A 54,531-nucleotide genomic window follows, 5' to 3' on the forward strand; every position below is an offset into this window, starting at 1 on the left:
AGGTAGTGCCGCGGGATGCTCTTCCACGGCTTCGTGGTCGTCTTGATCTCGCACAGCTCGAGCCGGCCGTCCTGGCGCAGGCCGATGCCGTCGGGAGTGGCGAGGTGACGGCGCTCCTGGCTCGCGTGGAAGAGCGTGCTGCTCGGCTCGATCGCGTGCTCGCGGCGGACCCAGGCCGCGATCTCGGGTTCGCGCGCCCGCCCGTGATCGGTGAAGGCGTTGCCTCCGAAGCCCGTGCCGTAGAGCTTGTCGAGCGCGGCCTTGTCGATGGCCGCCGGCGAGGAGAGGCGGGCGACGTCGGTCGCGGTGATGCCGCGGGAGCGGGCGCGGAGCCAGGCGACGCGGTCCGAGGAGTCGGCGACGACCCGCCTGAGGTGCGGCGGCTCGGCGTCCACGAAGACGGGCTGCGTCTCCCAGGGGAACGAGAGCTGCAGATCGGGCACCGATCGATCATGCGCCCATTCGCGCGCACCGGCGAATCGGCACGCCGGGCCCCGCGTTCGCCGTGCGCGAGATGCCGGGATCGAGGCGGCGGCGATGGTGCACCCAGGGCGTCCGGGGGTCAGCGCGGGTCGTCTCGGAGGATCCGCAGACCGCCCCGCTGCCGCCCCGACTCGTGGGCGGCGACCGCCCGGTGGACGGCCGTCCAGACGAGCTCGTGCTCGACCGGGGTCAGCTCGCCCTCGTCGAGGTCGGCATCGGCGCGGCGGAGCACGGCGGCGAGGGAGGCGAGGTGGTCGATGTCGTCGCCGAGCGTCGCGTCTGCCAGCAGGGAGGCGTGCGCGCTCGCGTGGGCGGAGGCCCGGCGTGTGCGAGCGGTCGTCCTCGCGAGGGCGAGTCCGCCGGCTCCGTAGAGGAGGGTGAGGATCGAGGCGATCCACCACGCGTCCGCGCCGGTGAGAGCGAGGGCCGCGAAGGCTAGGAGGAGCACGAATCCGATCGTCGACCAGCTCTCGGCGAGGTGCTGGCGCCGCCGCTCGTCGGCGGGTGTCCCCGGGGGATAGACGACGAGGGTGCTGGAGGCGCTGCCGTAGCGCGTGACGGTGGTGGTGAGGTGGCCCCAGCGGTCGCGCCGATCGAGGAGCCGGTTCAGGATCGACGTGATGCTGCGGGGAGGGTGTTCGGCGGTCATCCCGTCAGGATCCGCCGGGTCGGAGCGCCGAGCGCGGGGGCTCATGGGACGCATGCGCGGCAGGGGCGGATCCCCACGGAATCCTGACGGGTCGCTCATTCGAGGGCGTGCAACCAGGCGGGCTGGCCGTCGGCGACGGACGGGGTCGCCGGAGCGACGCTCGCCTCGGGGACCGGGCGCAGGTCGCGGAGCACGACGGCGTCGGGGCAGGGCACGGCCAGGAGATCGCCCTCGCGCAGGTCGTCGGGGAGGACGGCGAGAGCGGCCTCGCAGGCCGTCCCCGCACTGCGGCCGGTCCCGAGGACGGTCGTCGGGTGGGCGTGTGCGCAGGATGCCCGTCCGATCACGCGCATCTCCGCCCACACGGCGGGGACGGCGTCGAGGCAGGCGTCGATCACGATCTCGAGCCGACCCTCCGAGTCCCGTTTGGCCTCGGTGACGGCGACCACGATCGCGGTCGCCTGCCGGTCGGGCGCCGGGCGACCGCCGGTGCCGGGCACGACTCCGGCCGCGACGTGCACGCAGGGGGTGCCGCACACCTCGACGAGGCGCACGAGGGAGACCCCGGAGACGACGACGTCGGTCGTGCTCGCGCGGGTGAGCTCGGGCCAGGCGTTCACGTTCAACGGGTCGGGGATGCTGCGGCGCAGTCCCGGGAGCAGGGCGGTGAGGGTCACGAACGGCCTCCTCGCCCGGTGGTGGAGCGGGGTGGGAGGGGGTCCGCGGCAGCGGAGGAGTCGAGGTTCATGCGTCCCGGTCTACGCGCCTTCCGAGCCCGCGGGAGCGATCCTCACGCAACCCGAACGCGGAGGACGCCGATCAGCACGACATCCGTGCCACGAGCGCGACCGTCAGCCGCGGAGGAAGGCGTCGACCTGGGCGGGGGAGAGAAGATGGCGGCGCACCATCAGGGCCGCACCGTGGACGCCGCCGCCGCGGGCCGCAGCCTGGACGATGTCGAGGGAGCGGGTCGCCAGGGGCAGGGAGCGGCGGTAGACCACCTCCCGGACGCCCGCGAGGACCTCGTGGCTCGCCTCCGCGACGCTGCCGCCGATCACGATGACGGAGGGGTTGAGCAGGTTCACGCAGGTGGCGAGCACCTCGCCGATGTCGCGGCCCGCCGCCCGCGTCAGGCCGACCGCCGTGCCGTCACCGGCGCGCAGCAGCTCGACCACGTCGGAGGTGCTCGGGACACCGAGGCGGTGGGCGAGCGCCGAACCGCTCGCGATCGCCTCGAGGTCGGCCTCTCCGCGCTCGCCGGGCACCTGCACGTGACCGAGATCGCCGGCGGCGCCGAGCGCACCGCGCTGGAGCGCGCCTCCGCTGACGATCCCGGCGCCGATGCCGGTCGAGACCTTCACGTAGAGGAGGTCGTCGATCTCGCGGTAGTGATCGGCGTGCTCGCCGAGGGCCAACAGGTTCACGTCGTTGTCGACGAGCACCGGCACGGCACGGCGGCCGCCGACGAAGGCGGGGATGTCGAAGCGGTCCCAGCCCGGCATGATCGGCGGCTTGACCGGCCGCCCCGTCGCGTGCTCGACGGGCCCCGGGACCCCGACGCCGACTCCGGCGAGCGGCGCGCCGCCGGGGATCGCGGCGAGCAGCGCGTCGGCGACGTCGAGGGCGTGCCCCAGGACGGGCAGCGGGCCGTCGGCGATGGCGATCGCCTCGCGCCTCTCGACGAGGACGCGCCCGTCGAGATCGGTGACGGCGATCGTCGCGTGCGCCGCCCCGAGGTCGATCGCGAGCAGGCGGCGGGCGGTCGGGTCGAACGCGACGCGCGCGGCGGGACGGCCACCCGAGGACGGTGCGTCGTCGCGGCGCACCACGAGTCCGGAGTCGGTGAGGGCGTCGAGCTGCGTCGAGACGGCGGCGCGATGGGCGCCCGTCTCGGCGGCGACGTCGGCCCGGGTGCGGGCGACTCCGTCGGAGAGAAGGAGGAGCAGCTCGCCCGCTGCGCTGACGGCGGGTCGGCGGCGGGGTGGCATGGCGAGAGTCAATCACAGCCTCCGGGCTTCTGCTCGAGAACACGAGACTTCTTACCGAACGCCACTCAGGTTTTGCTTGTTTCTCGTCAAAAGTCGCCGTAGGGTCGGAGGCACCATCCTTTCGACGTCGATCAGGAGCACCCCGGTGGTCACACCCTCAGACCTCTCCGTCCAGCTGTACTCGGTCCGCGAGCCCCTCGCCGCAGACCTGCCCGCCACCCTCGACCGGCTCGCCGGCATCGGACTCACGAAGGTCGAGCTCTTCGACTTCGTGAACCTCGCCGAGGGCTACCGCACGGCGCTGCCTGCCAGTGGGCTCTCGGCGCCGAGCGCCCACGCGCGCCTCCTCGGACCGCAGGAGGGCACCTCCGTCGACGAGACCCTCGACGTCGCCGCCTCCCTCGGTGTGCAGACCGTCATCGACCCCTTCGTCGACCCGGCCCGCTGGACCAGCGCCGACGACGTGAAGTCGATCGCCGACGATCTGAACGCGCTCGCCGACTCCGCCGCGTCGCGCGGGCTGGCGCTCGGCTACCACAACCACTGGTTCGAGTTCGAGAACCGCGTCGACGGCCGGAGCGCCTACGAGCACCTCGCGACGCTTCTCGACCCGCGGATCGTCCTCGAGCTCGACACCTACTGGGCCGCTGTGGGCGGTGACGACCCGGTCGAGGTGCTCGGCCGACTCGGCGACACGGTCCGCTTCCTCCACATCAAGGACGGACCGGTGTCGATGGACACTAAGGCGCAGCAGCCGGCAGGGTCGGGTGCGATGAACATCCCCGCGGTGCTCGCGGCAGCGCCTCAGGCGCTCCCCGTGCTCGAGTTCGACGCCTACGCCGGCGACATCTTCGAGGGCCTCACCACCGCGTTCGGCTACGTCACCGGGATCGACGCATGACCGGCTCGGGCCGCGCCGGCGTCGGCGTCATCGGTGCGGGCAACATCAGCACCCAGTACCTCACCAACCTCACGACGTTCCCCGATCTCGAGGTGCTCTTCGTCGCCGACATCGACCTCGAGCGCGCGAAGGCGCAGGCCGAGGCGTTCGGCGTGCCCGCGTCGGGTTCGGTCGACGAGCTCCTCGCGCACCCCGGCATCGAGATCGTCGTCAACCTGACGATCCCCGCCGCGCACGTCGAGGTCGCCCGCCGCGCCGTCGAGGCCGGCAAGCACGTCTGGACCGAGAAGCCCTTCTCGCTCGACCGCGACAGCGGAGTCGAGCTGCTCGCCCTCGCCAAGGAGAAGGGGCTGCGCGTCGCGACGGCTCCCGACACCTTCCTCGGTGCGGGTCTGCAGACCGCGCAGCGCATCATCGAGAGCGGCGCCATCGGCACTCCGCTCTCGGCGATCACCCTCTTCCAGGGCCCCGGCCCCGAGGGCTGGCACCCGAACCCCGAGTTCTTCTTCACCGAGGGCGGCGGACCGCTGCTCGACATGGGGCCGTACTACATCACGACCCTCGTGCAGAACCTCGGACCGGTCGAGAGCGTCACGGCGGTCTCGTCGCAGGCGCGCGCCACCCGAGTCGTCGGCTCCGGTCCCAAGGAGGGCACCGAGTTCCCGGTGACCATCCCGACGCACATCGGCGGCCTGCTGCGCTTCGAGTCCGGCGCCTCGGCCCAGGGAGTCTGGAGCTTCGAGTCGAGCAAGCTGCGGATGGGCTTCGTCGAGATCAACGGCACGGAGGGGACCCTCGTCCTTCCCGATCCGAACATGCACGACGGCGAGATCACCCTCTACCGCCGAGGCTCGAAGGAGCCCGAGGTCATCCAGGCCACGGGTTCGACCGCCTCGCGCGGCACGGGAGTGCTCGAGCTGGCGCGCGCGATCCGCGCCGACCGGGCGGAGGCCGCCTCCGGTGACCTCGCGTACCACGTGACCGACGTCATGCTCTCCCTCCTCGAGGCCGCAGAGACCGGCGAGAAGGTGCTCGTCGAGAGCACCGTCGTGCCCCGCCCCGCGCTGCCCGAGGACTGGGACCCGACGGAAGCGACGCTCGCCTGATGGCGGCCGCCCTCCGCGTCGGCGTGCTCGGAGGCGGCTTCATGGCCGCCGTGCACAGCCGCGCCGCTCGCAGCGCCGGTGCCGTGCTCGCGGGTGTCGCCTCCTCCAGCCCCGAGAAGGGCGAGAGGGCGGCGGGCGAGCTCGGCTTCGAGCGTGCCTACTCCGACGCGCAGGCGCTGATCGAGGACGACGACATCGACCTGATCCACGTCTGCACCCCGAACGCCTCGCACGCCGAGCTCGCCCTCGCCGCGATCGCCGCGGGCAAGCACGTGGTGTGCGAGAAGCCGCTCGCCGCCACGGTCGAGGAGGCGCGCTCGCTCGCGCGGGCCGCCTCCGCCGCGGGGATCGTCGCGACCGTGCCGTTCGCCTACCGGTTCCACCCGATGGTGCGCGAGGCGCGCGCCCGCGTCGCCGCGGGCGAGACCGGCCGGCTGGTCACGGTGCGCGGCAGCTACCTGCAGGACTGGCTGCTCGGCGCCTCCGACGACAACTGGCGCGTCGACCCCGCCGCCGGAGGTCGCTCCCGCGCCTTCGGCGACATCGGCTCGCACCTGGTCGACCTGCTCGAGTTCGTGACGGGGGAGCGCATCGAGTCGCTCGCCTCGGTCACGAGCACGATCCACGCCGAGCGCGGCGGCAGGCCGGTCGAGACGGAGGACGCGGCGGGCGCGATCGTGCGCCTCGCGGGCGGTGCCGTGGGCACCCTCCTGGTCTCGCAGGTCACCGCGGGTCACCGCAACGAGCTCGTCCTCGAGGTCTCCGGCCTGGAGGAGTCGCTGCGCTTCGAGCAGGAGCTGCCCGAGACGCTGTGGGTGGGCCGCCGCGACAGCGCCGTGCTCGTCCCGCGCGACGGCGCGATCCTCGCTCCGGATGCGGCGCGGCTCTCCATCGTGCCGAGCGGGCACCCGATGGGCTATCAGGACGCGTTCAACGCCTTCGCCCGCGACACCTACGCCGCCGTCGCCGGAGCCGACGTGGAGGGTCTGCCGACCTTCGACGATGGGCTCCGCGCCGCGCTGATCACCGAGGCCGTGCTCGACGCGGCCGCCACCGGCGCCTGGGTCACCGTGCCCGGCGCCGCAGACGAGGAGGCCCGCCCGTGAGCGAGCAGAAGACCTACGCCGCCACCCACCCGGTGACCCTGTTCACCGGCCAGTGGGCCGACCTGCCCTTCGAGGAGGTCGCGCGCCTCGCCTCCGAGTGGGGCTACGACGGTCTCGAGATCGCCGCCTCCGGCGACCACCTCGATCTCAAGCGGGCCGACGAGGACGACTCGTACGTCGCCTCCCGGCTCGAGATCCTGGACCGCTACGGGCTCGAGGTCTTCGCGATCTCGAACCACCTCACCGGCCAGGCCGTCTGCGACGATCCGATCGACTTCCGCCACAGGGCCCTCGTGCGCGACTACACCTGGGGCGACGGCGATCCCGAGGGCGTGCGACAGCGGGCCGCCGAGGACATGAAGCGCTCGGCACGCGTCGCGCGGAAGCTCGGCGTGGACGTCGTGGTGGGCTTCACGGGCTCGAAGATCTGGCCCTACGTGGCGCAGTTCCCGCCGGTGCCGGCCTCGGTGATCGAGGAGGGCTACGAGGACTTCGCCACGCGGTGGAACCCGATCCTCGACGAGTTCGACGCGCAGGGCGTCGTCTACGCGCACGAGGTGCACCCGTCCGAGATCGCCTACGACTACTGGTCGAGCGTGAAGACCCTCGAGGCGATCGGGCACCGGAAGGCCTTCGGATTCAACTGGGACCCGTCGCACATGATGTGGCAGAACATCGACCCGGTCGGCTTCATCTGGGACTTCAAGGACCGGATCTACCACGTCGACTGCAAGGACACGCGGATGCGCCCGCAGAACGGCCGCTCGGGCGTGCTCGGTTCGCACCTGCCGTGGGGCGACCCGCGGCGCGGGTGGGACTTCGTCTCGACAGGGCACGGAGACGTGCCGTGGGAGGACTCGTTCCGCGCGCTCGAGGCGATCGGCTACACCGGCCCGATCTCGATCGAGTGGGAGGACGCCGGCATGGACCGCCTGCACGGCGCGGCCGAGGCCGTGGGCTACATCCGCTCGCTGCTCTGGAAGCTGCCGACCGCGTCGTTCGACGCCGCGTTCTCGAACCAGTAGGCGCCGGCACCGAGAGAGCCCCGTCCCGTCGAGGGAGCCTGCCGTCTCAGGCCGACTCGACGGGGCGGGGCTCTCTCGCGGGGCGCCTACTCGGTGAGCTTGGCGGCCCGCTCCGCCTTCAGGCGCGCCTGCTCGCGGCGCACCTCGGCGTAGCGGTTCTGCTCGACGCGCAGCCACTCGGGCACCTCGTCGAGGAGGGCCTGGATCTCGGCCGACGTGAGCGCCTCGGTGATGCCGCCGCGGGCGAGCCCCGAGATCGAGACGTTGAGCCGGGAGGCGATGACGGGGCGCGGGTGCGGGCCCTCCTCGCGCAGCGTCGTCAGCCAGGCCGGCGGGTTCGCGACCAGCTCGTCGTACTGCTCGCGAGAGATCGACGACTCCTGGAACTCCTCCGGGGTCGCGGGCAGGAAGATCTGCAGCTTCTTCGCCGCGGTCGCAGCCTTCATCGTCTGGGTCGCCTTGGCCATGCGGCAACCCTACCGGCGCCCGGTCGAGCGCCTACCCTGGAACGATGAGCGACGAGCCCGAGATCATCGACCACGAGGCTCACGAGGCGATCGACGTCGATGCGGGCCCCGTGCTCGCCGTCTCGCTCGTCCCCGGCGTCACGCCGACGAAGTGGACCCGCGTCTGGGGCCAGCGCCGACCCGAGCTCCCGCTGCGCATCACGGTGATCGACGAGCGCGAGCAGGAGTCGGTGCTGCGCGACGGCCGCGCGCTGCTCGCCTTCGTCCGCGGCGAGATCGCCTCCGACGCGGTCAGCTCGATCCACCTCTACGACGAGCAGCCCGTCGCCGTCCTCTGGCGCGAGCACCCCCTGGCCGATGCCGAGGGCGTCGAGGTCGCCGACCTGGCCGAGGAGCACCTGCTGCAGGATCCGGCCGAGGTGCCGGAGTGGGCGGCGCTCGCCGTCGAGATCGCCGACGGCTCCCGGCGCCCGCTGCCCGTGCTGCGCGATCTCGACGACGCGGTCGAGCAGGTGGCGGCCGGCGTCGGCGTGCTGATCCTCCCGCAGTCGGTCGCGCGCGTGCACAGCCGCAAGGACGTCACCGCGGTGCCCGTGTCGGGAGTGGCCCCGACCTCCGTCCGCCTCGCGTGGCTCACGGAGGAGAAGAGCGACGACATCGAGGACTTCATCGGCGTCGTGCGCGGCCGGAGCGCGAACACGACGCGCGGGACGGCGGCGACGCCTCCGGTGGCGTCACGGGCCAAGGCCGCGAAGGCCAAGGCGAGGGAGGTGCGCGAGGCGGCGGAGAAGGCGGGCGGCGGGCGCAAGAAGCCGGCGCGTCCCAGCGCGCCGAAGGCCGTCGTCCGGCGGACGCGGAAGCCCCGTGGGCGCTGAGCCCGACTGGTCGCTCCGGCCGGGGGTCGTCGAGGACGCGGCGTGGATCGCCGAGCTCCGCGCTGTCGTGATGCGGCCCGACCTCGAGCGGCTCGACCGCTACGACGCGCACCGTGTGCGCCACCGGTTCCTCGACGGCTACCGGCCCGAGCACACGCGCGTCGTCGAGATCGACGGCTCCGCGGTCGGCTGCATCGCGGCGCGCGTCGAGGACGACGCCGTGTGGATCGAGCACTTCTACCTCGAGCCGGGCGTGCAGGGGCGCGGCGTCGGCGGCGAGGTGCTGCGCACGGTGATGGGCGAGGAGGCGCGTCACGACCTGCCCTTCCGCCTGGACGCGCTGCGAGGGAGCGCGGCCCGGCGACTGTACGAGCGGCACGGCTTCCGCTACGAGCGGCCGGAGGGGGAGTGGGACGAGATCCTGACGACCGGAGGGACGGGGGACAGCGCGGCCGGCGCCGTGCCCCCCTTGTGACGGAGGGGGACGAGCAGGGTCCGACGGCGCGTCGGGCTCAGGATCGGACGCGGAGGCGCCAGGGCAGCGCGAGCCAGATCCCGACGATGGCGACTCCCGTGACCGTCGCCGCGGTGATCGCGAGGGGTCTGGTGGTGACGACGTCGAAGACGAGCAGCACCGTGCCGATGAGCACGAGCGCCACGGCGCCCAGAGTGAGTCGGAGGAGGACGTTCCCCGCGCGCACGAGCGCGGCCTTCGCCCGGCGGCGGAAGAGCTCGCGATGGAGGCTGACGGGAGCGAGCCCGAGGAGGGTCGCCGTCACGGAGACCGTGACCAGAACCAGGTACACGTCGACCTGGAAGGCATCGAGTTCGGTGAACCGCTGCTGGAAGGCGATCGCGAGCAGGAAGCCCGTCAGGATCTGGGTGCCCGTCTGGATGACCCGGAGCTCCTGCAGGATCTCGTTCCAGTTCCGGTCCCACCGCTCCGTCTCGGTCTCGTCCCGGCCGTCGCCGGGGATGTCGGAGTCGTCGGGAGACGTGTCGGCTGACGGCGAGGACATGCCGTCATTCTCGCCGAGCTCGAGTCCGGGCGGCGTGAGGAGCCCCGCGCGCCCGTCGACCAGCACGGCGGTGATCGAGCGCAGGGGTCCGCAGCCCGCTGTCGGTGCGCACGGCTAGGGTTCGGCCATGCCCACGAGCGATGAGACCTGGACCCTGGCCGACCACGACGTACCCGTCTACCGCAGCGGAGAGGGCGAGCACGCGCTCATCCTGATCCACGAGGTCTGGGGGGTCGACGGGCACATCCGCTCGGTGGCCGATCGCTACGCGGCCGAGGGCTTCCGCGTCGTCGCACCCGAGCTGCTCGCCGAGAGCGGCCTGCTCGAGCAGCTCGACACCGAGCAGCGCGCCGACTACGACCACCCGGTCCGGAGGCTGCCCCGCCAGGTCGAGCTGCGCACCTTCTTCGCGCCGGTCTTCACGCCCGAGCACTCGCAGCGCTCCGTCGCGATCCTCCGGGCACTGGTGAGCCGGCTGCTCAGCGAGGACGGCGTCCTCAGCGTCTCGGTGACCGGCTTCTGCTACGGCGGGACCTTCAGCTGGGCGCTGGCGCTCGCCGAGCCGCGTCTCGCCTCCGCCGTGCCGTTCTACGGGCACAACACCGCCTCCGCCGACGAGCTGGCCGCTCTCGACGTCGCGGTGCTCGCCTTCTACGGAGACCAGGACGCGCCCCTGATGGCGCAGGTCCCGGGCATCCGGGAGGCGACCGCGGGCGAGGACGTCGAGCTCGTCGTCTACCCGGGTGCGGGTCACGCGTTCTTCAACGACGCCAACGACGGCACCTACGACGCGGCGGCGGCGACCGACGCGTGGCCGCGCGCCCTCGCGTTCCTCCGCTCGCACGCGATCTGACGCACTCGACGATCCGGCTCCGCCTGCTGATCGAGTAGCCCGCGGAGCGGATACGCCCTGCAGGGCTGCTCGACCAGCAGGCCGGCGAGCGGAGCGGGTGTCAGGCGACGTCCTTCACGTGCCCGCCCTTGATGTGCAGGCGGCGCTGAGCGCGGCGAGCGACGGCGGAGTCGTGCGTCACGATCACCAGGGTGAGACCGAGATCCTTCCAGAGCGTCTCGAGCAGCGTCATGATGTCGTCGCGGGTGTCCTCGTCGAGGGCACCGGTCGGCTCGTCGGCCAGCAGCACCTTCGGGTTCTTCACCAGTGCGCGGGCGATCGCGACGCGCTGCTGCTGGCCGCCCGAGAGCTCGGCGGGCAGGTGATCGAGCCGGTCCGCGAGCCCGACGGAGGCGAGCGCCTCCTTCGCGCGCGCGGCCCGCTCGGCCGACGGGATGCGCTGGGGAGCGAGGGCTGTCTCGACGTTCTCGAGCGCCGTGAGCGTCGGGATCAGGTTGAAGCTCTGGAAGACGATCCCGACGTCCTTCGCCCTGACCTCGGCCAGGCGGCCGTCGCCGGCCGACGAGATCTCGTTCTCGCCGAGCACGACGGTGCCGGAGGTCGGCCGGTCGAGGGCGCCGAGCATCTGCAGGAGCGTCGACTTGCCGCCTCCCGTCGGGCCTTGGATCGCGACCATCTGGCCGTCGGGGATCGAGAGAGTGACGTTCTTCAGCGCCGTGACCTTCGTCTTGGATCCGTCGTAGCTCTTGCTGACGTTCGTGAGGGTGTACATGTCGGTGTCCTTCGTGTCGAGGGTGGGTCGGCTCAGCCGACGGAGCGGAGTGCGGCGGCGGGGCGCAGGCGCGAGGCGCGCCAGCCTCCGATCGCACCGGCGAGGAGACCGCCGAGGATCGCGAGTCCGACCGCGAGCAGGATCACCGGGACGGTGATCGGCAGCGACAGGGCGATCTCGGTGGCCGTGGCCGTCTGCGCGGCACCCGGGCCTCCGCCTCCGAAGCCGCCGCCGGGGCCCGCCGCCGCCGTGGTCGTCGCGGAGGTGCCGGAGAGCGTCGGTGCGATGCCGTTCACGATGGCGATCCCCGCGAGGCCGATGACGATTCCGGCGGCGCCTCCGATCAGCCCCTGCACGACCGACTCGCCGGCGACCTGGCGCACGATCGAGCCGTTGGTCCAGCCGATGGCCTTGAGCGTCCCGAACTCCCGGGTGCGCCGGGTGACCCCCGAGATCGTGAAGAGCGTCGCGATCAGGAACGCGGCGGCGAGGACCAGGAGCGAGAGCCAGGTGCCCAGGCTCGAGACCAGGTCGCCGGCGGTCGACAGCGAGCCCGAGACGGAGGAGGCGAGGTCGGACTGCGTCGAGACGGTGTTGTCGGGGAGGGCCGTCTCGATGTCCGACTGGATCTGGGCGATGTCCTCGGAGGAGGCGGCCTGCACGTAGACCGACGAGATCATCCCGTCCTGGCCGGCGAGGGTCTGCGCGACGTCGAGCGGGATGTAGGTGTCGGAGGCGGTGCTCGCGTCGGTCGAGTCCGAGGTGACGATCCCGATCACGCTGAACTCGGTCCCGCCGATGTCGAGGGTCGAGCCGACCGAGAGCTCGGCGGTCGTGGCGTAGGAGGAGTCGATCACGACCACGTTCTGCCCCGCGTCCTCGGCGGTGAAGGTGCGGCCGTCGGTGAGGCTCACGTCGGCCAGGGGGCCGATCGCCGAGCCGGCCGGGTCGAGCCCGAGCACCGAGAACGAGTCGACGTCGAAGGAGGATCCGCCGGCTCCGTCGGGTCCGCCGGAGGGCGCCTCGCCGGACTGGTCGGCTCCGGGAGCGGCGCCCGAGCCCATCTGGCTCATGTCGGGCAGCTCGCCGTTGAAGGTGGTGTTGCTCAGCGAGAGAACGCCGATCGCGGTCTGCACGTCGTCGACTCCGAGGACCGTGTCGACGGCGGAGGCGTCGAACGTCGCCGTGCCGGGGTCGGCCGCGAGGCGGGACTGGTTGACCGAGGTCGTGCCGCCCTCGGTGGTCCCGTCGGACGAACCGAAGTCGAAGCGCTGCCCGCCGCCCTCGGTCGGGGCCTCGGCGGCCTGGGTGACGGTGATGTCGGTGCCGACTCCGTAGACGGACTCGAGGACGGAGGCCTGGGCGTTCTGCACTCCGGCGGCGAACGAGTTGACGAGGATCACGAGGGCGATGGCGAGCGCCATCCCGGCGGCGATGATGACGGTCTGCCGTCGCCGATTGGTGAGCTCTCGCCTGAGGTAGGTGGCGAACATCTGTTCCTTCGATCGGTCTGAGACGGTCCCGGAGCCGGGACGCGGGGGAGGGAGCGGGGTGGTCCGCTCGATGGCCGACCGTAGGGGCGGGGTCTAAGCGCCCCCTTGCGCCTCCCTATGGGTCGACGATGACGCCGGCACCCGCCTCCCGGGCCGCGGCGGGGGTTCCCCGGCGGCTGCCGCGGGCCTAGGCTCGCGCCCACGGAACGAACGGACAGCTGCAACGAACCGACGGAGGCGCCGATCATGACTGCGACACGCGAGACCTCCGCTCCACCCGAGTTGAAGAGGGTCCTCGGCCCCAAGCTCCTCCTCCTGTTCGTCGTCGGCGACATCCTCGGCACGGGCATCTACGCCCTGACCGGTCAGGTCGCCGCCGAGGTGGGAGGCGCGGCCTGGCTGCCGTTCGTCATCGCGTTCGTCGTCGCGACGCTGACGGCCTGCTCCTATCTCGAGCTGGTGACCAAGTTCCCGCAGGCGGCAGGTGCGGCCCTCTACGCGCACAAGGCGTTCGGCATCCACTTCGTCACGTTCCTGGTCTGCTTCACGGTGATGGCGAGCGGGATCACCTCGGCGAGCGCCGCCTCCGGGGCGTTCGCGAGCAACTTCGCCCTCGGCTTCGGTCTGGGCGACGGCGCGGGGACGCGCCTGCTCATCGCGCTCGTGTTCATGGTCTGCATCGCGCTGGTCAATCTGCGCGGAGTCGCGGAGAGCGTCGGCCTGAACGTCGTGCTCACCCTGATCGAGCTCTCGGGTCTGCTGCTGGTGATCTTCGTCTGCTTCTTCGCCGTGTTCGGCGGTCAGGCCGACTTCTCGCGCGTGGTCGTCTTCGAGGGGCCGGAGGACAAGTCGCTGCTGCTCGCGGTCAGCACGGCGACCTCGCTCGCCTTCTTCGCGATGGTCGGCTTCGAGGACTCGGTGAACATGGCGGAGGAGACGAAGGAGCCCAGCCGCATCTTCCCGAAAGTCATGCTCACGGGTCTCGCGATCACGGCGGTCGTCTACGTGCTGGTGTCGACCCTCGCGGTCGCGATCGTGCCGGTGGGCGACCTCGCGGGCAACGACACTCCGCTCGTCACGGTCGTCGAGGCGGCGGCGCCGGACTTCCCCATCTCGACCCTGCTGCCCTTCATCTCGCTCTTCGCGGTGGCGAACAGCGCCCTGATCAACATGATGATGGCCAGCCGCCTGCTCTACGGGATGAGCAAGCAGGGCGTGCTCCCGCCGTTCCTGCGGAACGTGCTGCCCGGCCGGCGCACGCCGTGGGCGGCGATCCTCTTCACCACCGTCATCGCGCTGCTCTTGACCGCCTACGTCTCGCGCGATCCGTCCGACCCGATCGTGGTGCTGCTCGGAGGGACTACGTCGCTGCTGCTGCTCGCCGTGTTCGCCGTCGTGAACGTCTCGGTCCTCGTCCTGCGGAAGCAGCCGGTCGAGCACAGCCACTTCCGCACGCCGACCGTGCTGCCGGTGCTCGGCGCGATCGCGTGCCTCTACCTCGTGCTGCCGATCACGTCGGGCCGCGATCTCGCCCAGTACGAGATCGCCGGGGTGCTGCTGGTCGTCGGGGTGCTGCTGTGGTTCGCGACCTTCATCGACCGGAGGGTGCGCGGCTACGCGCGATCGGCGGTGGTCGAGGAGCCGGAGGCGCTCGAGTCGGCCGATCCCGCGAAGGATCGCTGAGCCGGGACCGCTCGGCCCCTTCGGTTCCCCACAGGGACGGCATCGGCCGGACATAGCCTGCTCATAGGAAAGTCCCGATACTGGGGAGACATGAGCATCCCAGCCCCCTCGAAGCACCTCGCCTCCGCGCAGCGCACCCGACTCAAGCGCGCCGACGGATCACCGATCCGCGTCCTCGTCGTCGACGACGAGAGCACCCTCACCGACCTGCTGCAGATGGCGCTCCGCTACGAGGGCTGGGAGGTGCGCACCGCGGCGGAGGGGCGCGCCGCGATCACGATCACCCGCGAGTTCCGTCCCGACGTGATCGTCCTCGACGTGATGCTCCCCGACATCGACGGGCTGCAGGTGCTCCAGAGGGTCCGCGCCGACGGGAGCGCGACGCCGGTGCTCTTCCTCACGGCGAAGGACGCCCTCGACGACCGCATCGCGGGGCTGACGGCCGGCGGAGACGACTACGTCACCAAGCCGTTCTCGCTCGAGGAGCTCGTCGCCCGGATGCGCGGTCTCATCCGCCGCTCCACCCTGCTCGCCAACGACGTCGACGACCCCGAGGTCGTCGTCGGCGACCTCGTCCTCAACGAGGACAGCCACGAGGTCCGCCGCGGCGACACCGACATCGAGCTGACCGCGACCGAGTTCGAGCTGCTGCGCTTCCTGATGCGCAACCCTCGGCGCGTGCTGAGCAAGGCGCAGATCCTCGACCGGGTCTGGTCGTACGACTTCGGCGGCAAGTCGAGCGTGGTCGAGATCTACATCTCCTACCTCCGCAAGAAGATCGACGCGGGCCGCTCGCCCATGATCCACACCGTGCGCGGCGCCGGCTACATGCTGAAGCCCGCGGAGTAGTGGCAGCGGATCGCGGGCGGGCCCGGCCGACGCTCGGCGACTTCGCCACCCGCTCGGCGCTCCGGCGCTCGCGCGGCGGGCGTCGGTCTCCGTGGACGCTCCGGCGGCGGATGGTCGTCGCGGTCGTCGCGATGGTCGCCGTGACCGCGGGGATCGTGGGCGCCGTCAGCGTGCTGTCGCTGCGCGGGATCCTCTACGAGAGCACCGACTCGCAGCTGAGCGACTCGCTCACCCGCCTCCAGAACTTCGACGGCCCGACTCAGTTCGCGGGGCCGAGCGCGATCGAGCGGGCGACGACCTGCCCGAGCGGATCGTTCGGCAACGGGCCCAGCCAGGACCTCAGCACCATCACCGCGGTGCGGGAGTCCGACGGATCCTTCGTCGGCGCGTACATCGACGCCGCCGACACCTGCCAGCAGTTCACCGACCCCGCCGATTCGGTGCTGAACGCCGCCGTCACCGCGGGTGGCGACGAGGTCACGATCGAGCTCCCCGGCGAGCTCGGGGAGTACCGGGTCCGCGCGACCGCGGTCGACGGCTCGGTCGTCGTCGTCGGAGTGCCCCTGGGCGAGGTCAGCGAGACGCTCCGCTCGCTGACGCTGGTCGTCCTGACGGTCGTCCTCCTGGCGATGATCCTCGTCGCCCTGATCGCGACCGCGATCATCCGGGTGGCCCTCCGGCCGCTCGAGCGGGTGGAGGCGACCGCGACCCGCGTCGCCGAGCTGCCCCTCGAGCGCGGCGAGGTCGAGCTCGTGGAGCGCGTGCTCGAGGAGGACGCCGACACCCGCACCGAGGTCGGCCGGGTGGGCGCCGCGTTCAACCGCATGCTCGACCACGTCGGCGGGGCTCTGGAGGCGCGCCAGGCGAGCGAGAACAAGGTGCGGCAGTTCGTCGCCGACGCCTCGCACGAGCTGCGCACCCCGCTCGCCGCGATCCGCGGCTACGCCGAGCTGCCCCGCCGGAGCGACGTCGAGCTGCCGGAGGCCGCGACCTACTCGCTCGACCGGATCGAGTCGGCGGCGACCCGGATGACCTCCCTGGTCGAGGACCTCCTCCTCCTCGCGCGCCTCGACGAGGGACGCGACCTCGAGAAGGAGCCTGTCGATCTGACCATGGTGCTGATCGAGGCGGTGTCGGACGCGCACGTCGCCGGACCCGACCACGAGTGGGACCTCGACCTCCCGGAGGAGCCGCTCGAGATCCGCGGCGACGGCTTCCGCCTGCACCAGGTGGTCGCGAACCTGCTCCGGAACGCCGCCGTGCACACGCCTCCCGGCACCCGGGTCGTCGCGGCGCTCGCCGAGGAGCGCGACGAGCGCGGGCTGCCGATCGCGGTGGTGACGGTCACCGACTCCGGACCGGGGATCGACCCCGCGCTGGTGCCGGTGCTGTTCGAGCGGTTCGCGCGCGGCGACTCGTCGCGTGCCCGCACGACCGGCTCGACGGGCCTGGGGCTGGCGATCGTGTCGGCGGTCGTCGACGCGCACGGCGGGCGCGTGCTCGTCGAGTCGGAGCCCGGGCGCACGAGCTTCCGGGTGGAGCTGCCGGCGGGCTGAGGCGCTGACGTGCTCGATCTGCAGGTGCTGGTGCGATCTGCAGGAGATCAGGCCGAGATCACCCGTTCTGCCGCATGACCACGCACCGAACCGCCCCTGTCTCCGGCAGACGGCACCGACGCCTGCAGATCGCACTGACGCCTGTAGATCGCACCGCCGCCTGCAGACCGCACCGACGCCTGCAGACGGCGCGCGGAGCCTCCGCCTAGACGTTCACGCCCAGGCGCCGACGCGCGTCGTCCAGCGTGCGCACCACCTGCACGACCTCGTCGAGCGGGTGCAGCGGCGACTCCGTGCGCCCCTCGGCGAGGTATCCCGCGAGGTGCACCGCCTCCCAGGCGAGCCCCTCACCACCCTGGAGCGGCGACTCGTCCGTCCACGACCCGCTCTCGGAGCCGCGGGTCAGCGTCACCCCGCTGGGGCTCCAGAACGACGGATGCACGTCGATGCGCCCCTCCCCGCCGGCCACGAACGCGGTCTGCGGAGTATCGGCCAGCACGGTCGACGTAGCGACCGACTGCACGCCGCCCGCGTGCCGTCCCACGATGGTGGCGGTGGCGTCGACTCCGGTCTCGGTGAGGCTGCCGGCGACCACCGTGCTCTGCGGGGTGCCGGCGATCATCGAGACGAACGAGGAGGCGTAGACGCCCACGTCGAGCAGGCCCCCGCCCGCGAGCGCCGGATCGAAGATGCGGCTCGACGGGTCGAACGGGAACGCCGCGCCGAAGTCCGCCGAGACGAGCGCGGGGGTTCCGACCGCCCCGTCGGCGACGAGCTGCCGGACCACGTCCACGTGCGGCAGGTAGCGCATCCACATCGCCTCCATCGCGAACACCCCCGCGTCGCGCGCGGCGTGCACGATCATCTCGGCCTCGCCCGGAGTGGGCGCGAACGGCTTCTCGACCAGGATGTGCTTGCCCGCCGCGATGGCGAGCAGCGCCTGGCGGGCGTGCTCGGAGTGCGGCGACGCGATGTAGACGACGTCCACCTCCGGGTCGTTCACCACCGCGTCGTAGCCGGCCCGGGCGCGCTCGATCCCGAAGCGCTGCGCGAACTGCTCTGCACGCTCGAGCGACCGAGAGCCGACGGCGACGACGCGCTGCCGCGTGTGCTTCTGCAGCGCATCGACGAAGCTCCCGGCGATCGAGCCCGGGGCGATGATCCCCCAGCGCAGGACGGGGGAGTCGAGGAGGGAGGGGAGCCGGGGTTCCGGGAGCGTCAGTGCCATCCCTCCACGCTAGGCCCTGCGTCCTCCGCGGTCATCCGGGTCCGCCGGGGTCCCCCGCGTTCCCCTAGTGTGTGAGCGCACGCGGAGCCGCGAGCGGAGGAGGACCTCTATGCCCGAGTGGTACACCCTCGGTGTCGTCGCCGTGGTGATCGTCGTCGTCGTGATCGCGATCGTCCGCTTCCGCCAGAACCCCGTGCTCGTGCTCGCCGTCGGCGCCGCCGCGATCGGACTCCTGACCGGGCTCGGCCCCGTCGAAACCGTCTCGACCATGACCCGCGGTTTCGGCGAGGTGATGATGGAGGCGGGCCTCCTGATCGGCTGGGGCGTGCTGATCGGCGCGATGCTCAACGAGATGGGAGCGGTGGTGCGCCTCGTCGAGGGTCTGATGCGGACCTTCGGCCGTCGGGGCATCCCCTACGCACTGGGCCTCTCGTTCGCCACCTACCTGCAGACGATCTTCGTCGACGCGCTCATCGTCATCGCGGCGCCGCTCGCCCGCCGGATCGCTCCGCGGCTGGGTCGGGCGGGCACGGGCATCGTCTCGGTGACCTTCGCCGTCGGGCTCGAGATGGGGATCGTGATGATGGTGCCGGGCTTCGCCGCGGTCGCCCTCGCCGGTCTCCTCGGAGTCCCGCTCGGCGTCATGATGCTCGGCGGCTTCGCTGTGGTGGCGCCGACGGTGGTCGTCACGATCCTCCTGATGTCGCTCGCCTTCCGCGCGGGCTTCTGGGATCCCGCGCGCGACGAGTCGACCCTCCTGCGCGACGAGGCGCCGGTCCTCGTGGCGGCCGAGGCGGGTGGCGCGGTCCACGGGGGCAGCCCCGACTTCTCGTCGCCCGGGCGCGCCGGCATCGAGCACGGGAGCGGAGGAGTCGCCGCCCCGCCGGAGGGCGACGCGCCGCGCGAGCGCCCGCTCCTCCTCCTCTTCGCACCGATGCTGCTCGCACTCCTGCTCATCGCATCGGAGGCGGTGCTCACGGTCGCCGGTGCGGAGGTGCCGGTCCTGCAGTTCCTGGGCGACCCCGTGATCGCCCTGCTCATCGCCGTGATCGCGACCGGGGCGGTGGGCCGCTCCGTCGTCGGCGCGAAGCGGATCGAGAAGGCCGTGGCGAAGGGGTTCCAGGACGGCGGCCAGATCTTCCTCCTGACGGGAGTCGGCGGCAGCCTCGCGGCCGTGATCGCGGAGGGCGACCTCGGCGATCTGCTCGCGGGCTACTTCTCGGCTTCGGCGACCGCTCCGCTGCTCCTCGTCTGGGTGATGGCGGCGGTCCTGCACATCGCGGTCGGCTCGGTCACCCTCTCGGCGATCACGGCGGCCGGAGTGGTCGCCCCGGTCGCGGCGACCATCGGGCTCGATCCGCTGCTGATCGCGCTGGCGGCGGGATCGGGCGCCCTCTTCTGCATCCACGTCACCTCGAACACGTTCTGGCTGCTGCAGAGCTTCCTCGGCCAGTCGGTGCGCGGAGCGCTCAAGACCGTGACCGTCGGCGTCTCGCTCGCCTCGGTCCTGGCGCTCGGGATGACGCTGCTCCTCTCCCTCGTCGTCCGCTGACGCCGTCCGCGGGGCGGTTCGGGGCCCCGCACGGCAGAATGGGTCGCGATGACCTCCACACCCCCGCCTCTCGGCCTCCTCCTCGACGTCGACGGCCCCATCGCCAGCCCGACGACCCGCACGATCGCGATCCCCGAGATCGCCGACGACCTCGTCGCCCTCGCGAACGCCGGCATCCCGATCGTCTTCAACACCGGCCGCTCCGACGCGTTCCTCCGCGAGCGGGTGCTGCCCTCGCTCCTCGAGCGCGGCGTCTCGGCCGAGGCGCGCATCGTCTGCGTGTGCGAGAAGGGCGCGGTGTGGTTCACGGTCGACTACCGCGGCACCTCCGAGCCGATCGTCGACGAGTCGCTCGCGATCCCCGAGCCGGTGGCACGCGATCTCGAGCGGATGATCCGCTCCGACTACGACGACCTCGTCTTCTTCGACGAGACCAAGCGCGCGATGGTCTCGGCCGAGCAGCTGGTCGACCTCTCCAACGAGGACTACCTCGAGCGCCAGCTGGTGTTCGACGCCGACGCGCTGCAGATCATGACCGCGGCCGGCCTCGGAGTGGAGCGCCGCGGCATCCGCTACCCCGACGACACCGGGAAGGTCGAGTACCGCATCGACCCGACCGTCATCTCCACCGACATCGAGTCGAACCGTCTCGGCAAGGATCTCGGTGCCCAGCGCGCGGTCGAGCTGCTCGGCGCGACGGGCGCGATCCCGCAGCGCTGGCGGACCGTCGGCGATTCGCGGAGCGACTACGCGATGGCGGACTGGCTGTTCGAGCACGCCTACGACGTCGCGCACGTCGACGTTCGGCCGGCGGACGGCGTCCCCGACAAGCCCTACCCGGTCCTAGTGGTCGACGGGAAGATCCACGACGAGGCCGGCGCGGCCGTCCTGCACCGCTGGACCGAGCTCGTCGCCGACGAGACGACGCCCGAGGTGGGCGACGGGATCTCGCTGCACGGCGCATCCGGCGACCACTCCTAGCCGCACCGCCACCCCCTCGCCCGAGATGCCGGTGAGCGTTAGCGTCGGAGCATGAGAATCGCAGTCACCGGTGGATCCGGCAAGCTCGGACGCAGCGTCGTCACCCGCCTCCGCGCCTCCGGGCACGACGTGTTCAACCTCGACCGGGCGGGGGAGCGGGGAGCGGGCTTCGTCCGCATCGACGTGTCCGACTACGGCCAGGTCGTCGATGCGCTGCAGTCGGTCAACGACCAGTACGAGGGCATCGACGCCCTCGTGCACCTCGCGGCCATCCCCGCCCCCGGGATGGTGCCCGACATCGCCACCTTCCACAACAACATGACGTCGACGTTCAACGTCTTCCACGCGGCGATCCGCGCGGGGATCCGGACCATCGTCCACGCCTCCAGCGAGACCGTCCTCGGCCTCCCGTTCGACGTGCCGCCGCCCTACATCCCCGTCGACGAGAAGTACCCGGCCCGCCCCGAGTCGGTCTACTCGCTCACGAAGCACCTCGAGGAGCAGCTCGCGATCGAGCTGTGCCGCTGGCACCCCGATCTGAAGATGATCGGCCTGCGCTTCTCGAACGTCATGGACGAGGCCGACTACGCCGAGTTCCCGTCGTTCGACTCGGACGCCCTCGCCCGCAAGTGGAACCTTTGGGGCTACATCGACGGCCGTGACGGAGCGCAGGCGGTCGAGAAGGCCCTCGAGCTCGACGCGACCGGCTACGACCGCTTCATCATCGCGGCGGCCGACACCGTGATGTCGCGCCCGAACGCCGAGCTGGTCGCCGAGGTGTTCCCCGGAGTCGAGATCCGCGGCGATCTCGGGACGAACGAGACCCTGCTCTCGATCGACCACGCCCGCGAGGTCCTCGGCTACGCGCCCGAGCACTCCTGGCGCGACTCGCAGAACTGACGCCTCCTCCTGCCGGCCCGTCACGAACGGCCGCAGGAACACGTTCGGCTCGCAGAATCCGCGGATTCTGCGAGCCGAAAGTCGTTCTGCGAGCCGGAGGGCTCCCGGGTCAGCTGGGGATGTGGTTGAACGTGTCGGGGTCGGGCCCGGTCCGCTGGTCGCGGTTGAGCGCCGTGATCGCCGTCATCGACTCGTCGTCCAGCTCGAAGTCGAAGAGCGCGAAGTTCTCCTCGACGCGGGCGCGGGTCACCGACTTCGGGAACACGATGTCGCCGCGCTGGATGTGCCAGCGGAGCACGACCTGCGCCGGCGACCGGTCGACGCCGTGCGCGATGCGCACGATGGCCTCGTCGTCGAGGACGAGGCCCTGAGCGATCGGCGACCACGCCTCCGTGGCGATACCGTGCTCGACTCCGTAGGCGCGCAGCTCCTCCTGCGTCAGGTAGGGGTGCACCTCGATCTGGTTGACCGCCGGGACGATGGTCGCCTCCGCGCGCAGGCGGTTGAGGTGGTTGGTCTGGAAGTTCGAGACGCCGATCGCCTTCGCCTTGCCGCTGCGGTAGATCTCCTCCATCGCCTTCCAGGTCTCGAGGTAGTCGCCGACGTTCGGCAGAGGCCAGTGGATGAGGAACAGGTCGACGTAGTCGAACTGCAGCTCGCCCAGTGTGACGTCGATCGCGGCGAGGGCGTCCTCGCGGGCGTGGAACCCGTTGTTCAGCTTGCTCGTGACGAAGACCTCCGAGCGGTCCAGGCCGGAGGCGCGGACGCCCTCGCCCACGCCGGCCTCGTTGCCGTACATCTCGGCGGTGTCGATGTGGCGGTAGCCGACCTCGAGCGCCGTCACGACGGCGTCCTTCGTCTCCGCGGGGTCGATCTGGAACACACCGAATCCCAGCTGGGGGATCTCCACTCCGTTGTTCAGGGTGATCGTGGGGACAGTAGTGGCGTCCGTGCTCATACTCGAGCGTCCTTTCGTCGGGGATCGACCGCGCCTTCGAGCACGCGGCCGAGGACCAGTCCACGCCCCGGAGCCTCCCGGCTGCAAGGCCTTGCGCCCTGCGGTCCGGCCCCGCAGCGAGGACGCCCCGAGCGGCGGCGACGTTCCGCGAGTCTCCCGGGAACGACGAAGGCCCCCGGCACGGATGCCGGGGGCCTTCGAGTCGCGCCTTACGCGCGGGACTTGCGTCCGGTGATCGCGCCGTAGATCAGCAGGACGATGATCGCGCCGACGACCGCCAGGATGATGCTGACGAAGTTGAAGCCCATCGGGTCGTCGCGCCCGAAGAGCGCTCCGCCGATGAATCCGCCGAGCAGCGCGCCGACGATGCCGAGGATGATGGTGATGATCCAGCCACCGCCCTGCTTGCCGGGCAGGATGAGCTTTGCGAGTGCCCCGGCGATGAGGCCGAGGACGATCCAACCGATGATGCCCATGATGTGTCTCCTTCGTATCGTGCTCGATCGGCCGTTCCGATGCGAGCGTCGACGCCTGTCGTGATGGCGTCCTTTCGAGTCCGTCCGATCAGCGGAGGGTGCGCTGGACCTTGTCGCGAGCCTTGGCCACGACCTTGGTCAGCTGCTTCGCCTCGCGCTTGGAGGTCTTCTTGAGCTTCTTCCGCGTCTTCTTCGTCGCCGGGTCGTTCCACACGCCGAGTGCGAGATGGCGGAGCTCTTCGTAGCGTCCGCGTCCGGCGCGGGCGCCGAAGACGTAGGCGGCGAGAGCGACGAGCGCCAGCAGCAGGAGGCGGGGATTCATGCGGTGACCCTTCCGACGGAGAGCACACGGGACGTGCTCGACACCCATTTGACTACCCTGCGTTGTTCGTGACAATTCGGGGCAGGACCATTGACAGCGACCCCCTCCGTCGTGCGACGCGTGCGCGGCGCGGCTCTCAGACGGCGGAGCAGACCGTCGCCAGCCCCGGGTCGTCCGCCCCAGCTCCCGCGAACCGTTCGTGCAGATACGCGCCGTAGCCGCCGACGACGCGGTTGTCGCGGCGTCCGGAGGTGACCACCTCGCCCCGGTCCGTCGCCCCGATGGCCGCCCCCGCCGCGCGCAGCCGGTCGACCAGCAGCACGTCCTCGTGCAGCTCCTCCGTGCCGAACCCGCCCGCGGCGAGGTAGGTGCTGGCGCGCACGCCGAGATTCGCACCGTGGATGCTGCCGATCGACTCCTCCCTGGCGCGCGTGTCGAGCCACCGGTCGTAGACCTCGGGCTCGAGATCGGCGGGCTCGGGTCGCACGGTGCCGAGCAGGACGTCGTGGTCGCGGGCGTGCTCGACGTGGGCGATCAGCCAGTCGGCGGGCACGACCGAGTCGCCGTCGGTGTTGGCCAGCCAGACGCGGTCGGCGGAGGAGGCGGCCCCGGCGAGGGCGTGGGCGATGCCTGCGGATCGCGCGGCACCGACCCCGCAGCGCTCGAGCTCGAGCACGTCGGCACCGGCCGCGCGCGCGTGCTCGACCGTGCCGTCGCCGCAGCCGTCGGCCGCGACGACGAGCCCGACCCCGACCGACGGGTAGCGGTGAGCGAGGTGCGCCGCGCTCTCGAGGACGGAGGACACGAGCCGGCCGATCCGCTCCTCCTCGTCGTGGGCGGGGACCACGACCAGCACGTGCTCGATCGCGGTCATGCCAGCCCTGTCCGACGGGCGACGGAGCGGCCGTCGCGGGAGTGGACCTCGAGGAGGACGTCCTCCTCTTCGTGGCGCACCAGCCGGGTCAGGCCGAGCCGGCCGACGGCGCGCTGCACGGCATCGCCGTCGAGGGCGACTCCGTCGATCGGGTGGCGCCAGTGCACCGTCACGAGCTCGCCGCCGGGCGAGAGCCGCTGGAGGATGCCCAAGAGGGCCGCGTCGAGCGCGTCCGCCCCGAGGTAGTAGCCGACCTCCGAGAGGACGACGAGGTCGAACGGCCCCTCCGGCACGCCGCGGGTGATGTCTCGGTGCTCGACCCGGACGTGGGTGAGCGGTGCCAGTCGCCGAGCCGCGCGCTCGACCGCGGCCGCCGACACGTCGATCGCGAGGAGGCGGCCCGCGCGACCGGCGAGAGCCTCGGCGAGCACGCCGATCGACGCCCCGATCTCGAGGACCGACTCGTAGCGCGCCTCGGCGAGGCTGGCGAGCGTGAGGGCGCGCTTGCGCTCCTCGTACCAGCGGCTCGTGTACCCCCAGGGGTCCTCGTGCCGCTCGTACAGCTCGTCGAAGTAGCTCATCGTCCCGCTCGATCCGTCCCGTGGCATCCACCCGACCCTAGGGATGATCGAGCCCGGAGTCGGCCTCTTGTCGACCCGAGCTCGGTGCGGTAGTCCGGGAGACCCGCTCATGCGAGGCGGATGAGACGATCGGGGCCCGCGAAGTGCCGGAGGAAGAGCGGATGCAGGACGGGTGCGGTTCCGTCGGGTCCGGGTGAGGTCTGACTCGCGTAGCACGCGAGGGCGGAGCGCTTGCGCTCCAGGAGTTCCGCGTCGAGCTCCACGCCGACCAGCTCTCGCCACGGAACCTCGGCGTCCGAGGGGTCGGCCCAGTGCCAGAGCCAGATCGGCGCGGCGAGGGCGGGATGCCCGAGCTCCACGGCGACCTCCCGGCAGATCTCGCCGACCACCCGGTGGTCGCGGTGCCCGTCGCCCGCCCAGGTCGAGAGCAGCAGGACGCTGCCGCGGGGACCGGAGGCGCGCCGGCGGACCTCGTCGAGGATCCGGTCGCGGTGGTCGGGGGTCCCCGAGTCGGGGACCTCGAGGAAGGAGAGGCCGATCTCCGCGCCGAGGCTCGCCAGCGCTGCGAGCGCCTCGGCTCTGCGCTCGTCGGCGAGGTTGGCGGAGGCGTCGCCGTGCGCCGCCGCTCCGTCGGTCACGATCACGACGTCCACCGGCGTGCCGAGCCGCCGCGCGAGGGCGATCAGGCCGCCGCAGCCGAGGGTCTCGTCGTCCGCGTGCGCGACGACGACGAGGATCCGATCGATCGCAGGGGCGGCCAGGAGTCCCGGGTCCAGGGCCGGGAGGCGGTCGATCCGTCCGTCCTCCCGCCAGCGCTCGAGAGGGGTCCCCTCGAGCCGTCCGTCGAAGCTCACCACGCGCTCACCACCTCGTGGTCGCGCCGGAGGCGAGCAGCGCGCGGCCGAGGGAGGCGTCGTCGCGCTCGGCGTGGTGCTGACGGACGTAGAGCGCGAGGTCGGCGACGCGCTTGGCGTGCTCGGCGTCGAGCGCGAGCGGCGCCGGACCGAGCGCCCTGCCCGACCGCGCGAGGATCTCCTCGCACGCCCCCGCGACGCTCGACCTGACGCGCTTGGCGAGCAGAGCTCCGTCCTCGCCCTCGGCGGCGCCCGCGTCGATGAGCACCGCCGCCTCCTCGAGCGCGCGGCGGGCGGCCGACAGCGCGGTGTCGACGGCTCCGAGGTGCGCGAGGAGGTGCGGATCCGACCGCCGGCCGGCCGCAGCGGCGACCGCGGCCGCGATCCCGAGTGCGCCGCCGTGCCAGCACGCCGCCACCCCGATCCCGCCCCAGGCGAAGCCCGGCCGCGAGAGGTACCAGCCGGCCTCGCCGACCGGCTGTGCGGGTGCGGCGGTGAAGCGGACGGGTCCGCTCGGGATCTCGGTGAGGCCGCGGGCGTGCCAGGCGCCCGCCTCCGGTACTGCCGTGCCGTCGCGCAGGCCGACGGCGAAGAGGCGGCGCTCTCCGGAGGCGTCCCCGACGTGCGCGGTGACCAGCGCGGCGTCGAGGCGGTCGGCCAGCGAGCACCAGGGCTTCACTCCGTCGAGCAGCCAGCCCCCGCCGGCCGGGCGGGCGACGAGCGGCGCGTCGCCTCCCTCCGCGGCGAAGACGCCCCAGCCCGCCCCGGGCGGCGCGCCGACATCGGAGGGGGACAGCCCTGCCTCGGCGAGGATCGCGAGCGCGTCGAGGTGCGGTTCGACGGCCCGGGCGACTCCGAGGTCGTGCCGTGCGAGGCGCGTCAGGAGATCCAGCAGCTCGGCGGTGCGGCCCGATCCGGGCTGCGGCACCTCGGCGCCGACCGTGCGGGCGAGCGCGAGCGCGCCGTCGACGTCGTCGGGCAGGGGAGGAGAGAGGGAGTCCATCGGTGACGACGCTACGCAGTCCCCGCCCTCGTCGGCGCCCGATTGCCCGCGCCGCCCCGCGGTGCTACCGGCCGACCGGCTCCCCGTCTCGCGTCGCCACACCCTTTCGCTGCTCGAGCAGCCCCTCAGGGGCGTGTCGAGACCCACCTCCCCGTGAACGCCCCCTTCACAGCTCCAGCGCGTTGATCCGCCGCAGGAGCGACGCGAACAGCTCGACCTCCCCTGCCTCCCAGCTGCGCAGCTCCTCGTGCATCAGCGCCTGGTTCGAACTGCGGATCTCCCGCAGCCGCCCGGCCGTGTCCTCCGTGAGCGCCAGGATGGTCGCGCGTCCGTCGGAGGGGTCGGGGGTGCGAGCGAGGAACCCGTGCCGGTCGAGCGCCGTGATCTGCCGGCTGAGCGCGGACTTGTCCATCTCGAGCAGCTCGGCCAGCGCCCCGGAGTGGACGGGCCCGCGCCGCTCCAGAGCCGAGAGGATCTTGTACCCGAGCGGCGTGAGCTCGGGATGCAGGCGCTGGGCGTACGAGCGCATCGCGGCCCGGACGCGGTTGAAGAGCGTGCTGAGCTCGCCCTCGACGGAGGCGATGGCGGAGTCGACGCCGGGGGCGCGGGACGAGGTCGAGCCGGTCATGACTCCAGCATCCTCCGTCGGCGCCCACTGCGGAGGCGGATCCGACTTGCGTCCGGGCCCCTCGACGTCGTACGCTCTCCGAAGCCAAAGACCGCCGGTTTCCGGTGTGCGCGCGAGCAGGGCCCAGGCCCCGTGAGATCGCCACCGGACGAAGGATTCGCGAAGCGAATGGCCCGCGCAGGTGTGCAAGAGACTCAGTACCGCGTTCACCGCGACTCCCGAAGCTCCCGCGCTCCTGCGCCGGAGCTTTTTTCTTTGCCTGCCTTCGGGCTACCGGCACGAGAATTCACAGGAGTAGCCATGGCGAACAAGGAAGCCTCGGTTGCCGAACTCACGGACAAGTTCCAGAGCTCGACGGCCGTTCTGCTGACCGAGTACCGCGGTCTCACTGTTGCTCAGCTCAAGACGCTGCGCAAGGACATCAGTGAGCACGCCACCTACGCCGTGGTGAAGAACACGCTGACCAAGATCGCGGCCAACAACGCCGGGATCTCCTCTTTCGACGACGAGCTCGCCGGCCCCTCGGCCATCGCGTTCGTGCACGGCGACCCTGTCGCCGTGGCCAAGTCGCTGCGTGCCTTCGCCAAGGCAAACCCTCTCCTCGTGGTCAAGGGCGGTTACTTCGACGGTAACCCGCTGACCGCAGAAGAGGTGGGCAAGCTCGCCGACCTCGAGTCCCGCGAAGTTCTGCTCGGCAAGCTCGCCGGCGCCTTCAAGGCCTCGCTGTTCGGTGCCGCATATCTGTTCAACGCACCGCTGTCCAAGGCCGTTCGCACGGTCGAGGCGCTGCGCGAGAAGCAGGAGTCCGCGAGCTGACCTCTCCCTCTCGGGAGTCGGTGCGCACGCGGTTCGTAGACAAGAAAAACTAGGAGAAAAATCATGGCAAAGCTCACGCAGGACGAGCTCATCGAGGCCTTCAAGGAGCTCACGCTCATCGAGCTCTCTGAGTTCGTCAAGAAGTTCGAAGAGGTCTTCGAGGTCACCGCCGCCGCGCCCGTCGCGGCTGCCGGGGTCGCCGGTCCGGCCGCCCCCGTCGAAGAGGTCGAGGAGCAGACCGAGTTCGACGTCGTGCTCGAGGCCGCCGGCGAGAAGAAGATCCAGGTCATCAAGGAGGTCCGCGCGCTCACCAGCCTCGGCCTCGGCGAGGCGAAGGCTGTCGTCGACGGCGCCCCCAAGGCTGTCCTCGAGGCCGTCAACAAGGAGACCGCCGAGAAGGCCAAGGCCCAGCTCGAGGCCGCCGGCGCGACCGTCACCGTCAAGTAATCCCCCCGGCTCCGGCCGGTCACCCGTTCGGGTGGAATCGCTCCGCCTCGGCGGAGCGCGCATCGCAGTCCTCCGCCCCGGCGGAGTGCAGGCGGGCGAAGGGCGTCGTCTCCTACGGAGGCGGCGCCCTTCGTCGTCCCGCGGTGCCCGCCGCGGCGGCCGATCAGCGCCCGCGCGGGCTCTAGGATCGGAGCGTGACTGCTCCCGATCCGCTCGCCGGTCTGCCGGCCCGTGACGTCCCGCCGAGCGAGGTGTCGCTGAGCGAGCTCCTGAGCGACTTCGTCTCGGTCACGCACCGGATCACCCGCCTCGCGGCGCAGGCCACCGACAACCAGGAGTCGCAGGCCGTCTGGCGCACGCTCTCGGTGCTGCTCTCGATGGGGCCGATGCGCCTCGGCGAGCTCGCGGTCCAGAGCCGGGTGTCGCAGCCCACGATGACCAAGATCGTGAAGAACCTCGTCGAGGCGGGCTGGCTCGACCGCATCGCCGATCCGATCGACGCCCGTGCCTGGCAGATCCGCCTCGCACCCGCGGGAGCCGACGCCCTCTCGGCCTGGCGCTCCCAGCTCGGCGACGCGCTCACCCCGATCTTCGACGATCTGTCGCCCGAGGATCGCCGCGTCCTCGAGCGCGCCGTGGAGATCATGCACGAGCGCCTCGTGGTGGCTCCCCGCCCCTGACGCCGTCGGAGCGCCGCTCAGTCCTCCGGCCAGCGCACCCGCGCGTCGACCTCGGGGTGCTTGCGGAGCCACGCCGCGATGAACGGGCAGCGCGGGACCACCGTGAGCCCCGCCTCCGTCACGGCGAGCACCGCGGCCCGGGCGAGGATGCTGCCCAGGCCGTGCCCCTCCCAGCCGTCGTCGATCACGGTGTGCGTCAGCACGACGTCGTCGCCGCGTCGCACGTAGGCGGCGAAGCCGGCGGTCCGGTCGCCGACGACGATCTCGAACCGGGACCTCTCGGGGACGTCGCGGACGGTGGGGGATTCGGAGTCGCTCATGCTCCGATTCTGCTGCCCCGCGGCGCCGACGTGCTCGTACGGATGACGAGAGCGGCCGGGATCGTCGTGTGGCGCGCCGGGGGAGGAGCCTCGCCGCGCGCGCTCGCTGCGAGCGCCTCGAGGATGAGCGCCACGGCCAGCTCCCCCTGCTGCCGAGGATCCTGCCGGATCGAGCTCAGCCCGAAGAGCTCGGCGAGGGGGTGGTCGTCGATCCCGATGACGGAGACGTCCTCCGGCACCGAGAGACCCAGCTCGCGGGCCGCCAGGATGATGCCGATGGCGATCTCGTCCGAGGCGGCGAGGATCGCGGTGGGCCGCGTCCGCGGATCCCCGAGGACCTGGCGCCCGGCCCGGTGACCGCCCGGGATGTCGAACCGCGTCGGCACGAAGGCGGCGGGATCCCACTCGCGGCCCGCCGACTCCAGCGCCTCGCGGAAGCCGTCGCGGCGCTTGGTGTGCACGTGGAAGTCCATCTCCTCCTCCGTGAGCCCGCCGATGTGCACGATGCGCTCGTGGCCGAGCGAGAGGAGGTGCTCGGTGGCCAGGCGTGCAGCGGCGACGTCGTCGATGCTGAAGGTCGGGATGCCGGGGAGCGCGCCGCCGATTCCGACGACGGGCTTGCCGAGCGCGAGCAGCGCCTCCGTCTCGTCGGGCGAGATCTCGAGCGTCACGGCGACGATCGCGTCGACGCGCTTGCGCACCAGGTAGTACTCGAAGACGCTGCGTCGCGCGTCGAGGTGCTTGTCGATGTTGTAGAGGAGGAGGTCGTAGCCGGCCGCGAGGAGCGCGTGCTCGATCCCCTCGATGATGCCGCCGAAGAACCATTGGTTGATGACGGGGATGACGACCGCGACGTTGTTGCTGCGCCCGGTCACCAGGCTGGAGGCGTTGGCCGAGACGACATAGCCGAGGGTCGCCGCCGCGAGCTCGACGCGCTGCTTGGTGCCGGCCGAGACGTAGCCGCGACCGCTGAGCGCGCGCGAGACCGTCGCCTTCGAGACTCCTGCGAGTTCGGCGACCTCTTCGATGCCCGCCACGGCGTCCCTCCCGACCGTCCGGCGTCGATGCTGGAAACGGTTCCAGGAATGTATACCCCGTCGTCCCTGAGACGACCACCGCGAGATCGATCTCAAGGTGCGCTCGACCCTTCTGTAGGGCGGGTTGACGCCGAATCGTTATCTCAGAGAGCGCTCTATCGCGGCCGTTGTGCTTTCATCGAACTTGTGGAAAGGTTTCCCTCCGTGGGAGCCCACCCACGTGAAACCGGTGTTCTGCTCGGAGTTCCTCCTGGCGTCGCCATCACGAGCATCCGAGTCGTCGCGGCACCCGCTTCGAGCCGCCACAGCCCCTCCGGTCGCCTGACCGGTCGGGCGCGGCTCTCTCGGTTGATCCACCACTCAATGAGGAGGAAGAATGCGGTCATCCCTGCACCGCCGTATCACCGTCCCGATCGCCGTTCTCGCGGCGGCCGGGATCGCACTGGCTGGTTGCTCCAGCAGTGACCCCAACGACCCGAACGCCGGCGGTGGCGGCGGCGACAGCACCGGCACGTCCGACGGCGTCGTCAACGTCTACGGCACCATCAACGGTGACGAGGCCACCCTTCTCGAGGAGTCCTGGGCGGACTGGGAGGAGGAGTCGGGAATCGACATCAAGTACACGGGCGACAAGGGCTTCGAGCAGCAGATCGGCATCAAGGTCCAGGGCGGCGACGTCCCCGACCTCGCCATCTTCCCCCAGCCCGGACTGCTCGCCGACACGGTGGCCTCGGGCAAGGTGAAGGAGCTGCCCGAGGGCGCCCTCGCCAACGTCCAGCAGAACTGGTCGGAGGACTGGCAGAAGTACGGCCAGGTCGACGGCACCCAGTACGGTGCGCCGCTGATGTCGTCCGTCAAGGGCTACATCTGGTACTCCCCGGCGAAGTTCGCCGAGTGGGGCGTCTCGGTCCCCACCACGTGGGACGAGATGGAGGCGCTCGGCAAGACGATCGCCGAGAAGTCCGGCGGACCCTCGTGGTGTGCGGGCTTCGCCTCGGACGCCGCGTCGGGCTGGCCCGGCACGGACTGGATCGAGGACGCCGTTCTCCGTGAGGCCGGACCCGACGTCTACGACTCCTGGGTCGCCGGCGACACCGCGTTCAGCGACCCCGAGATCAAGGCCGCGTTCGACTCCGTCGGATCGATCCTCCTCGACCCGACCCTCGTCAACGCCGGCTACGGCGACGTCTCGTCGATCAACTCCACCGCCTTCGGCGACGTGGCGCAGAACATGGCCAACGGCACCTGCGCGCTGACCCACCAGGCCTCGTTCTTCGAGGGCTTCCTCACTGCGGCCGGTGCGACCGTGGCCGAGGACGGCGACGTCTGGGCCTTCCTGACCCCGCCGATGAGCGCCGACGACGACCAGGCCGTGACGGGCGGTGGCGAGATGGTCGCCGCCTTCTCGAACGACGAGGACACCGCGAAGGTCCAGGAGTACCTCTCGAGCGCCGACTGGGCCAACAGCCGCGTCTCGCTCGGCGGAGTGATCTCGGCCAACACGGGTCTCGACCCTGAGAACGCCGGAAGCAACATCCTGAAGGACTCGATCGCGATCCTGCAGGACCCGGACACCACGTTCCGCTTCGACGCCTCCGACCTGATGCCCAAGGCCGTCGGTTCGGACAGCTTCTTCAAGGGCATGGTCGACTGGGTCGACGGCTCGAGCACCGATCAGGTCCTCGAGGAGATCCAGGCCGGTTACACCTCCTAGGAGGCACCCGGAGGGCCGCCGCTCCCAGGAGCGGCGGCCCTTCTCCGATGTCCTGGCCCGGCGGGCCCGCAGCGGCGGGCCGGCCGGGTCTAGGCTTCACGTGAGTTCAGAGTCGCACTCGAAAGGGCGTCCATGTCCGCATTCTTCCAGTGGCTCGCGAGCCTCCCCCCGCTCGCGCAGATCCCGCTCATCCTCCTGGCCTTCGCCGCCGTCGTGGCGCTGATCCTCTTCTTCGTCGAGGTGGCTCCCCGCCGAGGCACCCCCTACACGATCCTCCGCCTCGCGGTGTGCGTGATCCTCCCGGTGGTCCTGCTCCTCGCCTTCGGCCTCTACAACTCCGTCATGTGGGTCGCCGTCGTGGCGGCCGTTCTCGGTGGCGTGCTGTTCCTGCTCGACTTCCGATCCCGCAAAGGCGCGGGCTACGGCATCCAGCTGGTCGCGTTCATGGCCCCGGCGGCGTTCTTCATCCTGATCGGTCTCGTCTACCCGACGATCAGCACGGCGTTCAACGCCTTCATGAGGAACGACGGATCCGGCTTCGCCGGCCTCGACAACTTCGTCTGGGTCTTCACGAGCCCCGACGGCATCACCGCCTTCCTCAACACCGTGGTCTGGGTGCTGCTCGCCCCCATCACCGCGACCGCGATCGGGCTCGCCTACGCGGTGTTCATCGACAAGAGCCGCGGCGAGAAGTTCTTCAAGCTGCTCGTGTTCATGCCGATGGCGATCTCGTTCGTCGGCGCGTCGATCATCTTCAAGTTCTTCTACGACGTCCGGCAGGGCGAGCAGATCGGCGTGCTGAACGCGGTCCTCACCGCCTTCGGCGGCACCCCGGTCGACTGGCTGGGTCTCGAGCCCTGGAACACCCTCTTCCTCGTCGTCGTCCTGATCTGGACGCAGGCGGGCTTCGCGATGACGGTCCTCTCGGCCGCCATCAAGGGCGTGCCCTCTGAGCAGCTCGAGGCGGCGTCGCTCGACGGCACCAACGCGTGGCAGTCGTTCTGGAACGTCACGGTCCCCGGCATCCGCTCGTCGATCGTGGTCGTGCTGACCACGATCTCCATCGCCTCCCTCAAGGTCTTCGACATCGTCTCGGCGATGACCGGCGGCCGCTCCGACACCACGGTCCTCGCGTTCGAGATGGTCCGTCAGTTCCAGCTCGGCGCCCGCAGCGGCTACAGCGCGGCCCTCGCGGTCATCCTGTTCCTGCTCGTGCTGCCGATCGTCGTCTACAACGCCCGCCAGCTCGCCAAGCAGAGGGAGATCCGATGACCGCCACGCCCACCCCCATCCAGGTGCCGGTCGACCGCACCACCGAGCGGCGCCTCGCCCGCGGCGAGTCGAAGATCGAGACGGCGAGCGGCAAGGTCAAGAAGGCCACGACCTCCCGTGGCGCGACCATCGCCGCCCTCATCGTCGCGATCGTCTGGACGCTGCCGACCCTCGGCCTGTTCGTCTCCTCCTTCCGGCCGGCGAACGACATCAAGACGACCGGCTGGTGGACGGTCTTCGCGAACCCCGCGCTGACCCTCGACAACTACGCGAACGCTCTGAACTCGGGCGACAGCCTGACGCTCGGCCGGGCGTTCGTGAACTCGCTGGTCATCACCGTCCCCGCCGCGCTCATCCCGATCACGATCGCGAGCCTCGCCGCCTACGCCTTCGCGTGGATCGACTTCAAGGGCCGCAACACGCTCTTCGTCCTCGTGTTCTCGCTGCAGATCGTGCCGATCCAGATGGCGCTCGTCCCGCTGCTCCAGCTGTTCTCGGACGGCCTGCGCATCGGCAACCTCTACATCCTCCCGGGACTGGGAGTGAACGGGTTGGACGGCTCGTACGCGAAGGTCTGGATCGCGCACACGATCTTCGCCCTCCCGCTCGCGATCTTCATGCTCCACAACTTCATCTCGGAGATCCCCGGCGAGGTCATCGAGGCGGCCAGGGTCGACGGAGCAGGCCACGGCCAGATCTTCTTCCGGATCGTCCTGCCGCTCGCGGTGCCGGCGATCGCCTCCTTCGGCATCTTCCAGTTCCTCTGGGTGTGGAACGACCTGCTGGTCGCGACCGTCTTCACCTCCGGAGCGGGGCTGCCGATCACGAAGGCACTGCAGGACCTGTCCGGATCGTACGGTCAGTCGTGGGAGCTGCTCACGGCGGGCGCGTTCATCTCGATCATCGTCCCGCTCATCGTGTTCTTCTCGCTGCAGAGGTTCTTCGTCCGCGGCCTCCTCGCCGGCGCCACCAAGGGCTGACGATCCGCGGTACCGCGATCTGCGGCGTTGTCGTCGGTCGCGATACCGCCGGTATCGCTCCCTCCTCCGCCTTGCAGCTCACGGCACCGCGGATCGTCAGCCGGGTCGGAAGGGCAGTACCGCGCCTTCGGTCACGGGATTCGGCCCGGGTCTCCTGCTCAGTGCAGGGGCCCGGGCCGAAGTCGTGTGCGGGGGTGGAGGGGAGCACGACTTCGCCGTGGGCGGAAGCCCGGGGGCGGTGTCGGTGAGCGGGGTTAGGGTCGAGCGGTGAGCAGGATGGGTGACGTCGCGGCAGGCGGCGGGATGCGCGGTGGCGGCGGGCGCGGCAGGATCTCGAGCAGCGACCCCGACAGTCAGCGGCGCAGCAACGCAGACGCCCCTCGGATCGACGGGCTGTTCCGGCGCATCGCCGAACTGTTCCGTGATCACCGCGCCAAGCTCACCCTCACGGTCGCCCTGGTCCTCGTGGGCGCGGCACTGACCGTCGTGCCGCCGCTGCTGACCCAGCTCGCCTTCGACCGCGGACTCTTCCCACCCGAGGGCGGCCCGGACTTCCCGGTGCTGCTCGAGCTCGTCGGCATCATGGTCCTCATCTGGGTGGTCTCGGCCGTGCTCGGGGTCTGGCAGACCTACCTCACCGCCACGGTCGGCAACACCGTGATGGGCGAGCTGCGCATCCGCCTGTTCCGCCACCTCCAGGCGATGGAGCTCGGCTTCTTCACGCGCACGCGCACCGGCGTGATCCAGTCGCGCCTCGCGAACGACGTCGGAGGCGTCGCCAGCGTCCTCACGAACACCGTCTCGAGCGTGCTCGGCAACACGGTGACCGTGATCGCGGCGGTCGTGGCGATGCTCCTGCTCTCGTGGCAGATGACGATCGTCGCGCTCGTGCTCACCCCCGTCCTGGTCATCGCGCAGCGCAGGGTCGGCCAGGTCCGCGCGCGGATCGCGACGAAGACGCAGGAGTCGCTCTCGGAGATGACCGCGATCACGCAGGAGACCCTGAGCGTCTCCGGCATCCTCCTCGCCAAGAGCTTCGGCCGGCAGGAGTCGGAGGTGACGCGGTACGCCGACGAGAACGGCCGCCAGATCGATCTGCAGGTGCGCCAGCAGATGTCGGGTCAGTGGTTCTTCGCGACGGTGCAGATCTTCCTCTCGGTGATCCCCGTGATCGTCTACCTCGTCGCGGCCTGGCTGATCCTCGGCGGCACCACGGTGACGGCCGGGACGGTCGTCGCGTTCACGACCGTCCAGGCACGCCTGATGTGGCCGCTGCTCGGCCTGATGCGCGTCGCCCTCGACCTGCAGACCGCGGGCGCCCTCTTCGCGCGCATCTTCGAGTACCTCGACCTGCGTCCCGCCATCGCCGACCGGGCCGCCGCGCGCGACGTCGAGGGCGAGCTCGGGCGGGTCGAGCTCGACGACGTCGTCTTCCGCTACCCCGACCAGACCGAGGAGGCGCGGCCGACGCTCGACCACGTCTCCGTCAGCATCGCGCCGGGCGAGTTCGTGGCGTTCGTCGGTCCCTCCGGAGCGGGCAAGACGACGATCTCCTACCTCGTCCCGCGGTTCTACGACGTGACGGGAGGCTCCGTGCGCTTCGCCGGGACCGACGTGCGCGAGCTGCGGCAGGAGTCGCTCGTGTCGCACATCGGCATCGTCAGCCAGGAGACCTACCTCTTCCACGCCTCCATCGCCGACAACCTCCGCTACGCCCGGCCGGAGGCGACGCAGGACGAGCTCGAGGCCGCGGCCCGCTCGGCGAACATCCACGACACCATCGCCTCGTTCCCCGAGGGCTACGACACCCTCGTCGGCGAGCGGGGCTACCGCCTCTCGGGCGGCGAGAAGCAGCGGCTGGCGATCGCCAGGGTGCTGCTGAAGGACCCGGCGGTGCTCATCCTCGACGAGGCGACGAGCGCCCTCGACACGGTCTCGGAGCGGATCGTCCAGACCGCCCTCGACGACGCCTCCCGAGGGCGCACCACGATCGCGATCGCGCACCGCCTCTCGACGGTGGTCTCGGCCGACGTCATCCACGTGGTCGACGGCGGCCGCATCGTCGAGTCCGGCACGCACGTCGAGCTCCTGCAGCGCGGCGGGCTGTACGCGTCGCTGTACGCACAGCAGGTCGAGTCGGCCATCAGCGCCTGAGGGCCACCCCGAGGGCCCGCGCCTGCGAGCTCGCGGGTCAGGCCGGACGGTCCTCGAGCATCTGCTCCATCAGGGAGATCTCGGCCTCCTGTGCCTTCACGACCGAGGTGGCGAAGTCGGTCGCCACGCGATCGCGGCTGCGGGCGAGCAGCGCCTCCGCCATGTCGATCGCACCGCGGTGGTGCGCGATCATCAGCTCGAGGAACATGCGGTCGAGGTCGCGCCCCGAGGCGGCGGTCAGCGCCGTGATCTGCTCCGAGGTCGCGAGTCCGGGCATGCTCGCCGGAACGACCCCGTCCTCGGTCCCCATGCCCATCTGCGAGTGCTCGTCGGCAGCGCCGGCCAGGGTCGGGCGCCCCATCCAGGTCATCGACGGCTCGGGGGCCGCCTGAGGGAGACCCCACGCGGTCAGCCAGCCGAAGAGCTGACCCGACTGCTGCTGCTGCGTGAGCAGGATGTCCTTCGACACCGTCAGGATCTCGTCGTCGGTGCTGCGCTCGTGGGCGATGAGCGCGAGCTCCGCTCCCTGCAGGTGGTGGGTCTGCATGTCGCGCGCGAAGCCCGCCTCCGCGCTGGTCGTCGACGGCGTCGCCGCCTCGGCGAACGGAGCGAGGGCGCCGACCACGTAGCCGCCGGCTCCGCCCAGGAGGACGGCGATCACGGCGACGGCGGCGAGGAGGAGGCGGCCCTTACTGCTTGCCGGGGGCATCGATGCCTCCGGTGCACGGTGCGCCGGGCTCGGGAGCGGTGGAGGCCTGCCAGAAGCGCTCGATGAAGGCGTCGATCCGCGGGTCGTCGGGCGAGTCGATGGCGACCTGGGCGTCCCAGGCGCTGAGGACGATCGGCGACTCGAGACCCTCGTAGGGCGAGACGACCGCGTAGGTGTCGGGCATGGCCTCGATCAGGGCGTCGACCTCGCTCTGGGGGAGCTCGGGGTCGTAGGTGGCCCAGACGGCGCCGTGCTCGAGGTCGTGGACGGCGTTCTCGTTCGGGACCGGCTGGTCGTAGACGCCGCAGTTCATCCAGACCGAGTTGTGCGGGCCGCCCGCGGGCGGGGTCTGCGGGTAGTCGACGGTCTCGGCGACGTGCGTCGCGTCGTTCTCGAAGGTCTGCAGGCCGTCGATCTGACGCGCCTCGACGATCTGCTGGTTGCCGATGACGGTGACGGCGACGATGCCGGCGACCGCGAGGACCGCGAGCGCGGAGAGCGACCAGATCCAGATGCGGCTGCTCCGCTTGCGCTTCGCCTGCTCGCGCTTGTAGGCCTCGAGCTTCTCTTGGCGGGCTCGGTTCTTCGCGGACATCGTGTCTCTGGGCACGGCGGCGTCTCTCGTTCTGATCGCGGGATGGCGCGCCGGGTCGGGCGCAGGCGCCTGAGAGGCGCTCTCAGAGGATAACGAGACAGGCTCCGGATCGGATCAATGCCTGCCGGGTCGCGGCGGGGAGCTCGAAACGGCAGCGCCGCACGGCGGGTCAGCCGGTGAAGGTGAGCCAGAGCAGCAGGCCGTTGAGCACGATCAGGAAGACGGCCGCGAGGGCGGCGCCGAGGGTGGTGAACCAGCGGTTGGTCTGGTCGCCCATCAGGCGGCGGTCGCGGGTGAGGACGACCAGCGGCACCAGGGCGAAGGGGATGCCGAAGGACAGCACGACCTGGCTGAGCACCAGGGCCCGGGTCGGGTCGAACCCGATCGCGAGCACGAGCAGCGCGGGGATCAGCGTGACCAGACGGCGCGCGACCAGGGGTACGCGCACATGCAGGAGCCCGTGCATGATCTCGGCCCCCGCGTAGGCGCCGACGGACGTCGAGGCGAGTCCGGAGGCGAGCAGACCGATCGCGAAGAGCGTTGCGACGACCGGCCCGAGCGCGACGCCGATCGCGGCATGGGCGCCCTCGAGGCTGTCGGTGCCCGCGACTCCCGCGAGCGAGTGGGCGGCGAGGAGGAGGATCGCGAGGTTCACGGTGCCGGCGATCGCGAGCGCGACGGTGACGTCGATCCGCGTGGCCACGAGGATCCTCCGACGGGCGCCGACACCGTCGATGCGGCCGAACCGGTCTCTGGCGAGTGCGGAGTGCGCGTAGATCGCGTGCGGCATGACGGTCGCGCCGAGGATCGACGCGGCGAGGAGCACCGACTCCGAGCCCTCGAAACGGGGGACGAGTCCGGCGGCCGCCGCACCGGCATCGGGAGGATCGACGACGACTCCGACGGTGAAGCCGACCGCGATGAAGACCATGAGCGCCGTGATGACCCGCTCGAACGGCTGCGCGCCTCCGCGGGTCTGCACGAGGAGCAGCACCAGCGAGACCGCGCCGGTCACCAGGCCGCCGGCGAGCAGCGGCAGACCGAAGAGGAGGTTCAGGGCGATCGCGCCGCCGATCACCTCGGCGAGGTCGGTCGCCATCGCGACCGTCTCGGCCTGCAGCCAGTAGGCGCGGCGGCCCCAGCGACCCCGGAGGCGCTCGCCGAGCAGCTCGGGCAGGCTGCGGCCGGTCATCAGGCCGAGCTTGGCCGAGAGGTACTGGATCAGCCACGCCATCAGGTTGCCGAGCACGACGACCCAGACGAGCAGATAGCCGAATCGAGCGCCCGCCGTCATATTGCTCGCGACATTGCCCGGATCGAGGTAGGCGACCCCGGCGACCATGGCCGGACCGAGCAGCCTCAGGAGGTGCGCATCGGCCGGACGCCGCGACGGCGCGGCGATCGGAGAGGTCATTCGGGGTCCGTTCCGGAGGCGGCGGAGGCGCTCGCGGAACCGACCCTAGGGCACGGAGGGCACCAGCGACACCACCGCGCGACCTCGTCCCGACGTGGTTCGAGGGGCGGTCCGGGCTCCCGTCATACGCTCCGAACCGGTTGGTACCCTGGCCCTATGACCCTCGATCGAGCCCTGCCAGCACGCCCGGAGACCGGGATGGCCTACGCCGAGTCGGTGCTCGACCTGATCGGCGACACCCCCCTGGTGAAGCTCGGACCGACCGCCTCCGGAGTGCAGGCGACCGTCCTGGTGAAGGTGGAGTACCTCAACCCCGGCGGATCCTCGAAGGACCGCATCGCGACGCGCATCATCGACGCGGCGGAGCGCGAGGGCCTCCTGAAGCCCGGCGGCACGATCGTCGAGCCGACCAGCGGCAACACCGGCATCGGCCTGGCCCTGGTCGCCCAGCAGCGCGGCTACCGCTGCGTGTTCGTCCTGCCCGACAAGGTCGGCGAGGACAAGCGCAACGTGCTCACGGCCTACGGGGCCGAGATCGTCGTCACGCCGACGGCCGTCGCTCCCGAGGACCCGGACTCCTACTACTCCGTCTCGGACCGCCTCGCCCGCGAGATCCCCGGCGCCTTCAAGCCCAACCAGTACGCCAACCTCAACGGACCGCTCAGCCACTACGAGACCACCGGGCCCGAGATCTGGCGGGACACCGCCGGGCGCCTCACCCACTTCGTCGCGGGAGTCGGCACGGGCGGCACCATCAGCGGAGTCGGGCGCTACCTCAAGGAGGTGTCGGACGGCCGCGTGCAGATCATCGGCGCCGACCCCGAGGGCTCGGTCTACTCGGGCGGCGGTGGCCGGCCCTACCTGACCGAGGGCGTGGGCGAGGACTTCTGGCCGAGCGCCTACGACCCGAGCGTCGTCGACCGGATCATCGCCTCCAGCGACGCCGAGTCGTTCGCGATGACCCGCCGCCTCGCGCGCGAGGAGGGCCTGCTGGTCGGCGGATCGAGCGGCCTCGCCGTCTCGGTCGCGCTGAAGGCGGCCGCCGAGCTCGGCCCCGACGACGTGGTCGTCGTGCTGCTGCCCGACGGCGGACGCGGCTACCTCGGCAAGATCTTCAACGACCGGTGGATGCGCTCGTACGGATTCCTCGACATGCCGGAGTCGGGGACCGTCCGCGACGTGCTCCGTGCCCGCGCCGCGAACCCGCAGACCGGCGAGATGCCCGCTCTCGTCCACGCGCACCCGAGCGACACCGTGCGCGACGCCATCGAGATCATGACGAAGTACGGGGTTTCGCAGCTTCCGGTCCTGACCGCCGAGCCGCCCGTGGTGATGGGCGAGGTCGTCGGAGCGGTCGACGAGCGCGAGCTGCTCGACCGCGTCTTCAGCGGCGCGGCCTCGATGACCGATCCGCTGGGCCCCTCCTCCGGCGACTCCCTCCCGCTCATCGGTCTGGGCGAGAGCATCTCGTCGGCCCGGGCTGCGCTCGCGGACGTCGGCGCCCTGCTCGTCACCGACGAGGGCAAGCCGGTCGCCGTGATCACGCGGCAGGATCTGCTGTCGTTCGCGACCGGGTGACCGGCGCGCCTCCTCCGCGAACCGCTCTGCGACCGGCCCGCCCCTCCGACCGGCCCCGTCTCCTCCGAACCCCGATCCAGAAAGCACGCTCCCATGCCCAAGAAGCAGCACTTCGACACCCGCGCCATCCACGCCGGTCAGGAGTTCGACCCGACGACCGGCGCCGTCGTCCCGCCGGTGTACATGACCTCGACCTTCGTCCAGGACGGGATCGGCGGGTTCCGCGGCGGCTACGAGTACGCCCGCTCGGCCAACCCGACCCGCGACTCGCTGCAGGAGCTGATCGCCTCGCTCGAGGGAGCGGACGTCGCCTACTCCTTCTCCTCCGGTCTCGCCGCCGAGGACACGCTGCTCCGCGCCGCACTGGCGCCCGGCGATCACGTGGTGCTCGGCAACGACGCCTACGGCGGGAGCCACCGGCTGATCGACCGGGTGCACGGCGCATGGGGCATCCGCAACACCCCCGTCGACATGTCGAACCTGCGCGAGGTGCAGCGGGCGATCGTCCCCGGTGAGACGAAGATGCTCTGGGTCGAGACGCCGTCCAACCCGCTGATGACCATCAGCGACATTGCGGAGCTGGCCGACCTGGCCCACGCGCACGACCTGCTCGTGGTCGTCGACAACACCTTCGCCTCCTCCGCTCTGCAGCAGCCGCTCGCACTCGGCGCCGACGTGGTCGTGCACTCGACCACGAAGTACCTGGGCGGGCACTCGGACGTTGTGGGCGGCGCGCTCGCCCTGCGGTCGGGGGCCCTGGCCGAGAAGATCGGCTTCCTCCAGTTCGCGGTCGGGGCGATCTCGGGTCCGATGGACGCGTGGCTGACCGTCCGCGGCATCAAGACCCTCGGGGTGCGGATGGAGCGGCACTCGAAGAACGCGCAGGCGGTCGCCGAGTACCTCGTCGGGCACCCGGCCGTCACGGCCGTCTACTACCCCGGGCTGCCGAGCCACCCGGGACACGAGCTGGCGAAGCGCCAGATGTCGGGCTTCGGCGGGATGCTCTCGGTCGAGCTGGCGACGCCGCGGGCGGCGCGCAAGTTCGCGGAGTCGACGAAGCTGTTCCAGCTCGCGGAGTCGCTCGGCGGGGTCGAGTCGCTGATCGGGTACCCGAGCGAGATGACGCACGCCTCGGTCAAGGGCACGCCGCTCGAGGTGTCGGAGTCGCTCGTGCGGCTGTCGGTCGGGATCGAGGACGCGGACGACCTGATCGCGGACCTGGCTGCGGCGCTGCCGAAGAGGTAGCGGGCGGGGTCGGCGGCTGTCCTGTTCGGGGCGGCCGATGGCAGTTCCTGGTGGTGCGCAGTGATCCTGCCACTGCGAGGATCGAGCGCATGACCTCCTCCGCGCGGTGCATCGTCGACCTCAGCCACACCGTCTCCGACGGTCTCGTCACCTACCCCGGTCTGCCCGCGCCGCGCATCCGCCCGCACCTCACCCGGGAGGCGTCGCGCGCGGTCTACGCACCGGGCACCGAGTTCGCGATGGACGTCATCGAGATGATCGGCAACACGGGGACCTACCTCGACAGCCCGTACCACCGCTACGAGGGCGGCCGCGACCTGGCCGACCTCGACCTCGAGACGCTCGTCGACCTGCCGACGGTCGTCGTCGACGTGCGCGGGAGTGCGCAGAGGGGCATCGGCGAGGAGGCGTTCGCGGGTCGCGACGTGCGCGGTGCCGCCGTGCTGCTCTCGACCGGGTGGGACCAGCGCTTCGGCACCCCCGCCTACGCCGGGCCCGCGCCGTTCCTCAGCGGGGCGGGCGCGGCAGCCCTCGTCGCCGCGGGCGCCGTGCTGGTCGGCATCGACTCGGTCAACATCGACGACACCGAGGGAGGCGGCGAGCGGCCGGCGCACAGCATCCTCCTCGCCGCGGGGGTCCACGTGGTCGAGCACCTCACCGCACTCGAGGAGCTTCCCGAGACGGGAGCGCGCTTCACCGCCGCACCGCCCAGGATCCGCGGTCTCGGCACCTTCCCGGTGCGCGCGTACGCGGTGCTCGACCCCCGCTGACGGGCGTCGGACGCCCAGGGCGTCCTGACTATCCTGGACCGATGCATCCCGCTCTCGCCGCGCTCGGCCGCCGCGTCCGTCCGCGCACGCGACTGGCCGCCGTCGGGCGACGGGTGCGGCCGAGGACCAGGCTCCTCGCCGCCGCCCGCGGTGCGCGATCCGCCCCGCGCCGCGTCCGGGAGCGCCGTGCGGCCGCCGTCGCCGCGCGTCCGATCGACCACCCGGCGTCGCTCGCGTTCCGTCGCGAGCTGCTCGGCCTCGACCTCGCGAACCGCTTCTCGCGACGACCGGTGGTCGACCCCGACGGCGAGGTCGTCGTGACGATGACGACGCACGGCGAGCGCATCCACCGCGTGCACGTGGCGCTCGAGTCGATCGCCCGCGGGTCGGCCCGCCCCGCGCGACTGGTGCTCTGGCTCGACGACCCCGCACTCGTCGCGGCGCTCCCCGCGAGCCTGCGCCGCCTCCGCCGACGGGGACTGGAGGTCCGCCTGGTCGACGGCTACCGCGTGCACACCAAGTACTACCCGCACCTGCTGTCGGGGCGCGCCGCGGAGCGCGACGTCGTCACCTCCGACGACGACATCGTCTACCCCCGCGCCTGGCTCCGCGGGCTGCTCGACGCCCGGGGCCGCTACCCGCGCGAGACGGTGCTCTGCTACCGCGCCCACCGGGTCGGGGTGGTCGACGGAGCGGTCGCGCCGTACACGAGCTGGCGACCGGTCGAGGACACGCGGGCCGGCTTCGACGTCTTCGGGACCTCGGTCTCGGGCCAGCTGTTCCCGAGCGAGCTGATGGAGGAGGTGGCCGCTCACGGCGACGCGTTCCGCGAGGTCGCCCCCGATGCGGACGACATCTGGCTGCACGTGCGCGCCGTCGACGCGGGCTACCGCATCGCGCAGATCCAGCCGCACGCCGAGCTGTTCCCGTTCGTGCCGCGCACCCAGCAGACCGGGCTCTACCTCGTCAACTACTGGGACGGCGGCAACGACCGCCAGGCCGCGGCGAGCTACACCCCGGCCGTCACGGCCCGCATCGCGGCGGATGCCGCCCGCGGACGCGAGGGCGACGCATGAGCACGACGCCGACGACTCCCCGGGACCAGCCGATGCGGCTCCTCTTCATCAGCAACCTCTACCCGCCGCAGGTCCTCGGAGGCTACGAGATGACGTGCGCCCGCGTCGCCGAGGCGATGGCCGCCCGCGGACACGCGGTGCGCGTCCTGACGACGCCCACCTACCTGCCGCCCGAGGCCGCGGGGGTCGAGGTGCACCGCACCCTGGGGCTGCGCACCTACTTCCCCCTGCCGCAGACCGGAGGCGAGATCGCGCAGCTCCTGCACCACGAGAGCGCGGTGTCCCGTTTCGAGAACACGCGCATCCTGCTGGAGGAGCTGCGGGACTTCGAGCCGACCCACGTGGTCGCGTTCAACCTCCTCGGCATCGGCGGGCTCGCCCTCATCGATCTGCTGCGCACCGTCGAGGCGGCCTGGATGTGGAACCTCGGCGACCGGATCCCGAACGCGCTCGTCGACGGCCTCCCCGAGCGCGTGCTGCGCATCTACGGAGCGGACGCGCCCGACCACTTCGACCGCGGCGAGATCGTGGCGGTCAGCCGCTCCCTCGTCGACGCGATCGAGGCCGGCGGCCTCGAGCTGGGCGAGGTGGAGGTGATCGGCCGCGGCGTCACCGTGCCGCCCGACTCCGGCGCCCCGCGGCGCTACCGGGAGGGCGGGATCACCCGCTTCACCTTCGCGGCGTCGCTCGGAGAGCACAAGGGCGTCGGGCTCGTGCTCGAGGCGGCCGCCCTGCTCGCGGAGGAGACCCGCGACTTCCGCGTCGACCTCTACGGGGACGGGGACGTCGACGGCTACCGCGCGCTCGCCTCCGAGGCGGGGCTCGAGGGTCTCGTCGAGTTCCACGGCGCGACCGCGCGCGAGGTGGTCCTGGCGGCGCACTCCTCGGCCGACGCCTTCCTCTTCCCGACCTGGGCCGGAGAGGCGTTCGGGGTCGCACCGGTCGAGGCGGCCGCCGCGGGCTGCGTGCCGATCGTGACGGCCTCGAGCGGGGTCGCCGAGTTCCTCATCGACGGAGTCGACTGCATCAAGATCACCCGCTCGGCCTCGTCGCTCCACGGCGCGATGCGCGACGTGGTGACCGGAGCGGTCGATCTCGAGGCTCTCGGTCGCCGCGGTCGTGCCGCCGCGCGCGGACCGCTCTCGTTCGAGCGCTCCGTCGACCTGCTCGAGCGCTCGCTGGAGCGGCGCACCAGGCCGGGCAGCCTCGCCGAGCGCGCCGCCGACGTGACCCTCGAGGCGGACATCATGGACAAGGATCACCGGGCGATGGATCTGCTCCACCGCCGGTTCTCCGGACGGGACGACGACGATGACCAGTGACCACGACTACCGCGAGGATCCCGCGTCGGTGCCGACGCGGTTCGGCCGGGGAGGGATCGCGCTGCGCGAGGCGGTGCACCGGCTGGTGTCGCCCTACTTCGAGCAGGCGCGCCTGCGGACGGAGGAGGTGCGGGAGGAGACCACGGCGCTGCGTGGGGACCTCCAGGCTGTGCGTGCCGAGATCGAGGGCCTGCGCGAGGAGTGCGCGGCCCTGCGGGACGAGACCGCCGGGCTGCGCGCGGCGATCGATGCGGTGGGCGGCTCGGTCGGGGAGCTGCGCGCCTCCTCCGAGGAGTCGCTCGCCGCCTCCGCCGCGGTGTTCGCGGCCTCCGACGAGCGCGCGGAGTCGGTCGAGGAGCGGCTGCGCGGCGTCGAGCTCGAGCTGCGGGCGGTGACCCGCAGGGTGGCTGAGGCGGTCGACCCCGTCTCGCAGTAGCGGAGCTGCAGTCGGGCGCTCCACGGCGCGCCATCAGCACATGGCCATACTCATATGTGCTTTCCTCGTCTCGATCGCACCACCGACTCGACGAGAGGCACCTCCATGGCACGCAGCACCCCATCCGCCGCCGTTCGCACCCGACTCGGCCTGGCGGGCGGCGGGCTCGTCATCGTGGGCACCTCCGTTCTCGCGGGCGGCGTCGCTCCGGCGAACGCGTCGCAGACGCTGTACTGCCCGGCTGCGCAGTACTGCGCCTGGGAGAACGACCTCCAGGACGGCCACATCTACAACCACAACGCGACTCAGGGCTTCGTGGGCGACGGCTGGAACGACCAGTTCTCGTCGCTCGAGAACCGCAGGGCGTCCAAGGTCGTCTACTACGAGCACGCCTACGGCCAGGGCTACCAGCGGGTGGTCGGCAAGAACGAGGTCGCGAAGCAGCTCCAGTTCGAGTGGCGCTCCAACGGCACGACCAGATCTCGAGCGTCACCGTCTACTAGCGATGGGCCTGCGCCGAAGCGTCCTCCTGCTCCCTCCGCTGCTGGCCCTCGCCCTGGGCGGCTGCACCACCGAGAGCGGCGCAGAGCCGACGCGTCCCGTCGTCGACGTCGTGTCCGGAGCGGCCGTCCTCGAAGCGACTACCGAGACCGTGCTGCTTCCGCTCGACGGGTACGGGCCCGATGCCGGAGGCCGGCAGCTGATCCAACGCGCCGCCGACCTCCTGATCGAGGACTGCGTCGCGCGGAAGGGCTTCGAGATCGACCTGGTCGACGTCCTCGACTACCCGCCGTCGACCCAGTACGACCTCAACTTCTTCGGCGTCTGGACGCGGGAGCGAGCGCTGAGGACGGGTCTCGGAATTCCGTACGATGCGCTGTCGGAGGCGCATCTCGCTGAGGACGCGACGGTTCCGAGCGACGCGTACGAGGCGATCCTCGCGTGCCCGGACGGGGACGACGAGGACGCCGCTTCCCTCGAGGAGTCCCCGTCCGACTCCGTTCTCGAACGCGGCCGGACGGACAGCTGGGGGTGGGCGTCCACCGACCCGGTCTGGGAGGAGGCGCTCACCGCGTACCGCAGCTGCATGGAGGCTCTCGGCTACACCTTCGACGATTCGCACACGCCCTACTCGCCCGCGATCGCCGATGCGGTCGACAGCGAGGCAGGCATTCGCGCAGCCCTCGACCAGGTCGACTGCCTGAGCACCACGGGAGCTTCGCAGACGTTCGTCGATGTGGTGGCCGCGTACCAGGTGGTGTTCATCGTCGAGAACGAGGCCGCGCTCGTCGCCGAGAAGAAGGAGTCGGAGGAGCGCGTCGGGCTCGCGCGGCGGGTCATCGGCGAGCATGGCGAGGGCTGAGCCGGAGCGGATCCGGCTCGGTCCGCGCCCGTGGACGGTGGCCGTCATCGTGCTGCTCGTCGTGGGCGCGATGGCGGCCGCGTTCCTCGCGGGTCAGGCGCTGCGCGCGCCCGACGCGACGGCGTTCGAGAACAGCAGCCGCACCCTCACGACGACCGGTGCCGTCGAGCTCCGCGCGCTCCCGCTGCCCACCGCGCTCGGCACGGTCGGCGGAGCGACGTCGGTGAGCGTCCACGCGAGCGCGCCCGACGGGGCGGCGGCCGCGCAGGTCACGGAGGCGCCGCTCGGCCCGGGTGCGGCGGTGGCCGACGGCACCCTCCTGGTCGCGATCGCCGAGCGCCCGGTCTTCGCACTGGCGCTGGACGGCCCGCACTACCGCGACCTCGCGCAGGGCGACGAGGGCGACGACGTGCTCGCGCTCAACGCGGCGCTCTCGCGGCTCGGCTACGCGGCCGACCCCGAGGAGGACGACTACGACTCCGATACGGTCTCGTCCCTCGCGGCCTTCTACAGCGATCGAGGGTACCGGGCGCTGCGGGGAGCCGATGTCGTGGCCACGGCTCCGGCGACAGCCTCGGGCACGACCTCGCCGACCCCCGGCGCGACCACGACGACTCCCGGGCCCCGGGGCGGCCGCCTCCCGTTCGGCGAGATCGTCGACCTGGACCGCTCCGACTTCACCGTCGCCTCCGCGCCGGCCCTCTACTCCTCGGTGCCCGCCGACGGCGTCGTGATGACCTGGACGGTGCCCGCCGACCGCGTCGCCGCGCGGGTCGACGTGTCCGCGGTCGACTCGCTCACCGCCGGGCAGGCCGTCGCGATCGTCGACCCGGCCTCGGGGGTCCAGGCCTCCGGGGTCCTCGAGAGCATCGGGCCGTTCTCGCCGGCGAGCGGCGACACGGTGCCGGGACACGACGTCACGGTGGTCGTGTCGGAGGAGACCCGCGCCGGGCTCGCCGTCGGCGCCTCCGTCACCCTCACCTTCGGCGAGCGCGGCGCCGAACGCCCCGCGGTGCCCGCGACGGCGCTCCGGCAGGACGGCGCGACGGTGTTCGTCCTCGTCGACGGGGCCGAGGAGCCGACGCGAGTCGACGTCGAGGTGCGGGTCGTCGCCGACGGCTGGGCACTGCTCTCGGGCGACCCGGCGCTCGCCGTCGGCGACACCGTCGTGATCGGCTGATGCGGTGACGATCCTCGAGTGCGTCGGCGTCGAGCGCCGGTTCGACGCCGACAACCATCCGCTGCGCGGGGTGGACCTCGCGGTCGAGGGCGGCGAGTCGGTCGCGATCACCGGGCCCTCGGGGTCGGGCAAGTCGACTCTGCTCAACCTCCTCGGGCTGCTCGACCGTCCGAGCGCCGGCCGCGTCGTCGTCGACGGCGTCGACACCGCCGCGATGAGCCGCCGCGAGGGTGACGACCTGCGCGCCCGGCGCTTCGGCTTCGTGTTTCAGGACGCGCACCTGCTCCCCGGGCGCACGGCGGCCCAGAACGTGGCGCTGGGAGCCGTCTCGGCCGGCGTGGAGCCGAGCGCCGTCCGCGATGCGGTCGTGCGAGTGCTCGGCGAGGTCGGGCTCGCGCACAAGGCGACGACCCGGGTCGACCTGCTCTCGGGCGGGGAGCGGCAGCGTGTGGCCATCGCCCGTGCGCTGGTGCACCGACCAGGGGTGATGCTCCTCGACGAGCCGACGGGCAGCCTCGACGAGGAGACCGGTGATGCGATCGTCGGCGTGCTCGAGGCTCTGCGCGACGGCGGGCTCGCCCTCGTGGTGGTCACCCACGACTCGCGTCTGGCGGCGCGGACCGACCGGCACCTGCGGATGCGGCACGGACGGCTGGAGCCGGGCGCGGGACGCGGCGTCGACGGCGGACCCGACGCCCCGGCGCCGACGATCGTCCCCGGCCGGCCGCGCGACCCCGGGTGCCGACCTGCTCGACCTCGGCACCGCCTCCGCGATCTGCTGTCGGATGCGGTGCTCGGCCTGCTCGCCAAGCCCGCGCGGGCGCTGGTCGCCGTCGCGGTCGTGATGATCGGAGCGGGCGGCTTCGTGGCCGCCGACGCGCTGACCGTCACCGCCTCGCAGCAGGTGGACGAGTCGGTCCGCAGCGCCGCGGGCGACCTCGTCCGGCTCACGCCGAACGCCTCCGCCGATCGCGACGTGACCGAGGCGGACGCGGAGCGGCTCGCCTCGCTCGACGGGGTGCTGCACGTGGGGCTGCGCTGGGAGGTGGCGGATCTGCGCGGGCCGCTCGGCCGGGTGCCGTCCGCCGTGCTCGACGCGTCCGGCGACGGCCTACCCGTGGTGGCTGTCGGCGGCGACGCGGTGGGGGCGCTCGCGATCGAGACCGTGCCCGCCGCGGCCGCGTCGCTCCTGACCGCGCCGGCGCCCGTCTCCGACTCGGTCGCCCTGGTCGGCGCGGAGGCGGCCGAGCAGCTCGGGGTGGTCGCGGGTGCCGACGGGGCGACGCTGACCCTCGGCGGCGAGAGCTTCACCGTCGTCGGTGAGATCTCGTCGACCGGGTCGGCGGGCAGCGACCTGACCCGCGCGGTCGTCATCGGGCACGCCGCGGCCGAACGGGTGTCGACGCGCCTGGGATCGGGGTCGCTGCTCGTGACGACCGAGCCGGGGCTCGCGCACGCCGTCGCCGACATCGCCCCGACCGCGCTGGATCCCGCGGCCCCGGCCGCGTTCAGCGCCGAGACGACCGCCGATCTCGACGGGCTGCGCGGACGCATCAACGCGCAGCTCGAGCAGCTGGTGCAGGCGACGGGAGTGGTCCTGCTCGCCCTCGCCGTGCTGGGCGCTTTCGCGTCGGCGTGGAGCGCGGTGAGTGCGCGACGCTCCGAGATCGGCCTGCGGCGGGCGCTCGGAGCGTCGCGGGCCTCGATCGGCGCGCTGTTCGTGCTCGAGAGCGCACTCACCGGGCTGGTCGGCGGGGGACTCGGGACGGCGTTGGGCATCGCGGTCGTGGTGATCGCCTCTGCCGGTCAGGGCTGGACGCCGGTGATCGCGGTGGAGGTGCTCGGCCAGGGCCCGCTGCTCGGCGCCCTCGTGGGCGGAGCGGCGGCACTGGTGCCCGCGCGGCGGTCCGCGTCCGTCGACCCGGCGCGCGAACTGCGCAGCTGAGCGTTCTGCGCCCCGCTCGTCCCGACGGACCACGCGACGCCGGTGCCACACTGGGGCGCATGAGCAGCGCAGCCCTCCGTGTGATCATCGCCCCCGACTCCTTCAAGGGATCCGCGAGCGCGGTCGAGGTGGCGCAGGCGCTCGCCGAGGGCTGGCGCGACCTCCGCCCCGGCGACGACCTGGTGCTCGCGCCGATGGCCGACGGCGGCGAGGGCACGGTCGACGCCTTCGAGGTCGCCGTTCCGGGGGCGCGGCGGCACGCGCTCACGGTCACCGGCCCCGATGATCGGCCGGTCGAGACCGCGTGGCTGCTGCTGCCCGACGGGACCGCCGTCGTCGAGCTCGCCTCGGCGAGCGGGATCACGCTGCTCGATCCGCTGCGGCCCCTCACCGCGCACACCCGCGGCTTCGGGCACGCGATCGCCGCCGCCCTCGACGCCGGCGCGCACTCCCTCCTCCTGGCCATCGGCGGCAGCTCGTCCACCGACGGCGGCGTGGGAGCCCTCCGCGAACTCGGCGCCCGCTTCCTGACCGTCACGGGCCACGACATCGGCGACGGAGGCGGCGCTCTGCACGAGCTCGCCGCCGTCGAGCTCCACGCGCTCCGGCCGGTGCCGGCGGGTGGCGCGCGCATCCTGAGCGACGTCACGAACCCGCTGCTCGATGACTCCGGTGCGGCTCACGTCTTCGGGCCGCAGAAGGGCGCGACGCTCGACGACGTCCTGCGGCTCGACGACGGGCTGCGCCACCTCGCCGCCCATCTCGCCGCCGATCCCGAGGAGGCGGGGACGGGAGCCGCGGGCGGCACCGGCTTCGGGCTGCTCGCCTGGGGGGCGCGACTGGCCCCCGGCTCGGCGGCGGTGGGGGAGGCCCTCGGGCTGCCGGCGCTGGTCGAGGGCGCGGACCTCGTGATCACGGGCGAGGGTCGCTTCGACGCGCAGTCGATGGCGGGCAAGGTGCCGTCATACCTGCTCGGACTCGCCCGGGCGGCTGGAGCGCGGGCGGTGCTGGTCGCGGGTGCGGTCCAGGCACCCACCACGGACTTCGCCGCCGCCGCGTCGCTGACCGAGGCGGCCGGGTCCGCCGCGACCGCTATCGCCGACCCGCTGCCCCACCTGCGCGCCGTCGCGCGGGATCTCGCGCGCCGGGCCTGAGGACGCGCGCGACCGCCTCCGATGTCGGTGGTCGGGTCTAGCGTTCGGACATGGACACGGACACTCGTCGACCCCTACATGTGGTGGTCGACGCGTGCCCGCGACCCCGGATGTCGGGAACAGCGACACGCCGACGAGCGTTGTACACAGAGAACCCCGAACGCTCCTCCACAGCGGTGGATAACTCTCGGCGATCCGCGTCCTTCCGCGGATTCGCGGGCTCCGGCCTGTGGATGGATCGGGGAGGGAGCGGTGGATAACTACACGAATGTAACTACTAGCCCTAGTGGGCCCTCGCCGGGCGCCCCCCTATATGTAGTATTGCTGAGCAGGTCGGAGCGAACGCCCCAGCGGCGTCCCGCTCCACCGCAGACGCACCACCCACGACCGTCTCCCACCCCGATCGGCACGCCGACGGGAAGCCCTGGAGCCGGCCCAGGACACCTCCAGGAAAGGACGACACGCATGGCCGTGACGGTCTACACCAAGCCCTCCTGCGTTCAGTGCACGGCGACCTACCGCGCTCTCGACAGCAAGGGCATCGACTACGAGGTGTTCGACCTCTCCGTCGACGAGAAGGCCCTCGAGGCGGTCAAGGCGCTGGGCTACCTGCAGGCGCCCGTCGTCATCACGGACGACGACCACTGGAGCGGCTTCCGCCCCGACAAGATCGCGACTCTCTGAGTCGTCTGCGCGGCGATCTGCGGCGTTGTCGTCAGTCGCCGTAGCGCCGCTACGGCGCCTTCCTCCGCCTTGCAGCTCACCACGCAGACGCCTCGGAGAGCGTCGCCGGTGAGATGCACATCAGCTCGTCGGTCCGGGTGAGCGGGCTCCGCCCCGGGCCGACGGAGGATCCGCGGGAGCGGATCCGCAGAAGACAGACGAACGAGGAGCGGGAGGTGGAACGGTGAGCGGACTCGTCTACTTCTCGAGCAGCTCCGGCAACACGCACCGCTTCGTCGAGAAGCTGGGGCGTCCGGCGCTCCGCATCCCGCTGCACGCGCGGCGGGGCGGCACCGTGCTCGACACGCTCCACGTCGAGAACCCCTACGTGCTCGTCCTCCCCACCTACGGAGGCGGCAACGGCGGGGGAGCGGTCCCCAAGCAGGTCATCCGCTTCCTGAACGAACCGCGCAACCGCTCCCTGCTCCGCGGCGTCATCGGCGCCGGCAACACGAACTTCGGCGACGCCTACTGCCTCGCCGGCGACATCATCGCGCGCAAGTGCGCAGTGCCGCACCTCTATCGATTCGAAGTATTCGGAACACCCGACGACGTCCGCGCCGTCGACGAAGGATTGGACACGTTTTGGACGCAGCAGTGATCGACGCCCCCCGCGACGCCGCACAGATGGACTACCACTCGCTCAATGCGATGCTCAACCTCTACGGCCCGAGCGGAGAGATCCAGTTCGACAAGGACCGCGAGGCGGCGCGCGAGTACTTCCTGCAGCACGTCAACCAGAACACCGTCTTCTTCCACACGCTCAAGGAGCGCCTGGACTACCTGGTCGAGAAGGAGTACTACGAGCAGGCCGTGCTCGACCAGTACTCGTTCGACTTCATCCAGGAGCTGAACGACCTCGCCTACTCGAAGAAGTTCCGCTTCGCGACCTTCCTCGGCGCCTTCAAGTACTACACCTCGTACACGCTGAAGACGTTCGACGGCAAGCGCTACCTCGAGCGCTTCGAGGACCGCGTCGTCATGACCGCGCTCGGTCTCGCCCAGGGCGACGAGAAGCTCGCCGTCTCGCTGGTCGAGGAGATCGTGGCGGGCCGCTTCCAGCCGGCCACCCCGACGTTCCTCAACACCGGCAAGGCCCAGCGCGGCGAGCTCGTCTCCTGCTTCCTCCTGCGCATCGAGGACAACATGGAGTCGATCGCCCGCGGCATCAACTCCGCCCTCCAGCTCTCCAAGCGCGGCGGCGGAGTCGCGCTCTCGCTCTCGAACATCCGCGAGGCCGGCGCGCCGATCAAGCAGATCGAGAACCAGTCCTCGGGCATCATCCCCGTGATGAAGCTCCTCGAGGACAGCTTCAGCTACGCGAACCAGCTCGGCGCCCGCCAGGGAGCCGGCGCGGTGTACCTCTCGGCGCACCACCCCGACATCCTGCGCTTCCTCGACACCAAGCGCGAGAACGCCGACGAGAAGATCCGCATCAAGACGCTCTCCCTCGGAGTCGTCGTGCCCGACATCACGTTCGAGCTCGCGAAGAACAACGAGGACATGTACCTCTTCTCGCCCTACGACGTCGAGCGCGTCTACGGCCTCCCGTTCGGCGACGTGTCGATCTCGGACAAGTACCGCGAGATGGTCGACGACCCGCGGATCAAGAAGACCAAGATCTCGGCGCGCGAGTTCTTCCAGACCATCGCCGAGATCCAGTTCGAGTCGGGCTACCCCTACATCGTGTTCGAGGACACGGTGAACAAGGCGAACCCGATCAAGGGCCGCATCAACATGTCGAACCTCTGCTCCGAGATCCTCCAGGTCAACACCCCGACGACCTACAACGAGGACCTGTCCTACGCCACCATCGGCAAGGACATCTCGTGCAACCTCGGCTCGCTGAACATCGCGCTGACGATGGACTCGCCCGACTTCGGCCGCACCATCGAGACCGCGATCCGCGGCCTCACCTCCGTCTCCGACCAGTCGCACATCACCTCCGTGCGCTCGATCGAGGACGGCAACGACAAGTCGCACGCCATCGGCCTCGGCCAGATGAACCTGCACGGCTACCTCGCCCGCGAGCGGATCCACTACGGATCCGAGGAGGGCATCGACTTCACCAACATCTACTTCTACTCGGTGCTGTTCCACGCCCTGCGCGCCTCGAACAACCTCTCGATCGAGCGCGGCACCACCTTCGAGGGCTTCGCCGACTCGAAGTACGCCTCGGGCGAGTTCTTCGACACCTACACCGAGAAGGAGTGGGCACCCGCGACCGATCGCGTCGCCCGCCTCTTCGAGGGCGCCGGCATCGCCGTCCCCACCCAGGAGGACTGGCGCGCGCTCAAGGCCTCGGTCATGGAGCACGGCATCTACAACCAGAACCTGCAGGCCGTCCCGCCGACCGGCTCGATCTCGTACATCAACAACTCGACGTCCTCGATCCACCCGATCGCGTCGAAGATCGAGA

Annotated in this window: 55 protein-coding genes and 1 pseudogene (2 of these 56 only partly in view); 34 read left to right on the forward strand and 22 right to left on the reverse strand. The window is 71.5% G+C overall.

The features are described 5' to 3' along the window. From B9Y99_RS18550 to B9Y99_RS12790, 4 genes are all read right to left on the reverse strand, one after another. Nucleotides 1-443: the 5' portion of a YqaJ viral recombinase family protein gene (locus B9Y99_RS18550; RefSeq protein WP_425298483.1), read on the reverse strand. The gene continues 205 nt to the left of window position 1, outside the view; only the first 443 of its 648 coding nucleotides appear in the window; the start codon lies at nucleotides 441-443; its stop codon lies beyond the left edge, outside the window. Nucleotides 444-562: 119 nt separating this feature from the next. Further along, on the reverse strand, nucleotides 563-1,132 hold the full coding sequence (locus B9Y99_RS18835; RefSeq protein ID WP_085476948.1) for a DUF6611 family protein: 570 nt from the start codon (nucleotides 1,130-1,132) through the stop codon (nucleotides 563-565). Nucleotides 1,133-1,227: 95 nt separating this feature from the next. Beyond that, nucleotides 1,228-1,809: a hypothetical protein gene (locus B9Y99_RS12785; protein ID WP_085476949.1), complete on the reverse strand. Its 582-nt coding sequence runs from the start codon at nucleotides 1,807-1,809 to the stop codon at nucleotides 1,228-1,230. Between the two features lie 174 nt (nucleotides 1,810-1,983). Next, nucleotides 1,984-3,120, reverse strand: coding sequence for an ROK family transcriptional regulator (locus B9Y99_RS12790; protein WP_085476950.1), 1,137 nt, complete (start codon nucleotides 3,118-3,120; stop codon nucleotides 1,984-1,986). Between the two features lie 145 nt (nucleotides 3,121-3,265). On the opposite strand from B9Y99_RS12790, the gene B9Y99_RS12795 reads away from it, so the two are divergent. Genes B9Y99_RS12795 through B9Y99_RS12810 form a run of 4 tightly spaced genes read left to right on the forward strand, consistent with a single transcriptional unit; the run spans nucleotide 3,266 to nucleotide 7,258 of the window. After that, nucleotides 3,266-4,021 carry a sugar phosphate isomerase/epimerase family protein gene (locus B9Y99_RS12795; RefSeq protein WP_244274898.1) on the forward strand — a complete coding sequence of 252 codons (756 nt, stop codon included), beginning with the start codon at nucleotides 3,266-3,268 and terminating at the stop codon, nucleotides 4,019-4,021. Then, entirely contained in the window at nucleotides 4,018-5,127 is a 1,110-nt protein-coding gene (locus B9Y99_RS12800; RefSeq protein ID WP_085476952.1) for a Gfo/Idh/MocA family protein, read from the forward strand. Before B9Y99_RS12795 ends, B9Y99_RS12800 begins: the two co-directional genes overlap by 4 nt. After that, nucleotides 5,127-6,233 (forward strand): Gfo/Idh/MocA family protein, encoded by a 1,107-nt coding sequence (locus tag B9Y99_RS12805; RefSeq protein ID WP_085476953.1) that lies wholly within the window; start codon nucleotides 5,127-5,129, stop codon nucleotides 6,231-6,233. The genes B9Y99_RS12800 and B9Y99_RS12805 overlap by 1 nt, the downstream gene beginning before the upstream one ends. Beyond that, nucleotides 6,230-7,258 (forward strand): sugar phosphate isomerase/epimerase family protein, encoded by a 1,029-nt coding sequence (locus tag B9Y99_RS12810; protein WP_208856953.1) that lies wholly within the window; start codon nucleotides 6,230-6,232, stop codon nucleotides 7,256-7,258. The genes B9Y99_RS12805 and B9Y99_RS12810 overlap by 4 nt, the downstream gene beginning before the upstream one ends. An 86-nt stretch (nucleotides 7,259-7,344) precedes the next feature. Here B9Y99_RS12810 and B9Y99_RS12815 read toward each other — a convergent pair whose 3' ends face one another. Then, nucleotides 7,345-7,725 carry a DUF5997 family protein gene (locus B9Y99_RS12815; protein ID WP_085476954.1) on the reverse strand — a complete coding sequence of 127 codons (381 nt, stop codon included), beginning with the start codon at nucleotides 7,723-7,725 and terminating at the stop codon, nucleotides 7,345-7,347. Between the two features lie 44 nt (nucleotides 7,726-7,769). Here B9Y99_RS12815 and B9Y99_RS12820 point away from each other — a divergent pair, with 44 nt between their 5' ends. Both B9Y99_RS12820 and B9Y99_RS12825 read left to right on the forward strand, forming a co-directional pair. Then, a complete protein-coding gene (locus B9Y99_RS12820; protein WP_085476955.1) occupies nucleotides 7,770-8,600 on the forward strand; it encodes a LysR substrate-binding domain-containing protein in 831 nt (276 codons plus the stop codon). Then, entirely contained in the window at nucleotides 8,590-9,075 is a 486-nt protein-coding gene (locus tag B9Y99_RS12825) for a GNAT family N-acetyltransferase (RefSeq protein ID WP_244274899.1), read from the forward strand. Before B9Y99_RS12820 ends, B9Y99_RS12825 begins: the two co-directional genes overlap by 11 nt. 37 nt (nucleotides 9,076-9,112) lie before the next feature. On the opposite strand, the gene B9Y99_RS12830 is transcribed toward B9Y99_RS12825, so the two are convergent. Then, the gene (locus B9Y99_RS12830; protein WP_085477405.1) at nucleotides 9,113-9,619 is read right to left on the reverse strand and encodes a DUF6328 family protein; all 507 of its coding nucleotides are present in this window, start codon (nucleotides 9,617-9,619) and stop codon (nucleotides 9,113-9,115) included. A gap of 127 nt (nucleotides 9,620-9,746) precedes the next feature. Here B9Y99_RS12830 and B9Y99_RS12835 point away from each other — a divergent pair, with 127 nt between their 5' ends. Next, nucleotides 9,747-10,472 (forward strand): dienelactone hydrolase family protein, encoded by a 726-nt coding sequence (locus tag B9Y99_RS12835; RefSeq protein WP_085476956.1) that lies wholly within the window; start codon nucleotides 9,747-9,749, stop codon nucleotides 10,470-10,472. A 100-nt stretch (nucleotides 10,473-10,572) separates the two neighbouring features. On the opposite strand, the gene B9Y99_RS12840 is transcribed toward B9Y99_RS12835, so the two are convergent. Next, nucleotides 10,573-11,244, reverse strand: a complete 672-nt coding sequence (locus B9Y99_RS12840; protein ID WP_085476957.1) for an ABC transporter ATP-binding protein — start codon at nucleotides 11,242-11,244, stop codon at nucleotides 10,573-10,575. 32 nt (nucleotides 11,245-11,276) lie between these two features. Further along, on the reverse strand, nucleotides 11,277-12,737 hold the full coding sequence (locus B9Y99_RS12845) for an ABC transporter permease (RefSeq protein WP_085476958.1): 1,461 nt from the start codon (nucleotides 12,735-12,737) through the stop codon (nucleotides 11,277-11,279). 246 nt (nucleotides 12,738-12,983) lie between these two features. Between B9Y99_RS12845 and B9Y99_RS12850 the strand changes: the two genes are divergently transcribed. From B9Y99_RS12850 to B9Y99_RS12860, 3 genes are all read left to right on the forward strand, one after another. After that, complete coding sequence (locus tag B9Y99_RS12850; RefSeq protein WP_085476959.1) at nucleotides 12,984-14,420, forward strand: APC family permease; 1,437 nt, start codon at nucleotides 12,984-12,986, stop codon at nucleotides 14,418-14,420. A gap of 90 nt (nucleotides 14,421-14,510) precedes the next feature. Continuing rightward, a complete protein-coding gene (locus B9Y99_RS12855) occupies nucleotides 14,511-15,269 on the forward strand; it encodes a response regulator transcription factor (protein WP_085476960.1) in 759 nt (252 codons plus the stop codon). Beyond that, nucleotides 15,269-16,825, forward strand: a complete 1,557-nt coding sequence (locus B9Y99_RS12860; protein WP_244274900.1) for a sensor histidine kinase — start codon at nucleotides 15,269-15,271, stop codon at nucleotides 16,823-16,825. Before B9Y99_RS12855 ends, B9Y99_RS12860 begins: the two co-directional genes overlap by 1 nt. A gap of 205 nt (nucleotides 16,826-17,030) precedes the next feature. On the opposite strand, the gene B9Y99_RS12865 is transcribed toward B9Y99_RS12860, so the two are convergent. Next, entirely contained in the window at nucleotides 17,031-18,053 is a 1,023-nt protein-coding gene (locus B9Y99_RS12865) for a Gfo/Idh/MocA family protein (protein WP_085476961.1), read from the reverse strand. Between the two features lie 109 nt (nucleotides 18,054-18,162). Between B9Y99_RS12865 and B9Y99_RS12870 the strand changes: the two genes are divergently transcribed. The 3 genes from B9Y99_RS12870 to B9Y99_RS12880 are packed head-to-tail and all read left to right on the forward strand — an operon-like array spanning nucleotide 18,163 to nucleotide 21,486. Then, on the forward strand, nucleotides 18,163-19,605 hold the full coding sequence (locus B9Y99_RS12870; RefSeq protein ID WP_085476962.1) for a GntP family permease: 1,443 nt from the start codon (nucleotides 18,163-18,165) through the stop codon (nucleotides 19,603-19,605). 48 nt (nucleotides 19,606-19,653) lie between these two features. Continuing rightward, a complete protein-coding gene (locus B9Y99_RS12875) occupies nucleotides 19,654-20,586 on the forward strand; it encodes an HAD family hydrolase (protein WP_085476963.1) in 933 nt (310 codons plus the stop codon). Nucleotides 20,587-20,637: 51 nt separating this feature from the next. Beyond that, nucleotides 20,638-21,486, forward strand: a complete 849-nt coding sequence (locus tag B9Y99_RS12880) for an NAD-dependent epimerase/dehydratase family protein (protein ID WP_085476964.1) — start codon at nucleotides 20,638-20,640, stop codon at nucleotides 21,484-21,486. 109 nt (nucleotides 21,487-21,595) lie between these two features. Here B9Y99_RS12880 and B9Y99_RS12885 read toward each other — a convergent pair whose 3' ends face one another. The 8 genes from B9Y99_RS12885 to B9Y99_RS12920 form a co-directional block, all read right to left on the reverse strand. Continuing rightward, nucleotides 21,596-22,444 carry an aldo/keto reductase gene (locus tag B9Y99_RS12885; RefSeq protein ID WP_085476965.1) on the reverse strand — a complete coding sequence of 283 codons (849 nt, stop codon included), beginning with the start codon at nucleotides 22,442-22,444 and terminating at the stop codon, nucleotides 21,596-21,598. A 209-nt stretch (nucleotides 22,445-22,653) separates the two neighbouring features. Beyond that, complete coding sequence (locus tag B9Y99_RS12890; RefSeq protein WP_085476966.1) at nucleotides 22,654-22,920, reverse strand: GlsB/YeaQ/YmgE family stress response membrane protein; 267 nt, start codon at nucleotides 22,918-22,920, stop codon at nucleotides 22,654-22,656. An 88-nt stretch (nucleotides 22,921-23,008) separates the two neighbouring features. Continuing rightward, a complete protein-coding gene (locus tag B9Y99_RS12895) occupies nucleotides 23,009-23,242 on the reverse strand; it encodes a hypothetical protein (protein WP_085476967.1) in 234 nt (77 codons plus the stop codon). A gap of 136 nt (nucleotides 23,243-23,378) precedes the next feature. Next, nucleotides 23,379-24,116 carry a glycosyltransferase family 2 protein gene (locus B9Y99_RS12900; protein ID WP_085476968.1) on the reverse strand — a complete coding sequence of 246 codons (738 nt, stop codon included), beginning with the start codon at nucleotides 24,114-24,116 and terminating at the stop codon, nucleotides 23,379-23,381. Continuing rightward, entirely contained in the window at nucleotides 24,113-24,724 is a 612-nt protein-coding gene (locus tag B9Y99_RS12905) for an SAM-dependent methyltransferase (RefSeq protein WP_129588027.1), read from the reverse strand. The genes B9Y99_RS12900 and B9Y99_RS12905 overlap by 4 nt, the downstream gene beginning before the upstream one ends. A gap of 80 nt (nucleotides 24,725-24,804) precedes the next feature. Then, entirely contained in the window at nucleotides 24,805-25,554 is a 750-nt protein-coding gene (locus B9Y99_RS12910; protein WP_085476970.1) for a PIG-L deacetylase family protein, read from the reverse strand. A 4-nt stretch (nucleotides 25,555-25,558) separates the two neighbouring features. Then, complete coding sequence (locus tag B9Y99_RS12915; RefSeq protein ID WP_085476971.1) at nucleotides 25,559-26,554, reverse strand: hypothetical protein; 996 nt, start codon at nucleotides 26,552-26,554, stop codon at nucleotides 25,559-25,561. Nucleotides 26,555-26,720: 166 nt separating this feature from the next. Further along, entirely contained in the window at nucleotides 26,721-27,182 is a 462-nt protein-coding gene (locus B9Y99_RS12920) for a MarR family winged helix-turn-helix transcriptional regulator (protein WP_085476972.1), read from the reverse strand. A 300-nt stretch (nucleotides 27,183-27,482) separates the two neighbouring features. Here B9Y99_RS12920 and rplJ point away from each other — a divergent pair, with 300 nt between their 5' ends. From rplJ to B9Y99_RS12935, 3 genes are all read left to right on the forward strand, one after another. Next, nucleotides 27,483-27,998 (forward strand): 50S ribosomal protein L10, encoded by a 516-nt coding sequence (gene rplJ / locus B9Y99_RS12925; RefSeq protein ID WP_085476973.1) that lies wholly within the window; start codon nucleotides 27,483-27,485, stop codon nucleotides 27,996-27,998. A 63-nt stretch (nucleotides 27,999-28,061) separates the two neighbouring features. Continuing rightward, on the forward strand, nucleotides 28,062-28,445 hold the full coding sequence (gene rplL, locus B9Y99_RS12930; RefSeq protein ID WP_085476974.1) for a 50S ribosomal protein L7/L12: 384 nt from the start codon (nucleotides 28,062-28,064) through the stop codon (nucleotides 28,443-28,445). A 194-nt stretch (nucleotides 28,446-28,639) separates the two neighbouring features. Continuing rightward, nucleotides 28,640-29,125, forward strand: coding sequence for a MarR family winged helix-turn-helix transcriptional regulator (locus B9Y99_RS12935; RefSeq protein ID WP_244274901.1), 486 nt, complete (start codon nucleotides 28,640-28,642; stop codon nucleotides 29,123-29,125). Nucleotides 29,126-29,142: 17 nt separating this feature from the next. Here the strand turns inward: B9Y99_RS12935 and B9Y99_RS12940 are convergent, their stop codons facing one another. Together B9Y99_RS12940 and B9Y99_RS12945 are read right to left on the reverse strand one after the other, a co-directional pair. Next, the gene (locus tag B9Y99_RS12940) at nucleotides 29,143-29,445 is read right to left on the reverse strand and encodes a GNAT family N-acetyltransferase (protein WP_085476975.1); all 303 of its coding nucleotides are present in this window, start codon (nucleotides 29,443-29,445) and stop codon (nucleotides 29,143-29,145) included. After that, entirely contained in the window at nucleotides 29,442-30,482 is a 1,041-nt protein-coding gene (locus B9Y99_RS12945) for a LacI family DNA-binding transcriptional regulator (RefSeq protein WP_085476976.1), read from the reverse strand. The genes B9Y99_RS12940 and B9Y99_RS12945 overlap by 4 nt, the downstream gene beginning before the upstream one ends. Nucleotides 30,483-30,858: 376 nt before the next feature. Here B9Y99_RS12945 and B9Y99_RS12950 point away from each other — a divergent pair, with 376 nt between their 5' ends. The 4 genes from B9Y99_RS12950 to B9Y99_RS12965 all read left to right on the forward strand — a co-directional run bounded on the left by B9Y99_RS12950 (nucleotide 30,859) and on the right by B9Y99_RS12965 (nucleotide 36,602). Next, nucleotides 30,859-32,196 (forward strand): ABC transporter substrate-binding protein, encoded by a 1,338-nt coding sequence (locus tag B9Y99_RS12950; protein WP_085476977.1) that lies wholly within the window; start codon nucleotides 30,859-30,861, stop codon nucleotides 32,194-32,196. A 132-nt stretch (nucleotides 32,197-32,328) separates the two neighbouring features. Then, entirely contained in the window at nucleotides 32,329-33,468 is a 1,140-nt protein-coding gene (locus tag B9Y99_RS12955; protein WP_085476978.1) for a carbohydrate ABC transporter permease, read from the forward strand. Continuing rightward, complete coding sequence (locus B9Y99_RS12960; protein WP_085476979.1) at nucleotides 33,465-34,448, forward strand: carbohydrate ABC transporter permease; 984 nt, start codon at nucleotides 33,465-33,467, stop codon at nucleotides 34,446-34,448. The genes B9Y99_RS12955 and B9Y99_RS12960 overlap by 4 nt, the downstream gene beginning before the upstream one ends. Before the next feature lie 276 nt (nucleotides 34,449-34,724). Then, on the forward strand, nucleotides 34,725-36,602 hold the full coding sequence (locus tag B9Y99_RS12965) for an ABC transporter ATP-binding protein (protein WP_085476980.1): 1,878 nt from the start codon (nucleotides 34,725-34,727) through the stop codon (nucleotides 36,600-36,602). 37 nt (nucleotides 36,603-36,639) lie between these two features. On the opposite strand, the gene B9Y99_RS12970 is transcribed toward B9Y99_RS12965, so the two are convergent. The 3 genes from B9Y99_RS12970 to B9Y99_RS12980 all read right to left on the reverse strand — a co-directional run bounded on the left by B9Y99_RS12970 (nucleotide 36,640) and on the right by B9Y99_RS12980 (nucleotide 39,320). Beyond that, nucleotides 36,640-37,311: a DUF305 domain-containing protein gene (locus B9Y99_RS12970; RefSeq protein WP_085476981.1), complete on the reverse strand. Its 672-nt coding sequence runs from the start codon at nucleotides 37,309-37,311 to the stop codon at nucleotides 36,640-36,642. Then, nucleotides 37,292-37,921: a thioredoxin-like domain-containing protein gene (locus B9Y99_RS12975; RefSeq protein WP_244274902.1), complete on the reverse strand. Its 630-nt coding sequence runs from the start codon at nucleotides 37,919-37,921 to the stop codon at nucleotides 37,292-37,294. Before B9Y99_RS12975 ends, B9Y99_RS12970 begins: the two co-directional genes overlap by 20 nt. 154 nt (nucleotides 37,922-38,075) lie before the next feature. After that, on the reverse strand, nucleotides 38,076-39,320 hold the full coding sequence (locus tag B9Y99_RS12980) for an Nramp family divalent metal transporter (RefSeq protein ID WP_085476983.1): 1,245 nt from the start codon (nucleotides 39,318-39,320) through the stop codon (nucleotides 38,076-38,078). A gap of 198 nt (nucleotides 39,321-39,518) precedes the next feature. Between B9Y99_RS12980 and B9Y99_RS12985 the strand changes: the two genes are divergently transcribed. The 14 genes and pseudogenes from B9Y99_RS12985 to nrdE all read left to right on the forward strand — a co-directional run. Further along, nucleotides 39,519-40,898, forward strand: a complete 1,380-nt coding sequence (locus B9Y99_RS12985; RefSeq protein WP_085476984.1) for a cystathionine beta-synthase — start codon at nucleotides 39,519-39,521, stop codon at nucleotides 40,896-40,898. A 93-nt stretch (nucleotides 40,899-40,991) separates the two neighbouring features. Then, complete coding sequence (locus tag B9Y99_RS12990; protein ID WP_085476985.1) at nucleotides 40,992-42,143, forward strand: cystathionine gamma-synthase; 1,152 nt, start codon at nucleotides 40,992-40,994, stop codon at nucleotides 42,141-42,143. A gap of 89 nt (nucleotides 42,144-42,232) precedes the next feature. After that, complete coding sequence (locus tag B9Y99_RS12995) at nucleotides 42,233-42,913, forward strand: cyclase family protein (protein ID WP_085476986.1); 681 nt, start codon at nucleotides 42,233-42,235, stop codon at nucleotides 42,911-42,913. Nucleotides 42,914-42,954: 41 nt separating this feature from the next. Next, complete coding sequence (locus B9Y99_RS13000) at nucleotides 42,955-43,989, forward strand: hypothetical protein (RefSeq protein ID WP_085476987.1); 1,035 nt, start codon at nucleotides 42,955-42,957, stop codon at nucleotides 43,987-43,989. Next, the gene (locus B9Y99_RS13005; protein WP_085476988.1) at nucleotides 43,986-45,311 is read left to right on the forward strand and encodes a glycosyltransferase; all 1,326 of its coding nucleotides are present in this window, start codon (nucleotides 43,986-43,988) and stop codon (nucleotides 45,309-45,311) included. Before B9Y99_RS13000 ends, B9Y99_RS13005 begins: the two co-directional genes overlap by 4 nt. Next, entirely contained in the window at nucleotides 45,301-45,747 is a 447-nt protein-coding gene (locus B9Y99_RS13010) for a hypothetical protein (RefSeq protein ID WP_085476989.1), read from the forward strand. Before B9Y99_RS13005 ends, B9Y99_RS13010 begins: the two co-directional genes overlap by 11 nt. 105 nt (nucleotides 45,748-45,852) lie before the next feature. Continuing rightward, a pseudogene (locus tag B9Y99_RS19470) lies at nucleotides 45,853-46,149 on the forward strand (peptidase inhibitor family I36 protein); the annotation flags it as partial. A gap of 103 nt (nucleotides 46,150-46,252) precedes the next feature. Then, nucleotides 46,253-47,110, forward strand: a complete 858-nt coding sequence (locus B9Y99_RS19265) for a hypothetical protein (RefSeq protein WP_244274903.1) — start codon at nucleotides 46,253-46,255, stop codon at nucleotides 47,108-47,110. After that, complete coding sequence (locus B9Y99_RS13025) at nucleotides 47,097-48,290, forward strand: hypothetical protein (RefSeq protein ID WP_129588029.1); 1,194 nt, start codon at nucleotides 47,097-47,099, stop codon at nucleotides 48,288-48,290. Before B9Y99_RS19265 ends, B9Y99_RS13025 begins: the two co-directional genes overlap by 14 nt. A 4-nt stretch (nucleotides 48,291-48,294) precedes the next feature. Further along, a complete protein-coding gene (locus B9Y99_RS13030; RefSeq protein WP_085476992.1) occupies nucleotides 48,295-50,235 on the forward strand; it encodes an ABC transporter ATP-binding protein/permease in 1,941 nt (646 codons plus the stop codon). Between the two features lie 59 nt (nucleotides 50,236-50,294). Then, nucleotides 50,295-51,389, forward strand: a complete 1,095-nt coding sequence (locus tag B9Y99_RS13035) for a glycerate kinase (RefSeq protein ID WP_085476993.1) — start codon at nucleotides 50,295-50,297, stop codon at nucleotides 51,387-51,389. A gap of 465 nt (nucleotides 51,390-51,854) precedes the next feature. Next, entirely contained in the window at nucleotides 51,855-52,073 is a 219-nt protein-coding gene (nrdH, locus tag B9Y99_RS13040; protein ID WP_068255139.1) for a glutaredoxin-like protein NrdH, read from the forward strand. Nucleotides 52,074-52,296: 223 nt separating this feature from the next. Further along, nucleotides 52,297-52,713 (forward strand): class Ib ribonucleoside-diphosphate reductase assembly flavoprotein NrdI, encoded by a 417-nt coding sequence (gene nrdI / locus B9Y99_RS13045; protein WP_085476994.1) that lies wholly within the window; start codon nucleotides 52,297-52,299, stop codon nucleotides 52,711-52,713. Between the two features lie 26 nt (nucleotides 52,714-52,739). Continuing rightward, on the forward strand, nucleotides 52,740-54,531 hold the 5' portion of the coding sequence (nrdE, locus tag B9Y99_RS13050) for a class 1b ribonucleoside-diphosphate reductase subunit alpha (protein ID WP_085477409.1). Its footprint extends 314 nt past the window's final position; 1,792 of the gene's 2,106 nt are visible here — the first part of the coding sequence; it begins with the start codon at nucleotides 52,740-52,742; its stop codon lies beyond the right edge, outside the window.

The organism is Rathayibacter oskolensis (assembly GCF_900177245.1).
Taxonomy (GTDB): Bacteria; Actinomycetota; Actinomycetes; order Actinomycetales; family Microbacteriaceae; genus Rathayibacter; species Rathayibacter oskolensis.

Excerpts from the sequence above, each read along its gene's own strand:
- B9Y99_RS12955 (WP_085476978.1), top strand. The coding sequence starts at position 32,329 with ATGTCCGCATTCTTCCAGTGGCTCGCGAGCCTCCCCCCGCTCGCGCAG.
- B9Y99_RS12890 (WP_085476966.1), bottom strand. The coding sequence starts at position 22,920 with ATGGGCATCATCGGTTGGATCGTCCTCGGCCTCATCGCCGGGGCACTC.
- B9Y99_RS12915 (WP_085476971.1), bottom strand. The coding sequence starts at position 26,554 with ATGGACTCCCTCTCTCCTCCCCTGCCCGACGACGTCGACGGCGCGCTC.
- B9Y99_RS12805 (WP_085476953.1), top strand. The coding sequence starts at position 5,127 with ATGGCGGCCGCCCTCCGCGTCGGCGTGCTCGGAGGCGGCTTCATGGCC.
- B9Y99_RS12950 (WP_085476977.1), top strand. The coding sequence starts at position 30,859 with ATGCGGTCATCCCTGCACCGCCGTATCACCGTCCCGATCGCCGTTCTC.
- B9Y99_RS13005 (WP_085476988.1), top strand. The coding sequence starts at position 43,986 with ATGAGCACGACGCCGACGACTCCCCGGGACCAGCCGATGCGGCTCCTC.
- rplJ (WP_085476973.1), top strand. The coding sequence starts at position 27,483 with ATGGCGAACAAGGAAGCCTCGGTTGCCGAACTCACGGACAAGTTCCAG.
- B9Y99_RS12995 (WP_085476986.1), top strand. The coding sequence starts at position 42,233 with ATGACCTCCTCCGCGCGGTGCATCGTCGACCTCAGCCACACCGTCTCC.
- B9Y99_RS12875 (WP_085476963.1), top strand. The coding sequence starts at position 19,654 with ATGACCTCCACACCCCCGCCTCTCGGCCTCCTCCTCGACGTCGACGGC.
- B9Y99_RS12940 (WP_085476975.1), bottom strand. The coding sequence starts at position 29,445 with ATGAGCGACTCCGAATCCCCCACCGTCCGCGACGTCCCCGAGAGGTCC.
- B9Y99_RS12980 (WP_085476983.1), bottom strand. The coding sequence starts at position 39,320 with ATGACCTCTCCGATCGCCGCGCCGTCGCGGCGTCCGGCCGATGCGCAC.
- B9Y99_RS12970 (WP_085476981.1), bottom strand. The coding sequence starts at position 37,311 with ATGCCCCCGGCAAGCAGTAAGGGCCGCCTCCTCCTCGCCGCCGTCGCC.
- B9Y99_RS12835 (WP_085476956.1), top strand. The coding sequence starts at position 9,747 with ATGCCCACGAGCGATGAGACCTGGACCCTGGCCGACCACGACGTACCC.
- B9Y99_RS12920 (WP_085476972.1), bottom strand. The coding sequence starts at position 27,182 with ATGACCGGCTCGACCTCGTCCCGCGCCCCCGGCGTCGACTCCGCCATC.
- nrdH (WP_068255139.1), top strand. The coding sequence starts at position 51,855 with ATGGCCGTGACGGTCTACACCAAGCCCTCCTGCGTTCAGTGCACGGCG.
- B9Y99_RS12815 (WP_085476954.1), bottom strand. The coding sequence starts at position 7,725 with ATGGCCAAGGCGACCCAGACGATGAAGGCTGCGACCGCGGCGAAGAAG.
- B9Y99_RS12895 (WP_085476967.1), bottom strand. The coding sequence starts at position 23,242 with ATGAATCCCCGCCTCCTGCTGCTGGCGCTCGTCGCTCTCGCCGCCTAC.
- B9Y99_RS18835 (WP_085476948.1), bottom strand. The coding sequence starts at position 1,132 with ATGACCGCCGAACACCCTCCCCGCAGCATCACGTCGATCCTGAACCGG.
- B9Y99_RS12845 (WP_085476958.1), bottom strand. The coding sequence starts at position 12,737 with ATGTTCGCCACCTACCTCAGGCGAGAGCTCACCAATCGGCGACGGCAG.
- rplL (WP_085476974.1), top strand. The coding sequence starts at position 28,062 with ATGGCAAAGCTCACGCAGGACGAGCTCATCGAGGCCTTCAAGGAGCTC.
- B9Y99_RS13010 (WP_085476989.1), top strand. The coding sequence starts at position 45,301 with ATGACCAGTGACCACGACTACCGCGAGGATCCCGCGTCGGTGCCGACG.
- B9Y99_RS13035 (WP_085476993.1), top strand. The coding sequence starts at position 50,295 with ATGAGCAGCGCAGCCCTCCGTGTGATCATCGCCCCCGACTCCTTCAAG.
- B9Y99_RS12880 (WP_085476964.1), top strand. The coding sequence starts at position 20,638 with ATGAGAATCGCAGTCACCGGTGGATCCGGCAAGCTCGGACGCAGCGTC.
- B9Y99_RS12790 (WP_085476950.1), bottom strand. The coding sequence starts at position 3,120 with ATGCCACCCCGCCGCCGACCCGCCGTCAGCGCAGCGGGCGAGCTGCTC.
- B9Y99_RS12830 (WP_085477405.1), bottom strand. The coding sequence starts at position 9,619 with ATGTCCTCGCCGTCAGCCGACACGTCTCCCGACGACTCCGACATCCCC.
- B9Y99_RS12960 (WP_085476979.1), top strand. The coding sequence starts at position 33,465 with ATGACCGCCACGCCCACCCCCATCCAGGTGCCGGTCGACCGCACCACC.
- B9Y99_RS12905 (WP_129588027.1), bottom strand. The coding sequence starts at position 24,724 with ATGCCACGGGACGGATCGAGCGGGACGATGAGCTACTTCGACGAGCTG.
- B9Y99_RS12985 (WP_085476984.1), top strand. The coding sequence starts at position 39,519 with ATGGCCTACGCCGAGTCGGTGCTCGACCTGATCGGCGACACCCCCCTG.
- B9Y99_RS13025 (WP_129588029.1), top strand. The coding sequence starts at position 47,097 with ATGGCGAGGGCTGAGCCGGAGCGGATCCGGCTCGGTCCGCGCCCGTGG.
- B9Y99_RS12820 (WP_085476955.1), top strand. The coding sequence starts at position 7,770 with ATGAGCGACGAGCCCGAGATCATCGACCACGAGGCTCACGAGGCGATC.
- B9Y99_RS12965 (WP_085476980.1), top strand. The coding sequence starts at position 34,725 with ATGGGTGACGTCGCGGCAGGCGGCGGGATGCGCGGTGGCGGCGGGCGC.
- B9Y99_RS12870 (WP_085476962.1), top strand. The coding sequence starts at position 18,163 with ATGCCCGAGTGGTACACCCTCGGTGTCGTCGCCGTGGTGATCGTCGTC.
- B9Y99_RS12850 (WP_085476959.1), top strand. The coding sequence starts at position 12,984 with ATGACTGCGACACGCGAGACCTCCGCTCCACCCGAGTTGAAGAGGGTC.
- B9Y99_RS12900 (WP_085476968.1), bottom strand. The coding sequence starts at position 24,116 with ATGACCGCGATCGAGCACGTGCTGGTCGTGGTCCCCGCCCACGACGAG.
- B9Y99_RS12865 (WP_085476961.1), bottom strand. The coding sequence starts at position 18,053 with ATGGCACTGACGCTCCCGGAACCCCGGCTCCCCTCCCTCCTCGACTCC.
- B9Y99_RS13000 (WP_085476987.1), top strand. The coding sequence starts at position 42,955 with ATGCATCCCGCTCTCGCCGCGCTCGGCCGCCGCGTCCGTCCGCGCACG.
- B9Y99_RS12855 (WP_085476960.1), top strand. The coding sequence starts at position 14,511 with ATGAGCATCCCAGCCCCCTCGAAGCACCTCGCCTCCGCGCAGCGCACC.
- B9Y99_RS12840 (WP_085476957.1), bottom strand. The coding sequence starts at position 11,244 with ATGTACACCCTCACGAACGTCAGCAAGAGCTACGACGGATCCAAGACG.
- B9Y99_RS12990 (WP_085476985.1), top strand. The coding sequence starts at position 40,992 with ATGCCCAAGAAGCAGCACTTCGACACCCGCGCCATCCACGCCGGTCAG.
- B9Y99_RS12800 (WP_085476952.1), top strand. The coding sequence starts at position 4,018 with ATGACCGGCTCGGGCCGCGCCGGCGTCGGCGTCATCGGTGCGGGCAAC.
- B9Y99_RS19265 (WP_244274903.1), top strand. The coding sequence starts at position 46,253 with ATGGGCCTGCGCCGAAGCGTCCTCCTGCTCCCTCCGCTGCTGGCCCTC.
- B9Y99_RS12885 (WP_085476965.1), bottom strand. The coding sequence starts at position 22,444 with ATGAGCACGGACGCCACTACTGTCCCCACGATCACCCTGAACAACGGA.